We start from the raw sequence: 57671 nt of genomic DNA on the forward strand, positions 1-57671 counted from the left end.
GGGGCGCGACTGATTTGTCCGCGGAGGGTCGAGGCGGCATAGGGAAGCTAAATGACCTTGCTGTTTCCTGTTGGCTACTTCCTGTTTCCTGCTTTACCAGCCCCGCTGAATGCGCAGTCTCGTAATGTGCGCGACGTGGTGGAGCGAGTGCCATGCATACTCCAGCGTCACCGCATCGAGCGCCATCGGACCGCGCTCGCTGTGGCGAAAGCCGCGATGCCACTGATCTTCGGTCATCGTCTGCAGCAGCATCACCCAGCGTGCATGGACACTTTCGATCAGTTCCAGTGACCACTCGATGGGCGCTGCAACATCAGGTAGTTCAGCGAAGGCTTTTTCGTCGTAGCCGTGGACCTCAGGCCAGTCCTCTGTGAGGGCCTTGCGCAGGCGGTGGAAGGCGGTCATGTGCGAGTCTGCGACGTGATGTACCACCTGGCGCAGAGTCCAGCCTCCCTCACGATAGGGAGTGCTGAGCTGCGCCGCGCTGAGGTGCCGAACAGCCTCGCGCAGCAACTCAGGCATCTCAGCCAGTGTAAGGATCGCGTTGCGGCGGTCTTCCGGGGTAATGGTCTGGGGCGGCGTGAACGTACCGATAGGATAGCGAGGGTCCGGCGGCTCGGGCATCGTGCGATTTCCTTGAGGGTAGCGCTCTACATGGCCGCTCTCTGAGAGCGATTGTAGCCGCAGTTGTAAGCTGGGCAGGAGGAGAATCAATGCGCATCGTGGGTCTGGGTATCTTATTGGGAACGATGGCCGTCTGTGGCTGTTCACGAGGCAGCGGTCCAGCACAATCCGCCAGTTCCACGGCTGCAACTTCCGCTTCGGCGCAATCTGCTGTTCCGGTCGCGTCCTCTGCATCCGCCGACACGCAATCTCTCGGCTTCGACCGCAACGACTATCCCGGCGACGACACCATGGCCGCCATGCGCAAAGACTTTGCCTTTACCGGCTACTGGCTCACCGTCCCTCCCGGTGACGATACCAACTCCTGGGCTGGCAAGCGGGAGCTGCTCAAGCAGCAGGGCTGGGGCTTTCTCGTGCTGGCCAACGGCCGGCTCGACGCGGAGATTCTTAAGGCGAAGAAGGCCGGAACTACGCCCGCGGACCTCGGGCGCAAGGATGCCGCTGTTGCTGTAAAGGCCGCGCAGAGCGAAGGCTTTCCCAAGAACACTATCGTCTTTCTGGACCAGGAAGAAGGAGGGCGGCTGCTCGATGAACAGGCTGCCTACCTGCTGGGCTGGACGGAGGCCGTTGCCGCCTCGGACTACCGTCCGGGCGTCTATGCCAGCGGGCAGCGTGTGCAGGACGATCCCGGCGTGTGGATCGACACGGTGCAGGACATCCGCGACCGCGTGAAGAAGGGCGGACTGCACGAGGTCGCCATCTTCGACACGCAGGACCAGTGCCCTCCCGCAGCGGGGTGCACGCTGAAGACCAAGCCCCTCTCCGAGGCCGGCGAGCCCGATCTGGTGGCGTGGCAGTACTCGCAGTCGCCACGCAGGCCCGCCATCACCAAGAGCTGCGCGAAGACCTATGCTTCGGATGGCAACTGCTACGCTCCGGGATTCCCGAAGGTGTTTCTGGATATGAACGTTGCGAACTCACCCGACCCCTCGCACGGACGTTGAGTTAAAGCGCGGGCTCCAGGCGCGCTTCTTCATCAACCGAAGAAACTGGTACGCGTTTTTCGCGGTGGTCGCGCAGTGCCAGGAAGGGCCGCTCCACACAGAGATAGAGAATGGCCGCGCCTGCAACACAGGTAACTCCGAGGAGCAGTACCGAGCGCCAGTCGCGGGCCTGCGCGAGGTGGTGCCAATAAAGGCTGTCGAGGCGGGCGATCTCTTTGTGCGTCAGGTAGAGGCTGAAGGCGAGCGTTGCCAGGAGCTTCGCGCCCGGCACGCGCACGCGTCCCAGCCAACTGCGCGTCTCGATGGCGGCGACCACCAGGAACGCCAGCCCCAGCGATAGCAAGGGATAACCGATCACGATGCCCACGGCGGCTGGGCCCGTATCGGAGCTGAAGCGGTTGAAAAACAGGTACACACAGCCTCCAACAAGAGCGCATCCCGCCAACAGAAGCCAGTTCGCGCGACGGGCGATGGCGGACCACCATGCCGGGCGAAAGATTCTGATCAGCGCCAGGGCCACTCCCGCCAGCAGGCCATCGAGACGACTGTAGGTCGGGTAGTAGATGCGTTCGATGTATCGCGTGCTGAACTCATCGCCATTCGTATCCAGCGGGCGCAGGACGTGCACCAGCTCGTAGCTGCGCATGGCGACTCCCAGCACAACGAAGAAGAGCAGCACAGAGACGGTCTTCCATAGCGCAGGCCGGCGCGACAGCCACAGAACCAGGAGCGGGAGCACCAGGTAGAAGTGCTCTTCCACGCACAGCGACCACACGTGCGAGAACGCATGATTCTTCGAGTAGTCGACGAAGAGATTCTCGGTGAAGGTCAAAAACTGCCATAACGGGGACATTGCCTTGTCCTCATGCCATGCCGGCCAAAGCAGGTAGAGTCCCAGGACTACGAGGTACGCCGGCAGAATCCGGTAGGCGCGCTTGCGATAGAACTCGATCAGCGAGATCTCCTGCCTCCGGCTCACCGGCCGCAGCAGCTGCGAGCCGATCAGGTAGCCGCTGAGTACAAAGAACAGGTCCACGCCCATCCAGCCGAACCTGGCGACCGGCATCAGCCGCTCCGGCAGCCTCCAGGACAGGTGAAAGGCCATTACCGCCAGAATTGCCAGCGCACGGAGGGTGTCGAGACCTGCAATTCGGGTGGAGATAGGCTTTTTCATGGGGTTATGGGGTTAAAGCGGCGTCTGAGGACGATAGTACGGGGCAGCCGGGCTGCGGATTTCGCGGGGTATACGGAACGCCAACAGCCCCGCCCAGGCGTGTCCGGAGGGCCTGCCATGCTGCATGTCCGAGTATCGGACTAGAATAGAAAGATGGCGTCTGCCTCATACTCATTGCTGCCTGAAATCACCGACCACAAACGATATTTCTTCGAGAAACTCGGTCTCAGTGAACGTCTGCTCGAGCGCTGCCTCGGGGAGGCCCTGAGCGCGGGCGGTGAGTTTGCCGATCTCTACTTCGAGGCAGTCACCTCGACCTCGCTGGGCATGGATGAGGGAATCGTCAAGACGGCAGCCCAGGGAATCAGCGTGGGATGCGGGATTCGCGTGCTCTCGGGCGAGCGAACCGGCTTTGCCTATACCGACGACCTGAGTTCGGACCGCCTGCTGAAAGCCGCACGTACGGCAGCCCTGATCGCCAGTGGACCGCAGATTGAGCGTGTGCAGGGCTTTACCGAGACGCGCACGCCGCAGCTTTATCCGGTGGCAGGGGTGAGCAGCGACGTCGAGATCGCCGCGAAGCTGAAGCTGATCGAGCGCGCCGACAAGGCTGCCCGCGACTTCGACCCTCGCATCGTGCAGGTGCGGGCCAGCATCAACGACGAGCTGCGCCGCATCCTGATCGCTGCCAGCGACGGCACCTTTGCCAGCGACACACAGCCGCTCGCACGGCTCAATATCTTCGTTATCGCGAAGGATGAGCAAAACAACACGGCCCGCGGCACCAGCGGGGGCGGTGGACGTGTCGCGCTGGACTTCTTTACCGGCGACAAATCGCCCGAGCACTTCGCTCGCGAGGCTGCGCGCACGGCGATTCTGCAGCTTGGCGCGGTGGCTGCGCCCGCAGGCGAGATGGAAGTCGTGCTCGGCCCCGGCTGGCCCGGCGTTCTGTTGCACGAGGCCGTCGGCCACGGGCTTGAGGCCGACTTCAACCGCAAGAAGACCAGCGCCTTTGCCGGCCTGATCGGGCAGCAGGTGGCGTCGAGCAAGGTGACGGTGGTCGACAACGGAACGATGCCTGGACGGCGCGGGTCGTTGAACGTGGATGACGAGGGCAATCCGACGCAGGAGACGGTGCTGATCGAAAACGGCATTCTGCGCGGCTACCTGAGTGACAAGTTGAGCTCGCGGCTGATGAAGATGCCGAACACCGGCAGCGGCCGTCGCGAGAGCTACCAGGCCATCCCCATGCCGCGCATGACCAACACCTACATGCTCAACGGCGAGGACCAGCCCGAGGACATTCTGAAGAGTGTGAAGCGCGGACTCTACGCCGTGAACTTTGGCGGCGGCTCGGTCGACATCACGAACGGCAAGTTCGTCTTCACCGCCAGCGAGGCCTACCTGATCGAAGACGGCAAGGTAACCGCGCCGGTAAAGGGAGCAACACTGATCGGCAATGGGCCTGAGGCCCTGAAGTATGTGTCGATGGTAGGCAACGATCTCGCGCTCGACGAAGGTATCGGCACCTGCGGCAAGGCCGGGCAGAGCGTGCCGGTCGGCGTTGGCATGCCGACGGTCAAGCTGGACCGTATGACGGTCGGCGGCACAGGCCGCTAGCCGCGGCAATAGTTTCGAAGACTACAGAAAAGAAGCCTTCACGCACCGCAACCGCACCAGGAAAGAAATCATGCATGGCTACGAAGGTTGAAGCGAAAACGGAAAAATTGTACGAGTGCGAGGTAAAGCGGCGCCGCGTTCGCGCGAGCGGAACCGGCTATGAGCCGTTCTGGAAGATAAAGAACGTGGACGAAGCCCTGGGCGACGGCGACACCGAGTTTCGCTGCAAGGACTGCCACGGAGCCTTGAAGGTACACAAGCGCCACATCGCCAACGGCCCGGCTTCGCATGCGGCGCACAAGCTGAAGAGCGATGCGGAGCACTGTGCCGGCATCCTCGTTCGCGCGGCTGAGGAAAGCCGTCCGGCGCGGCTTTCGAGCACTCCAGTGCAGTAGAGAGCAACAGGCGGAAGAGACTTGGCTACCGAAACAGATTCGAAGATAGAGTTGCAGAGCCTGGCCGCCGACGTTGTCGCACGCGCGCTCCAAGCGGGTGCGACCGACGCCGAAGCAGTAGGCTTTGAGAGCGAAGAGTTCTCCGTCAACATCCGCCTGGGACAGGTGGAGCAGCTCACGGAGTCAGGCTCGCGAGCGCTGGGGCTGCGCGTTTTCTTCCCCTCCCAGGGCGGACAACGCACGGCCAGCACCTCGACATCGGACCTCTCACGCGAGGGCCTGGAACAACTGGTGCGCGGCGCAGTGGAGCTTGCCAAGGTAACCGGCATCGATCCCTTTGCAGGCCTGCCGGAGCGTGAGGCCTTTGGCTCGCAGAACGTCGACGAGCTGGCGCTCTACTTCGACGACGTGCACGACATTCCCGCCGCCGAGCGCATCGACCTCGCTCGGCGCTGCGAGGCCGCGGCGATGGGCTTCGACACCCGCATCCAGAACTCCAGGGGCGCGGACTTCGATGCCTCGAACGCGCGACGCGTGATGGTGAACTCGCGAGGCTTTGCCGGCGAGTATCGCCGCAGCTACTGCGGCTTCTCCGCCGCGCCCATCGCCCAGGATGCAAGCGGAGCGATGCAGGGCGGCTCCTGGTACTCGAGCGCGCGCAGCGCGAAGCTGCTCGAATCGCCGGAAGAGATCGGCATCATCGCTGCCAAGCGTGCGCTGCGGAGACTCGGCGCGCGACGCGTTCCTACGCAGAAGTGCCCTGTCGTCTTTGCGCCGGAGACTGCGCGGGGGCTGATGGGCAATCTGCTGAACGCGGCCGATGGCGATGCGATCTATCGCAACGCGTCGATGTTCGCAGGCAAGCTCGGCGAACAGGTTGCGGGCGAAAATATCACTATGGTGGATGACGGCACGATGGTCTTCGACCACGCGCTGGCTGACGGCAGCACGCTGCGCGTGGGGGGCTTCGGGACCTCACCCTTCGACGGCGACGGTCTGCCGACACGCCGCACCATGGTGATCGAACGCGGCGTACTGAAAGAGCTGATGCTGAACACCTACACCGCGCGCAAGCTCGGCATGCAGACAACTCACAAGGCCTCGCGCGGTCTGGCGGGCGCTCCGGGGATCGGCGGCGGCAACTATTTTCTTGAACCGGGAACGGCGACACCGGAGCAGATCATCGGCGATGTGCAATCAGGTCTCTACGTGCTGCAGACGATGGGCACCGGCGTGAACCTTGTCACCGGCGACTACTCGCTGGGCGTGAGCGGGTTGTGGATCGAGAACGGCGAACTTGCGTATCCCGTCGAAGAGATCACGATTGCGGGAAACCTGAAGGACATGTTCCGCAATGTGTCGGCGATTGGGGATGACCTGGAGTTTCGCGGCAGCGGCGCTGTGCCGACGGTGCGGGTTGAAGGCATGACGGTCGCGGGCAGTTAGAGCTTTTGCCTTTCTGGTTTGTCATTCCGAGCGCAGCGAGTGAATCTGCTTCCTCCCGTTCTTTGCCCGTATCACCCAGGAATATATGGGCAAAAATTGGAAGCCATGAGTTGTATCGGCCATAACGTCCGTGCTGCCACTGACGAAAAACGGGAGAAAGCAGATTCACTCGCTGCGCTCGGAATGACAAACCAGAAATACAAAAGCAAAACCAGAAATACAAAGGCAGTCCGGCTACAATTCTCGCTGTGAGCGCAGCTTTCGACTTCAGCCATCGCATCGAGTTTCTCCCGGCCAATGCCGACGAGATTCTGCGCAATGTTCCCGCAGCTCCGGGCGTGTTCGCCCTGCGTGGCGAGCGCGAAGGAGATGAACCCTATCTCACCCGTGCGGCAGATCTGCGCAGAAGATTGCGGCGATTGCTCGCTCCCCCGGAAGCGGTCGATGAACAGGGGCGGCCGGTCCTCTCCAAGCGCCTCAACCTGCGTGAAAAAGTCCGCTGGATCGAGTGGACAGCGACAGGCTCGGAGTTCGAGTCCGCACTGGTGCTCTACTGCGCATCGCGTGCGGTCTACGGGGCCGAAGAGGCACGGCGGCGACTGCGGCTGCATCCTCCCTACTTCCTGCGCGTGACCATGACGCACGAGCATCCGCGCGTCTACTCGACCAACCGCCTGAGCAAGCGGGCCCTCGCCGAAACCTTTGGCCCCTTCCCTTCGCGGGCGGCAGCGGAACGCTACTGCGATGCTGTGCTCGATCTCTTCAAGCTGCGACGCTGCTACGAAGACCTGCAGCCCTATCCGGAGCATCCTGGCTGCGTCTACGGCGAGATGAAGAAGTGCATGGAGCCCTGCAAGCTGGCGTGCTCCGCCGAGGAGTATGCCGCCGAGGCGCAGCGCGTCTTCCGGTTCTTCGCCACGAGCGGTGAGTCGATGCTGGCGGAGGTCGCCGCGCTACGCGAGAAAGCCAGCGCGGCCATGGACTTCGAGGAGGCCGCTGCCCTGCACAAGCAATGGGAGCGCGTGAAGGCGGCTGCACTGCTGGTCGATGAGCTGGTGCGTCCGGTCGCGGAACTGCGCGCCGTCGTACTGCAGGAGGCTGCGCCACGCGCAGGCGAGAAGCTTGAGGAGGCCGCGGTCTTTCTGTTGGAGCGAGGAAGGATCGTTGGCCCGGAACCGCTCTCTACGCTGGGCGTTCGCGCGGTGCGGGAACAGACGGCCGTGGGAAGCTCCCTGTTCGCGCAGCCGTTGATGCTGGCGGCGGTCCCTTTGGATGAGCCTGCTTCCGAAGCTCCAGCCGCCACGAAGGCTGCGACGCTCTCTCCCGAGGACCGTGCGCGCGAAGTATTGCAAAGGCTTGCGGAGCGCGCGGACTCTGCGGGCGAGGCGGAGATCAACGAGCGCTGCGATTCGCTCTCGCTCTTTCGCCGCTGGTACTACCGGCCTGAAAAGCAGCGCGCGGGTGAGGTCTTTCTGCCGAACGCCGACGGCGCCTGGCCGATACGCCGCATCCTGAACGGCGCGGCGCGGATCGTGCTCGGGCCTCCGGGGGAGTTGCAGGCCGTCGATCGCGAGGCCGCGAAGAACTTGAAGACGAAGGTGATTCATCCGGGCCGCGAGGGCGTAGAGCGCGTTGTGCCGGTGCTGCCAAAGCGTAGCCGTTCGCGCAAGAGTGTGACGCCGGGGGACATCGGGTAATGGACCTTACCGGCATCCTTCGGTTTTGCTTCGAGTAGCGAGAGATGAGTTGCGAGAGGCGAGTAATGACTCGTATCTCGACTCTCGTATCTCGTGACTCGGAGCATTTCTTCGGGGCTTCGGGCCTCTGTGGCGGCCCCATTATGCGTCTACCCTCGATGAAGTTGCGGAGCCATCACCTGCGCGCGTGCCGTATCGAGAATATGCATCACGTCGCGGGAGATAGTATGCGTCAGTACGGGACTCATCTTCGTCTCCGTGCGCAGCAACTGACAGAAGTGATCCACCTCATACTGGAGCCCACCTGCTGCAAAGGGCTCGTCCAGTGTGACTGCGCGGCCATCCTTATACCGGATCGTGGCCCGCACGGGGTTCCACCAGGGCGCATGCAGGGACACATGGCCTCCCTCCGCGCAGAGCGTTGCTTCACCGGGGGACGAGAGCCCCATGCCGCAGTGAAGCTGCGAAAATCCGCGCTGATGCTCCACCTGCACAAAGGCAAAGGCGTCCACACCGTTCTGCATGCGACCGATGGTCGCGATGGACGAGGCTTGCCCAAGCCACTCCACCGCCAGCCACGCCTGGTAGACGCCGATCCCCTGCAAGGCGCCTCCGTGCAGATCGGCCCGCCACGAAGGATGATCCGGCGGCACACGCGCATCGCAGTATCCCGACTGCACATACTGCACATCGCCGATGGGATCTTCTTCCAGGTGCTTGCGCAGCGAGCGGTGAAGCGGAAAGAAAGGAGGCTTCATCGCCTCCATAAAGAGCTGGTCGTTTTCGCGAGCCGCAACCAGCACCCGATCCAGTTCTTCGCTGCTTCGCATCAACGGCTTCTCACACAGCACCGGTTTGCGCGCCTTGAGAGCTGCCAGCGCAAACTGCTCGTGGGTATCCGGCAGCGTGGCGATATAAACGGCGTCGCATCTTTCGAAGAGCGTGTCCAGCGTCAGGCACGCCTCAGCGTTGCTGGCTTCAGCCAGGGCGGCCACGGTCGCTTCATTGCGTCCCCACACGGCGGAGACACAGGCGTTCTCCGTATGCTGCATGCTGAGGGCGAAGCGGCGCGCGATGCCGCCGCTGCCAATAATGCCAAACCTGATCTTGTCTTTTCCGCTCATCGTCTCTTCGCTCATCTCGGCATTTGTACCTTGTCGATCCACAAGCCGCAAGGGCGCGGCGTCCTTCTGGTTCCTGCCTCTTGGCGTCGAGCTGCGAGAGATGAGTTGCGAGAGGCGAGTAAGGACTCGTATCTCAATTCTCGTATCTCACGACTCGGAGCATCGCTTCGGGTAACAGATCGGTAAGATGATCCTCGTATCCCTCTGGAGGGCGACGATGCACGCTTCCTCGAAAACCCCATCGGCCGCTGTCGGACGATGGGTTCTGGTTGCGACCATTCTCGGATCGAGCATGGCCTTCATCGATGGGACGGTCGTCAACGTTGCGCTTCCAGCGGTGCAGGTTGCTCTGCACGCAACCGCGAGTGATCTTCAATGGGTCGTGGAGTCCTATGCGCTTCTACTCGCTTCGCTGCTTCTGCTGGGAGGCTCACTCGGTGACCTGTACGGTCGCCGCAAGATCTTTGTCGCAGGTGTGCTGGTCTTTGCTGCTGGTTCAGCGTGGTGCGGATTCGCTTCTTCGATTGAGTTTCTGATTCTTGCGCGAGCCTTCCAGGGAGTCGGCGCAGCGCTATTGATACCGGGAAGTCTAGCCCTCATTAGTTCATCCTTTCCGGCAAGCGAACGAGGCCGCGCCATCGGCACATGGTCGGGTTTTACAGCCATTACGGCGGCGGTCGGTCCGGTTCTCGGAGGCTGGCTGGTCCAGCATGGCTCCTGGCGGTGGGTCTTCTTTATCAATCTCCCCCTGGCGGTTGTCGTTGTGGCGTTGACGCTGCGTTATGTCGCAGAGAGCCGCAATCAAGAGGCCAGCCGGATTCTGGATTGGCGAGGAGCCTCGCTGGCGACCCTTGGCCTGGGAGCGACGACCTACGCGCTAATCGAAGCTCCACACGGTGGCCGTATCGTGTGGGCGATGGGCGTTGCCGGAGTTGGCGCGCTCGCCGCCTTCTTACTGCTGGAGGCTCACTCCCCAGCTCCCATGGTCTCCCTCAAGTTATTTCGCTCGAGAGACTTCAGTGGGGCCAACCTGCTTACTTTCTTTCTGTATGCGGCTCTGAGCGGTCTGCTCTTCTTTCTCCCGCTCGATCTCATCCAAGTTCAGCACTACTCCGCGACCCAGGCGGGAGGCGCGCTGCTCCCGCTTATCCTTTTGATCTTTCTGTTGTCCCGCTGGTCCGGTGGACTGATCGCGCGCTATGGGGCAAGGACACCCCTGACGATCGGACCGCTCATAGCGGCGGCAGGCTATGCGCTCATGCTGAGAGGCGGCATCGGCCAGTCCTATTGGACGACACTCTTCCCCGCCATCTTGACGCTTGGCCTGGGGATGGCGATCAGCGTAGCTCCGCTCACGACAGCCGTGATGGAATCCGTCCCCGACAGCGAAGCGGGTGTGGCTTCGGGCGTCAACAATGCCGTTTCACGAATTGCCGGACTCTTAGCGGTCGCGGTCTTCGGCCTGGTCTTGTCGTTCGGGTTCAATCGAGCTCTCACGCATAGCCTTGACCAACTGGCGCTCTCGCCCGAAGCCCTGCAAAACATCAACCGTGAACGCCCCAAACTCGCGGGAGCCGAGACCAGTGACCCGCGCGTGAGACGAGCGATCAACGAAGCCTTCCTGTCCGGGTATCACGATATTCTCCTGATCTCCATTGTCCTGAGCGTGCTCAGCGCGTTCAGCGCTCGCATGATTTCATCCGGTACTCGGGAGGCGGCGGGGTCCTAGAAGCTGGCATCCGGGGTGTTCTTCTGTTTGCGTCGAGTTACGAGAGATGAGTTGCGAGAGGCGAGGAATCAGCTCGTATCTCGATTCTTGTGTCTCACGACTCGAAGCATCCCTGAGTGGTCGCCCCTGGCCTCTGCGGCCACACCCTCATGCGCAAAGCCTCAGTTACGATACGCGAGGCTGGTAATCTTGAAAGATTCCGGCAAGCGGGAGAAACATTGTGATTGAGTTAGCATTTTCGATTCTGGCGGCGGACTTCGCACATCTTGCGGACGAGATCGCGCGCGCCGAGCGTGGCGGCGGCACCATCGTCCACGTCGACGTGATGGACGGCCACTTCGTGCCCAACATTACCTTCGGGCCGCCGGTCGTGAAGGCGATTCGTCCGGTCACCAAACTGCCGCTCGACTGCCACCTGATGATCGAGGACCCCGACCAGTTCATCCCGGCGTTTGCTGAAGCCGGGGCGAATATGGTCAGCGTGCACGTGGAAGTATGCCGCCATCTGAACCGCACCCTGCAGCACATCATCGATCACGGCATGGGCGCGGGCGTCGTCATCAACCCGGCGACGCCGGTGGAGATGCTCATTGAAGTGCTGCCGATGGTGCACCATGTGCTCGTGATGAGTGTGAACCCCGGCTTTGGCGGGCAGAAGTTCCTGCCGCGCTCCGTCGAGCGGATCGCGCATCTGCGCCGCCTGCGGGAGGAGATGGGGCTGAACTTTCGCATCGAGGTCGATGGCGGGGTCGCTCACGATACGGTAGCGAGCGTCGTCGAAGCAGGAGCGGACATGCTCGTGGCCGGCTCGGCGATCTTTGAGAAGGGCAAGACCGAAAAGAATGCCCGTGAGTTCCTGCGGATCGCGCGCAAAGCAGCGGGAGAGAGAACAGCAAGGGTGAAAGCAGCCCCCCTCCCGGGCAAGAAGGCACTCCCCCGCCGGGTTTCCCGGGCGGGCAAATAGGGCAGTTCACAACAGGTATCGGCTGAGAAGAGAGAGGTCTGCCCGGTTTTCTTCCCCTGAAAACCATCCGGCACGGCTCTCCCGAGGCCAGTAACGGTGAAACTGCACTAGAATAAAAGGCAGTCCCGCAGCATCGCTGTGGGCGGATGGAGTTGCAATGCGTACAGGGTTTGGAAGTTTTTTCACGAGCCGCCGGGCTGGATGGATGGCCGGGCTGGCAGTAGCAGCGATGCTGTCCCCGTCTCTCGCCCTTGTGGCCCAGGAAACAGCACCGGCAGCGGCAACGCCGCAGACAACCGAGCCTGCTACGACCGCTCCCGCGCAGGCTACCAGCGGCGACCAGGCGACCAGCGCTACGCTCAGCAATACCCCCGACAAGAAAAAGAAGCACGAGAAGGTGGCCAAGGCCGACCGCGTCAAGCAGGGCAAAGACACCCGTGCGGTGATCAAGCGTGACAGCAAGCTCCAGCCGCAGCTCAGCAAGGACGCACAGCTGCCGGACAAGCAGCTCTACGACAAGGCGCTGGCCCAATCCAAGAGCGGCCACTATGACGTCGCCCGTCTCGACCTGCAGACCCTGTTGAACACCTATCCTGACTCGCAGTACCAGATGCGCGCCAAGCTGGCCGTTGCCGATAGCTTTTACCGCGAAGGCGGTTCAGCCGCCCTGGCCCAGGCCGAGCAGGAATATACCGACTTCATCACCTTCTTCCCGAACGTGCCCGAGGCCGCCGAGGCCCAGATGCGCGTCGGCGACATCTACCTGAAGCAGATGGACGTTCCGGACCGCGACTATACCAAGGCTCTCAAGGCCGAGGAAGCTTACCGCACCATGCTGCGGCAGTATCGCGATGCTCCCCCCAAGTTGCTCGAAGAGGTACGCCAGAAGCTGCGCGAGGTTCAGGAAGTGATGGCCACGCGTGAGGCCGAGCTGGGTGCGTTCTACGCCTCGCATGAGAACTGGGCGGCAACGATCGCTCGCTACCAGACCGTGATTGACCAGTATCCGCAGTACAGCCACATGGACGACGCCCTGATCGGACTCGGCGATGCCTATGCGGCCCAGGCCCATATCATCCGCTCGCAGGCCCTGCCGGAAGCAGCGCGCGCCAAGCTGCTGCAGGAGTATGACGGCAAGGCCGCAACCGCCTACCGGACAGTGGTTCTGGAGCACTCCGCCGCACCGCACGCGGAAGACGCCAAAGAACGGCTCGCAGCCATGAACCTGCCGATTCCGGAACCGACCCCGGAACAGGTAGCGGCCAGCGAAGCCCTCGAAAGCAGCCGTGCGCAATACACGATGTCCCGCCGTCTCCAGTTGCTGATCCTGCATAAGCCGGATACGGTCCCCGCAGCACGCGCCGGCGACCCTCCGCTAGACGATGCGCCGATCACCACGGCTCCGCAGGTCATCAAGCAGATGCTGGCCAGCTATGCGGGCGCGCTCAATCCTGCAGCAGCAGCTGCTGCTGCCGCCGATGCAGCCAAGACTCCCATTACAGCGGCTCCCGGGAGCGACAGCGCGGCTCCAGCCACCACAGCGGAGCCTTCAGCCGCTGCCGCGCCGCCTACCCTCTCCGACGTTCCCGCACCAGGCGAGGCCGCTCACGACAGCACTACGTCCACGATGGAAGCCGCCCCTGCCCGTAGCGGACCCACGGGTACAGGCTTGGGCGTTGAGGTGCTGACGCCTGGAGTGAGCACGTCTCCCGTAAGCAATCTGCCTGCGGCGACGGGAGCTCCCGACCCCAACAACGGACTGCCTACTGCCGGCCCAAAGGACACCGCTGCTCTGCCACCTATCGAGAAGCCAGCCGAGGCTCCCGACCAGGTAAACGAGCTGAAGGGTGCGTCGGCACAACCGGCGGCACAGACGGCGACGACCGGGAAGAACGGAAAGAAGAAGAATCCCAAGCAGCCCTTCGACAAGGATGACGAAAGCTCCAGCACCCACAAGAAGAAGAAGGGTCTGGACAAGCTGAATCCGCTCTAAAAAGCAGAGTGTAGAGGATAGAGTGTAGAGGATAGAGTGTAGAGAGTAGAACGAATAAGGGAGCGGCGCTGAATGATCGTATTCAGCGCCGCTCTTTTGTTTTCTCTATCCTCTACGCTCTATCCCTCTACACTCTGTCCTCCTCCTGCTACGCTTAAAGCTTATGAATCAGGAACTGCCAAAGACATACGATCCGTCGTCGATTGAAGAGAAGTGGGCGAAGTTCTGGGTGGAAGAGCGGCTGTTCGATGTCGCCACACCCGCAGGCGAAGCCGACCCAGACAAGACCTTCGTGCAACTGCTGCCCCCGCCCAACGTTACCGGCCGGCTGCACATGGGGCACATGCTCAACCAGACGGAGATGGACATCCTCACGCGCTGGCACCGCATGCGCGGCGATACCTCAGTGTGGGTTCCGGGCACGGATCACGCGGGCATCGCGACGCAGATGATGGTCGAGCGGCAGCTCGCCGCCGAAGGCACGACGACGCGCCAGCAGCTGGGGCGCGAGGCCTTCACCGAACGCGTCTGGAAGTGGAAGGAACAGTACGGCGGCGCCATCACCGACCAGATGCGGCGGCTCGGCGCGAGCGTCGACTGGTCGCGCGAGTACTTCACGATGGACGAACGCCTGAGCCGTGCCGTGAAGGAGAGCTTCGTGCGCCTGTACGAGCAGGGGCTGATCTATCGCGGAGCGTACATCGTCAACTGGGACCCGCAGATTCAAACTGCGGTCAGCGATCTCGAAGTAGAGTCCGAAGAGCGTGCAGGCTCGCTCTTCCACATTCGCTACGATCTGGCGGATGGCTCCGGCTCCCTCATCATCGCGACCACACGCCCCGAGACCATGCTCGGTGACGTTGCCGTTGCCGTGAATCCCACGGATGAGCGCTATACAGCGTTCCTCGGCAAGAACCTGGTGCTGCCGCTGATGGGCAGAGAGATTCCCGTTGTCGCCGACGACTGGGCTAATCCTGAGTTCGGCACCGGTGCGGTGAAGGTCACACCTGCGCATGACCCGAACGACTTCGCCATCGGCCGGCGGCACAACCTGCCGTCGCCCAACATCATGGACGAGCGGGCGCACATCAAGCTCGAAGGCTCGCCCTACGACGGCCTCGACCGCTTCGAGGCTCGCAAGCGCATCGTCGCCGACCTGGAGGCCGCGGGGCATCTTGTGGCCATCAAGGACCACACCCTGACGCTGCCCGTCTCGCAGCGCACCGGCGCGATCATCGAGCCGCGGCTTTCGATGCAGTGGTTCCTCAAGATCCAGCCGCTCGCCGACAAGGCCATTGAAGCCGTGGACAAGGGCTACATCAAGTTCACGCCCGACAACTACCGCAAGACCTACGGCGAGTGGATGAAGAACATCCACGACTGGTGCATCTCGCGGCAGCTCTGGTGGGGCCATCGCATTCCTGCGTGGCACTGCGGCGATTGCGGCGCGATCAACGTCTCGCGCGAGACGCCCACCGACTGCACGAAGTGCGGCGGCGCAAAGCTGGTGCAGGAGACCGACGTCCTCGATACCTGGTTCTCGTCGGGACTGCTGCCCTTCACCGTCTTCGGCTGGGACGGAAGCGACAAACTCACGCCCGATCTTGCAGCCTTCTATCCGACACAGCTTCTCGTTACGGGCTTCGACATTCTGTTCTTCTGGGTGGCCCGCATGATCATGCTGGGCTGCCACTTCATGCTCGATGTGCCGATGCCTGACGGCTCGCAACGCTCGCTCGCCGATGCCGTGCCCTTTCGCGAGGTCTACATCCACGCGCTGGTGCGCGATGCCGATCGGCAGAAGATGTCCAAGACCAAGGGCAACGTCATCGACCCCATCGAAGTCGTCACGAAGTACGGGACCGATGCGGTCCGGTTCACGCTCGCCTCGCAGGCTTCGCCGGGAACGGACATCGCCTTCAGCGAAGCCCGCACAGAGGGCTATCGCTCGTTTGCAAACAAGATCTGGAACGCCGCACGCTTTCTGCAGATGCAGATCGAACGTGGCCGCGAGGCGGGATACAAGGTCTCGCTGGGAGCGCATGATTCCCTGTCGCTTGAGTTGCCGGAGCAGACGCCGCTCGAGACGCGCTGGATCTTTGCGCGCCTGAGCACGGTGTGCGCGGACGTGGAACGTTCGCTCGCGGACTATCGCTTCGACGAAGCCGCGAACGCCGTCTACCAGTTCTTCTGGGGTGAGTTCTGCGACTGGTATCTGGAGCTCGTGAAGCTGCGGCTTGAATTCACCGGCGAGAAGAACGATGTCACCGCGCTCACGCTCGGCGCGCTGGTCAGCGTGTTCGAGGCAGCGCTGCGGCTGCTTTCGCCCTTCATGCCGTTCATCACCGAAGAGCTCTGGCACGCGCTCTACGCTTCGGTCGGCAATGAGTCACCGGCGAAGTCCATCGCGCTCACACGCTTCCCGCAGGCTGGCGACTTCGCCAACGATGCCCTCAGCGTCGAGGCGATGAACACGCTGCAGGAGCTCATCGTCACGGTTCGCGGGCTGCGCAAAGAGCTCGGCGTACCGGAGAAAGAGGCCACGCCGATTCAGGTCCATGCGAACAACCGCATCTCCGCGTTGGCCGACGCGAACTCCGACATGCTCGCGAGGCTCGCTCGTGTCAGCTCCGTTGAACTGGTGCACGAGGCCCCGACGGGCAATAGCGCGCGTGCCACGGCCAACTTCGATGTAGCGGTGATCTACGAACGCCAGATCGATGTTGCCGCCGAACGAGAGCGTCTGGAGAAGGACCTTGCGAAGTATGACAAGGGCCTGCAGGCGGCTGAACGGCAGTTGAACAACGAGGGCTTTGTGGCGAAGGCTCCGGCACATATCGTCGAAGGGTTGAAGAAGCAGGCCGCCGAAACGCGTGCGTTGAAGGACAAGGCCCAGGCTGCGCTTGACGCGTTGCCAGCGGTCTAACCGAAGATAAAGCCAAGATAGTGTTCTTATCTTGATCCCCCACCGAGGCGTCATCCTGAACGGAGCGCCTCGCCTTTTTTGCGAGGTGCGTAGTCGAAGGACCCCGAGGGGCTTGATCTTGCCCATGGTGTTGGGATCGTCTCCAGCGCGAACGTCCAGGCTCGAGAGCTCGAGGTGGAAAAGGGGCGAAAGGTATGGGCAGGATTGTGGCCCTCGGGGTCCTTCGACTCCGCGTCCCCAAAAGCCGGGACGCTTCGCTCAGGATGACGACTCTGTGGGGGCTAAAGATACTATGAGGATATCTATCCCCTTTTCGTTGCCGAATTTATCGGTTTTTTGTTTTGACTTGCCTGCGGCCTGCCCTTAGCCTGCGAACACTTGTATTCGCGCCGGCGAGGAGTTTCCATGGCAACCGCACGAAGGTCTCAGGCAAAGAAAACCGTTAAGAAAACTGCAGCGGCTGTGGCGAGCACCCTCTCGCCACAGTCCCCCAAGGGCACACCCGCCGGTACGCCGATCTTTGCCGATCCCACCTTTACGCCGGACCCCACGAAGTACAAGGTCGCGCACGCCTCCGACACGCAGGCCTATAAGGAGATGGACGCTCTCATCGCGGCCCACAAGTTTCTTCCGCTGGCGTTTCCCAGCGTTCCGGGCGTCACTGAGCCCGTCCTGAACCTCGCCGATGCCCTCGGGCCTGGCGGTGCGGCCATCGTCTCCAGCATTGAGAGTGCCGGCCAGATGGTGTTTCACTCGGCGGGCGATACCGGTGCGACCCAGGGGCCGAAGACCGAGAACGAAGTAGTGGACAAGATGCTCGCCGACTTCACCGGCGAGGCAGCAGGAGCCGTGCCCCGGTTCTTCTACAATCTCGGTGACATCGTATACAGCTTCGGCGAGCATAAGTACTACTACGACCAGTTCTACGACGCCTACCGAAACTATCCCGCGCCCATCTTTGCCATCCCCGGCAACCACGACGGCATCGTTCTGCCCGCGCCCGCCGGCACCGGCAACCCGGACGATTCACTGAGCGCCTTCCTCGCCAACTTCTGTACGCCGGGCTTCGCGCACTCGACCGACTCCGTAGGCATCTCGCGCACCACGATGATCCAGCCCGGTGTTTACTTCACGCTGGAGGCGCCCTTTGTTCGCATCCTGGGCCTCTACAGCAACATCATGGAGAATCCCGGCGTCATCTCCTCCACCCCCGACCCGAAGAGCGGCAAGCCGAAGTTCCCTAATCTCTCGGACGTCCAGATCGACTACCTGACGGCCGCACTGACTCGTATCAAGAAGCAGAAGTTCACGGGCGCTGTGATCCTCGCCGTCCATCATCCTCCCTATGCCTTCGGCAAGCACTCCGGCTCGATGGTGATGCTGAAGGAGATCGACGCTGTCTGCGCGGCGGTCGGCGTCTGGCCCCACGTTGTTCTCTCAGGACACGCGCATAACTACCAGCGCTTCACCCGCACCCTGGGCTCGCGCCAGATTCCGTTTTACGTCGTCGGCAACGGGGGCCACGGCCTCTCCAAGCTCAACATCGACCCGACGCTGCGCACGCCCATCCCGATGCCGGCCTTCGCACAGCCCGAGCGCAATGACTCCGTCACGCTGAACAGCTACGACTTCAAGAACTACGGCTATCTCCGCATTGTGGTCAATGCAAAGCTGCTGCACCTTGAGTACCACCCGGCCTCAGATGGCACAGACACCAAGACCCCTGACGACTCCGTGACCATCGATCTCGCGACCGGCACACTCACCACCCAGACGATCCAGAGCTGAGCCTGCAGCACGAATCGCTGTAGCATTGAAGATATGGTTTCGGCTGAAGAGTTCAATGTTGCGGAGATCCGCGCCGCGCTGATCGGCACACGCTTTGCCCGCGGGCTTCAACACTTCGCATCCGTCGACTCGACCAATGCCAGGCTGCTCGAAGCGGCGGCCGCGGGCGCTCCTGAAGGCACGGTTTTCGTCGCGGACGAGCAAACCTCGGGTCGCGGACGCGGAGGCCATACGTGGCACTCCACGCCAGGAGACGGCCTGTATGTGAGTATCCTCACCAAACCCGCGCTGCCGCTGCGCGATGCACTCCTGATCTCGCTCGCGACCGGCCTTGCGGCACAACGGGCCATACGAGAGTGCACCGGACTGACCGCCGACATCCGCTGGCCAAACGACCTGCTGCTGGACGGCAAGAAGTGCGTCGGCATCCTCGTCGAAACGGCACTGGAGCGCGACCAGAACGCCGCTCTGCGCTATGCCGTCATCGGTGTGGGGATAAACATCAATCACCCGTCCTTCCCAGAGGAGATCGCTCCTTTGGCGACATCGTTGCGGCTCGCAAGCGGCAAGCCGCTGCAGCGCAGCAGCCTGTTGATCGCGTTGCTGCGAGCTCTTGACCACGAGTTGATGCTGCTGGAAGACATATCGGCTCCACGCGAAAAAGATCTGCTCACCCGGTTTGCGGAAGGCTCTACCTGGGCGCGTGGAAAACGCGTGAAGGTGCCCGAACAGGGCGGATATACTGGCGTAACGGCCGGTCTGAACGAGCATGGGTTTCTGCTCGTCGCAAGCGACGACGGCGTGCTGCGGACGGTGCTCTCGGGCGGCGTTCGCGAGATGGAATAGCACCTCAACCGAGGCGGAAAGGCGACCATGCTACTGGCACTCGATATCGGCAACTCCAATACGGTCGTGGGACTCTTCCGTCTCTCAGAGGGCGAACCGCACGAACTGGTTGCGGACTGGCGCATCACGACTCCTTACAAGCAGACGGCGGACGAGCTGGGAGTGCTGCTGCAGACGCTGTTCTCCATGCGCGGCCTGAAGCCGGACGTCGTCACCGGCATCGCCATCTCTTCCGTCGTGCCGCCGCTCGACTCCAGCCTGCGGCTCGTGTGCGAGATGTACTTCCACATCAAGCCGCTCTTCATCGAGCCCGGCGTCAAGACCGGCCTGCCGATACTGACAGACAATCCCAACGAGGTCGGAGCGGACCGCGTCGTGAACTGCGTCGCCGCCTATGAACTGCTCGGCGGGCCGACCATCGTCGTCGACATGGGCACGGCGACGACCTTCGATGTCGTCTCGAAGAAGGGCGAGTTCCTGGGCGGGGCCATCGCGCCGGGGCTCGGCATCTCCGCCGAGGCGCTGTTCTCTCGCGCCGCGCGGCTGACGCGCGTGGAGATCAAGAAGCCGGCGAAGATCATCGGCACCAGCACTACCGACAACATCCAGATCGGGCTCTACTACGGCTACATCGGACTGGTCGACGGCATCCTGGAGCGGTTTATCGCGGAGCTCGGACCGGAGACCAAGACGATCGCCACCGGCGGCCTCGCCAAGCTGATCGCGGGAGGCTCCAAATACATTGGAGCAGTCGACGAGATGCTCACGCTGAACGGCCTGCGGCTCATCTGGGAACGCAACCAGGAGCGCCATAGAAGACGGTGAGGCAGGGATTAGGGAACAGGGATTAGGGATTAGAGAGCCCTTTGAACCTAATCCCTAATCTCTGTTCCCTAATCCCTGCTTTTATGAATTACTTTCATTATTTTTCGGAGATCGAAGAGCGCTTCAGCCGCAGGCGCGGCTCGTTGTTGATGCTCTCCACGCTGGACTGGGCGTTGATTGAGACCTGGCGCGAGGCCGGGATTCCGCTCGAGGCCGCGTTGCGCGGGATCGACGACGCCTTCGATAAATACGACGCCAAGATGCAGCGGGCCAAGGGACGGATGCGCAAGGTCAATGGCCTGGCATGGTGTGCGCAAGCCGTCATGCAGGCCGCCGAAGACATGGCCGAGGCTGCGACCGGCGCGGTGAAGACGGCACCGCAAGAGACCGTCGAGAGCGGCTTCGAGACAGAGCGCGTCGCTCGCTTCCTCGAGGAGAACGCGAAGGCCGTCGACGCTGCAAAGCCCACTTCGATCGCACTCAGCGAAACCGCGCGACGTTTGCGCGAACTGGCTGAAGTCCTGCGCAGCGCGGCTCCGATGCCTCTGGATGAACTCGACCGCACGCTGACGGTGCTCGAAGAAAAACTCTTCGCAACCCTGATGAGCACAGCTCCCGAGGAAGAGATCGTCGCGTTGCGCGAACAGGCTGATCGCGAGCTTGCGCCATACCGGGCGAAGATGGGCGCGGTGCAGATTCGGCAGATCCAGGCGCAGTTCCTGCAGAAGCGCCTGCTCGAGGCCCGCAGCCTTCCGCGCCTCAGCCTCTTCTACATGGGGCACGAGTGATGGCAGAAACCGTCCGCATCGAGCGAGCTGTCTACGGTGGTGCCGGTCTTGCGCACCGGATCTCGGGCGCAGTGGCCTTTGTGCCCTTCGTGCTGCCGGAAGAGCTTGTCGAGATCGATGCACCTTCAGGAGCGAACGAAGCCGCACTGCAGCGTGTGATTGAGCCTGCGCCCACGCGTATCGAGCCACCCTGCCCGCACTTCGGCCGTTGTGGAGGCTGCCAGTATCAGCACGCAGAGTATGCGACACAGGTTGAGATCAAACGCGACATCCTGAGGGAGACGATGCAGCGCGCAGGTGTCAACACGCTGCCGGAGATCGCAAGCCACACAGGCGAACCGTGGGGTTATCGCAATCGTGTGCGCTTTCGTCTCGGTAAGGTGGAGGGTTTGTTTCGCGTTGGGTATAGCGTTCGCGGAACCAACGCATTCCTTCCCATTACGCAATGCCCTATCGCCGCACCCTTGTTATGGAAGGCTGCCGTTGCTCTCCTGCAGCTTTCCGAAAACAACATTGAAGCTAAGCTGTGGCTCGAGGCTGCGAATGAAGTTGAGTTCTTCTGCAACGCCGATCTTTCGCGTCTGCAGATGACGCTGCTGTGTGCACGCGCGAAGCCTGCGAAGAAGAACAGCTTCGCACGACTGTGCGAGGCCTTGCAGCAGGGCGTGCCGGAGCTCTCGGGGGCTGGCGTTCTTACGGGCGATGCTCGTGGGGGGAATACGAACTTCACAGAGGGTTGGGGAATCGCGGGGCTTGCGTATCGTGTTGCCGATGAAAACTACTGGGTCAGCCGTGGCGGTTTCTTTCAGGTCAATCGCTTCCTTGTAGAGAAACTGTTACCTCTCGTCTGCGTCGGACGCAGCGGCGATATTGCCTGGGACCTGTTTGCCGGTGTCGGGCTTTTCTCGCGGGTGCTGGCGCGTAGCTTCGCGCAGGTGACTGCCGTCGAAGCTAATCCCTCTGCGGCGAATGATCTTCGCATCAGTCTCGGCAAGCTTGGCTCGCAGCACCGATCCGTACAGGCTTCGACACTGGAGTTTCTGCGTGGCGCTGTTGTGCAGAGAGAACGGCCTGCTTTGATCGTGCTCGATCCGCCTCGTGCGGGCGCGGGAGTGGAGGCTTGTGAGCTGCTGCTGAAGCTCGCTGCGCCTGCCGTGGTCTATGTCTCGTGCGATCCGACAACGCTGGCTCGCGATTTAGTTGTGTTGCAACGGGACTATCGTATTGCGGAGATACATCTGGTCGATCTCTTTCCCCAGACCTTTCATCTGGAGACTGTTGTGATGCTGGCACGCAGGTAGGACGTGCCACGACAGTTCTTGCCTTTGCTTTTCTGGCTTGTCATTCCGAGCGCAGCGAGCGAACCTGCTGTCTCCCGTTCTTTGCCTATATCGCCACAGATGTTTGCGTACCAGAACAATCTCCTTCTGGCTTCGCTACTACTTTTGGGGCCGCATGAGCGAAAAACGGGAGACAGCAGGTTCGCTCGCTACGCTCGGAATGACAAGCCAGAAAAACAAAGGCAAGAACAAAAGCAAAAACAAGAACAAAAGCAGGGGCACCTTACCCTTCAGGGCTGTTTTTATGCGAACTTCTCTGCTTCCCCCCCTATCAAATAACCAGAGAACCGCTTTAATGGCACACTGGGCAGAACTCAGTCGTCGCCTCTCATGCGGGTCATAGGTACTTCAGGTTTCTGGATGGACTCCGCTCCGGCGGTCGAAGCGCTGCGCTTTCGCAGGATGCCTCTGCTGGCTGCCGTGCTTTGTTTCGCGCTCGGAGACATACTCTCCCGAAGCTGGCATGCTCCCGTTCTGCTTGCTGGATCGACCGCGTTATTACTGCTGCTCGCTGTCCTCAGCCAATGGCGCGCCAACCGCATCGCCATTGTTCCCGCGCTCGCGCTATGGATCGTTGCCGGCTGCTGGTGCGCGCAGATACAACCCGCGATTCCGCCGCAGACAGCGCTCATCCCCTACGCCGATGGCCTGAGCCGCATCGTGCGTGGGCGTGTGGTGCGGGTGCGCCTGCTGCACGAGACACAACAGAACGACGCTGCCCCACAACAGCCGCAGGAACCGTGGCGCATGGAACCCGGCGCGTGGGAGGCCGACAACGAACATCCGTTGGAGTCCGTCGATCTGGATGTACAGGCCATCGAAGATGTAACGCCGGACACCTCCACCATGCGGCCACTGCAAGGCGGAGTGCGCGTGACGATCACTGGCGATGCGCCGGTGCTGGCCTGTGGCGACGTGCTGGAACTGCCGCTGCGCTTGCGCGTGCCGGACACCTATCGCGATCCCGGCGCATGGTCGCACGCAGCGGCGTTGCTTGGCGAAGGCATCGCTGTGCAATCCAGTGTGAAGGCCGCGCGTGTGCACAAAACCGGAGCCGCGACTCGTGACTGGCGATGCCGCCTCTATGCCGCGCAGTCATGGGCGGCGAGCCGCATCGACATGCTCGTACACTCCCGCGCCAATCGCCTGCTGCCCGCAGCCGCACACCTCAGCGCGGAAGATGCCGCGATCCTGAACGCAATGCTCTTCGGCGACCGTGGACGGCTGAGTCAGACGCTTCGCGCAGGCTTTGAACGGACCGGCACCTTTCATCTCTTCGTGGTCTCGGGATTGCATATCGTCCTGCTGTCAGGAGTGCTCTTCTGGATTCTCCGCAAACTGCGCACTCCGGAAGGCATAGCCGTTGCAACGACCATCGTTGCGGCGACAGGCTACGCACTGCTCACCGGCTTTGGCGTTCCGGTGCAGCGCGCGCTTGGGATGACGGCGGTGTATCTGCTCGCGCGCTGGCTGGCCCGCGAGAGCGGCGCGCTCAATGCGCTGGGCGTGGCAGGGCTCGCCGTACTCGTGTTCGATCCGCGCGCTCTATTCGAGGCAGGTTTCCAGATGACCTTCCTCGTCATCCTTGCCATCGCAGGACTTGCGTTGCCGTTGAGCGACCGCCTGCTGCACTCCTGGAAGCGCGCCACACATAATCTCTGGCTCGTGCGGCTCGATGCCTTTCTGCCGCCGCAAGTCGCGCAGCTTCGCGTTCGCCTGCGCATGTTCGGCGTGCTCTTTGCGCAACTGCTCGGCAAAGGCGCACGTGATCTGCCGCTGTGGCTGTTGCTCGCTGTGACCTGGGCCTGCGAAGCGTTTTTGATCGGTATCGTGGTAGAGCTCTGCATGGTATTGCCGATGGCCGTCTACTTCCATCGCGCCACGCTGCTGGCGCTGCCGCTGAATCTCATCTCTGTACCGCTGATCACAGTGCTGATCTGCGTTGCGGTTCTCACGTTCTGCGTGGCCCTTTTGAACAGTTGGCTGGCGATGATTCCCGGCGCGATCACCGCTCTGCTCCTGCATACCGTGCGAGCCCTGGTGGAGCACCTCGGCCACATCGCCCTCGCCGATCTGCGCGTGCCGATGCCAGCCCCTGCGGCGATCGCGCTGGCCTGTGCCGCTCTCGTCTTCTGCTGCTGGGCCCTGCGTGCTCGACAGAGGATGTGGCAGTGGGTCGGCGTTGCCGCCATGGCCGTGATTCCACTGGCAGTGCTGCTGCCGGAGCCGCCGTTGCTGCATCGCGGCGTGCTGGAGGTTACCGCGCTCGACGTTGGCCAGGGCGACTCGCTGCTGGTCGTCTCTCCTGAGGGCCGGACGCTGCTCGTCGATGCAGGCGGTCCGGTCGGGCAGCAGGTGCCGTCTCCGGACCGATGGGATATTGGCGAAGAGGTCGTCGCGCCTTATCTTTGGTCGCGGCGCATTCGCCGTCTCGATGCCATACTGCTGACGCACGCGCACAGCGATCACATGGGCGGCATGCCGGCGGTGCTGCGCGATCTGCGTCCGCACGAACTCTGGCTCAGCGTGCAGCCGGGCAAGTCGCCAGGACTCCACGCCTTGCTCGAAGAGGCACAGGACCTCGGCATCACCGTACGCTGGTTTCGCGCGGGCTACGCCTTCAATTGGGGAGGCCTGCACACCAGCGTGCTCGCTCCCGAAGCGAGCTATGAGAATCCCCGTGAGGCCGTGAACAACGACTCTTTAGTGATGCGCCTGGACTTCAACAAAGCCAGCGTCCTGCTCGAAGGCGATGCCGAAGCACCGAGCGAAGCGGCGATGGTGGAGCATGGACGCGTCGCGCCGGCGACCCTGTTGAAGGTCGGCCACCATGGCAGCAATACTTCGACGACGCCGGCGTTTCTGGCCGCCGTCGCGCCGCGCGAGGCCGTCATCAGCGTCGGTCGATACAACACCTTCGGGCATCCACGCTTTGAGGTGCTCGGCCGCCTCGAAGCCGCACACGTCAAAACCTTCCGCACCGACCGCGCGGGCGCGGAGACGTTCCTGCTGACGAGCGAGGGTGGAATCTCCGCTGGTACCGCCGCATCTTATTAAGAAGGCGAAAGGAGCTACTATGCAAAAAGATATGGGAGCGACAGGAGTCACACCGAATCCCGCGAAGCCTCTGCCAACGCCGGAAGCGCTCGAAGAGCAGCGCCTGATCCGACGGATGCAGATGATGATGAACATGGTGATGCAGGTGATCGCGCAGGACTCCACCCTGACCATCGACGACGCCTCGCAGATGATCGCCGACGCACGCTCCGCGGCGCTTGCGATGTTCCCCGGCAAAGAGCTGGCCTACGACTTGATCTGGAAGCCGCGCTTTCAACGGCTGATGCGCGAGCGCTTCCTGATTATGTAATTGGCACGAGGCTACAGAGACTCAAAGCACCACTAAAGTGAGGCGCCGAGTTACGAGATATGAGTTGCGAGATACGAGTTATCCCTCGCCTCTCGCAACTCACATCTCGCAACTCGGGGCTGCAATCAGAACTCGATGCGGCCAGAAAGCTGCGCCGAGCGGCTCTTGTTTGCCTGGGCATTGACCTGCCCGAAGCTTGCGTTTCCATACACCGCACTCGCCACAGAGAACTGAGTGTGGTTCGTTACGTTGTAGAGGTCGGCCTGAATGTTGAACCTGGACGAGTTCAGGATGTGCAGGTTGAAGCTGCGGCGCAGGCTGATATCCAGGTTGTTGTTGCCGGGACCGTAGATGTCATACGGAGCCGTGCGGGGTGCGTTGCCGAATTGATAGGCGTTGTTGCCGGTGAAAGCAGTCGAATCGATATAGCTCTTGCTGACGCTCGAGGTCGCCCCCTGGCCCCACTTGCCGTTGATGCGGGCGCGGCCAATGAAGGCAGGGTTAAGGTTCGGCATGCAGGCGCCTGCGGGAGAGCTAAAGGAGCTCTGCGCGGGATTGGTCGCGCAGACGGACGAGGTGATCGCCAGAGGCGAGCCGGAGTAGGCCTGGAAGATAGTCGAAAACTTCAAGCCTCCCAGTACAGCGCGTTCCCACGCTTGATTGGCAAGGATCTGACGTCCGATCGGCAAGTCCCATACGCCCGTGATCACAACGTGCTGGGGCTGGCTCGATGTTGATACCGAACGATCCATCCGGCCTATGGCGTAGGCTTTGCCGTTGCCTGAAGCAAACGCCGGGATGGCATAACCGGAGCGGAACGTGCCGGCATCGTCGATGGAGCGAGACCAGGTGTAGTTCGCCATAAACGTGATGCCGTGCGTCGGCCGCATGTTGAACGACATCTGCAGCGAGTGGTAGTTGGAGTTCGCCACGTTCCCGTAAGGATCGCTGACGTTCTGGAACGGGAATGGATGCAGCAGCGTCGCAACGCTCTGGCTGGTGTTGAACTTCGTGTAGTACGAAGGGCAGTCGCCGGAGGTAGCGCAGAACGTCGTCTCCGCCGCTCCTGTCAGGTTCAGGCTCGAACCCAGCGCGAGATACTTTGGATCGAGCTGATCGGCCCAGAAACCGCGAGCGTTGCTTCCATCGGCCTGCAGGAAGTGGCCTTGCGATCCGACATAGGTGATCGTCGAGGTGAAGGCATCGGTCCACTGATGCTGAAAGCCGAAGCTCCAGTTGATGTACTGGGGAGCACGACCGCCCAGGTAGGGATCAGCATAGCCCTGGCTGCTGGAAGGTGTCCCAGTATATCCAGCGACCGTGGTGTAGCCCGTTCCATAGGCTGGGCCGGAGGCGCGCCCTGCAGCTGGAGTGCTCATTCCAGCAGGCACCGCCATGTTCGAACCCATCAGAGGAAAGGTCGACAGGAGCTGGCCGTTCGCTGAGAACGACGGAGCAGCCGAGAACCCAAGAGCGTTGGATGCCATGCCCGTTTGTGAAGCCGTGCCTCCGCCGACGCCGTTGCCGTGCGTATACATCACGCCGTAGCTGGCGCGGACAACCGTCTTCGGATCGACCTGGTAAGCGAGTCCGATGCGCGGCCCGATGTTCTTGAAGTAGGTGTTCACCGGGGTCTGGCAGTTACAGGTGTTCGCGCCATCTCCGGCATATTGCAGAGCGCCGTTGATACCCGTTACCGGGTTTGGAAGATTCGGATTGAAGAAGCTCATGAAGCCATGGTTCTCTCTGACGGAGGGGAAGATATCCCAACGCAGGCCCAGGTCGAGCGTGAGTTTGTCGGTTACCTTCCAGTTGTCCTGAACATAGGGCGAGTAGGCCCGGAAGCGGGAGCCATACGACTGGTCCAGATACTGCGTGAGGCTTCCCTTATCGATCTGGCCGACCAGGAAGCTGGCATACGCCGCTCCTGTATTGGCGGCCGCCGCATACTTCGGTGAAGTATTGCTCGAGGCTGTAATCTGGGCTGTCTCCGTAACGGAAGCGGCCAGGGTCAAAGGAGTGCTTCCCCCCGTTGCCGGAGTCACGTTGTAGAGCAGCCAGGCGATCTGTCCGCCAAAGGTCACGGTATGCTTCCCGGCAACCCACTGGATGTTATCGACAAGGGTGTAGTTCTGCGCGATCGTCCCGTTGGGAGTAGAACCGCTCCAACCGGTCGGGGCATTGGTGCCGCTGAAGGTAACAAAGGGAAATGCGGTCTGCGCAGGCCCTGAGGGCAGTCCGGTGAACCCGAGCGCGGAGGCAGAGTATTGAGGAAGCTGGTCGGCGTCAAAGGTGGGACCGTTATAACGCGCGTAGCCATACTTGAACTGATTGACGAGGTGCGGCGTAAAGGTGTGCGTCTCTTCGATGATGCCGACCGCCGTCTTGGGTGCGTAGGCCTGGCCATAGTTGTACGGCACGCCTGCAACGTTGCGGCCTGAACCCTGCGCCTGTCCGACGGGGAAGGAGCTGGCCTGACGGCCAATCGCCGCCATGAGCGTCAACTGGTCTTTCTGAGTGGTGTAGTCGATACGCTCAGTCGTCGACCAGTTGTTCAGTGCCGTTGCGTTGGGGGCATAGTAGTTGTTCTGAAGGTTCTGGTTGGTGAGTTGCGGTATAAATTGCTGCAGCGCGAGCGCGGCCTGCGAGAACTGCGAGGCAGGGATTACATCCGGTGTGCCGGTGAGAATCGGATTGCCCCCAGGGCCGGGGGTTCCGGCATACGAGTAGCCATAACGGTAGCGGCAGGGGCCATTGGTGCTGTTGGCCGTACAGGCAGCCTGCGAGTTCGGGTCCCAGACGCCGCCCGGAATCACTCCCGTAAAGTTGCCGTTCTGTTGTGCAAACGTCGGGAAAGTGACAGGAGTTGGCGTGGTGCTGGAGTAGCGATAGCCGTTGTAGTTACCGAAGAAGAAGAGCTTGTCCTTCCAGGTGCCGAAGGGAACCAGCGGACCGCCGAAGTTGATTCCATACTCGTTCTGGTGCTCGATCGGCTTCGCAGGCAGCCCGGTCAGCGGGTTGTTCGCGCGGTAGAAGCCCCAGGTATCGAGCGCCGTGTTGCGGAAGAACTCGTACACCGCGCCATGCCATTTATTCGCACCCTGCTTGATGGTGTAGTTCTGAATGCCCTGGCCTTCATAGATCGCCGAGTAGCCGTTGGTCTGTACCTGGAACTGGTTTACGGCATCCACCGAGATCGCCGTCCAGATATAGCGCGGGTCGCCGTTACCACCGGCGCGCACGAAAGGCAGACCGTCGATGTACACGGCAGTGACACCACCACGGCTTCCGGAGCCGTTGACAATACCGGTGTTCGTGGTGGGATTGCCGGTCGTATTATTGCCCTGCACACCGGGCATGAGGAAGGCGAAGTCGGTCGCGCGGCGCTGGTCAGGCTGGCCGTAAGCGCCCATCTCGATCGGTAGCGCGGCATACATGTCCTGCTCCATGGTCGCGCCCAGCGTGGCATTGGTGGTCTCAAGCTGGGGAGGAGCCGCCGTGATGGTGACACTCTGATCGGAGGCACCCACCGTCAGCTTCGGGTTGAGGCTTACCGTCTCCAGTGCGTTGACGTGCACATCCTCCTGTCTCAACTTCTCGAAGCCCTTGGCGGTGACGGTGACGGTATAAACGCCGGGATCAAGTGTCGAGACACTGAAGTCTCCCGCGGAGGTGCTCGTCGTTGTCGTGGAGATTCCGGTCGCGCCATTGGTCATCACAACCGTCGCGTCGGGAATAGCCGCTCCGCTGGCATCGAAGACCGTGCCTGTGATCGCGCCCTTACCGGCCAACTGCGCATGGGCTGCTCCACTCGCCACCAATAAAACAGTAAGACAGAAAACGATAAGCCTCAGGCTCAGGGATGCTCTAAGAACTTTGGAGATCGTGCGCGTCGACAGTATGCGGTTCATGGGACTCCTCAAATTGCTGCGAAAACTCGTGATCATCCAAGCCTCTACCCTTTCTTTTGCCGGTGAAAAAGAGTGGGTTGGATGTGCGACGAGAAGTATCCTCTCCCCTATCAAAAGCTGTCAAGTCGGAAATGTTCGCTGTCATACAGAAGGTTGATAGCAGAAAACACCCCCGCTCAAACACGCGGAGCGGTGCTTTGGCTAAAGACCTTAGAAAGCCGTTGTTATGGAAGGAAATCCCGGGCGCAAGGCGCTCAGGGCTGGCGGTAGGAGCGCGTGAACTCGGGAAGATCGGCTCCGGAGAGGAAGTCCCGCAGGCTGGCTGTCAGTGCGGCACGGGCGGTGTCCGGGGCCAGTGCGGTGTCCGGCGTCGCGGTGCGCAACAGAACCGGGATCGGGCGTGTGGGACTCTGGCTCAGCAAATTGCGGGTGTCCGGGCGGCTGTAGACAAAGCCAAAGTGCTTGAGGCCGTTCGAATACTGCCCGCACGTTGTGCCGGTGCAAACTGTCGTCGCCTCAAGATACTGTGTCGCTCCATTATTGAAGAACAAGAGGCCGAAGCTCGTAACGCCCCTGGCCGTCGGCAAAAGAAGATCGCCATGCCAAAGCCAGTCTTCTCCGCGGGCCGAGTGGCAGAGCAACGTATCGTGCGCCCCCAGTACCGGCGAAATGCCGACTGAAACCACCGCACTCTTTTCGGGAGCGACGCTGCCGTCCGGCGCATAGTCCGCCCAGTAGTAGACCAGCGGACCATTCAGCATGTACTCATTCCACTCGCGCTGCAGCTTGTAGTGGCCCACGTGCTGCGGGAACAGACCAAGCGCCTTCGGATCGCTGGCGATACGAGAGGTCTTCCAGTCCTGCACGATAGCTCGCGCATACGTGATGCTGCCCACCAGCACCAGCAACGCCAACGCGATCCAGCGCGGCAGGAACGAGCCTGGCGCCACACCGGGAGTGCTCTCCGGCATTGTGGCTAATGCCGGCACGCGTAAGTCATGGCCAGGGCTGAATCGGCGAATCAAGGTAAACAGCAGCGCGGTCGCGACGAAGAACAGGCAGGCGCCGATGAGGTAGTCGCCCATCTCTGCGCGGCTCTGCAGCCATTGGATATGCAGTGCAACGATGTAGTACAGCACCAGGACACACAGCCGAACGAGGTTGAAGACGTATCCCAGCAGCACGGCCCCAGCGACCACAAGAATGTGCACGCGCAGACGAAACCTGTAGAGATATCCCGCGATCAGCGCGATGAAGCCCATCGTGACCGCTCCCCGAATGCCGTTGCAGCCCGGCGCGATAAACATGCCGAAGTCCGGAGTAAACATCAGCCGCAACTGGTCGCTGGTGAGCTGTTGCCCCAGGGCGTGAGCGAAGGCACGTGCGATCAGGGATGAAGCGTGCTGCAGCGGCAGATCGATATGCAGCGTAAAGAAGGTGGGAACCGGGTTGACGAACCCCATCAGCACGAGGGGGAAGAGCGTGGCGCGAACAAGCCTCGGCCCTCCGAACAACAGCACGACGCCCGCCGCATAGGCAATGGCCACCAGCGAGTGGGGCGGGAGGAAGATCGTCCACGAGGGCGTGAGGATCAGCTCGAGAATGGCACGGTCGCGCAGATGGACCAGCGCAATCGTAGCGGCAAGAATCGCCAGTCCCCACCAGCTTCCGCGCAGCTCCCAGCCAAGCGATCGCCAGACTCTCAGGATGAGCACAAAGCTCACCAGAGGGATGAGGCCACCGATGGATTTGAGCGGATCATTCATCCAGAGCACCCAAAGAGCAAGCGCTGTCTGGAAGATCGCGAATACACCGGCGATGCTCAGCCCCCCCACCAGCATTACGGCTGTGGACCGTGTCAGCCTGAGCCCTGCCGGTCGCGCATCGGTCGGTGGCACAGCAGCCGTGGGAGAGGTAAACATGCTTCCGATTCTAACTAGGGAGTGTCATCAAAATTGCACGTGGGATGAAGTTGGACTGTGCAAGCTGTTTGCTATGGCACGGTTTCATTATCGGCACGGTTGAAACCGTGCCCTTCCGATGCGCGGCTCAACAAACTGTGTGCATAGCTCAGCTTCGCTCCAAGAATAGTTTGAGGACACGCCCTGAGCTTCAAAAGCTTTTCCATGAGACTCCTCCACGCTATTGCGCCGATTGTCGTGCCGACGCAGTCAGACTCGCGCAGGCCTGCTCGAAGTCTTGACGTGATCCTCGCCGGAGATCACCCAGCAGGTACGGCTCAAAGCCGTGGTAGTCGGCTGCGAGAACACCTTCATGAAGAGTTGCATCGAGATTGCCGAACTGCGATTGAGTGTCGTTGTAGAGGATGAGAGACATGCCAGCATTGGAGACGCGGTTTGTGGTGAAGGCGTAGCTGATTAGCTTGCCATCACGACCGCACATCGTAGCGGAGCCGCGCAGTGAGGCAGAAGCGATGTGAAATGGGTCCAACGAGGTACTGACGAAGATAGCGCGAACGTTGTCAAAGTCATCCTGCTTCTGCTGACGAAGCTCGCGTATGGCTTCCTGACGATCTGATTCGGCGATGAACGGGCTGGGTGAAAGATCGGGCGGTGCGGGGCGACTGGGCGGTTTCAGGATGCCGACCCATTCGCCTGTCAGCGCCGTGTCGGGATGTAACTTGGGCGCGGCCCAGGAGTTGCGGTAGAGGCGCAGGCCATAAGGAACACCAAGAAAGAGGCTGCCCAAGATAAAAATGACTATAAAGAATCTGAGGAACTCAGCGGATACGATGATCCCCGGGCCCTTGGGAGTAACGGATGCGGAAGGCGGCGACGGCTCCATGCTTATCCTTTTCTCATCTGTATGGTGAAGATGTTGGCGCCTTTGGGTATACCCATAGAGATTCTGTTCTAGTCGCCTGCCGGCACGATCACGACCTCGCAACCTACCCTGATCAGATCGTCGGCAAACTCTCGCGCGGTGTCTGGATCAAAAGAGAACGGTAAGTGATAAGGCAGCCCTGTAGAAAGAAAGTCGCGATACATGACATAATCCCCGCGCCCTTTGATGTAGTACCGTATCACTTCCAATAGTCGGCCCCAGACCATGGAGAACTCTTCTATATCTCCTTTGCCGGGACCAACAATAATAAGACGTTTGGACATATCGCTCCTTGGATGTAGTGAAGTTTGGACAGGCAAAAGATTTACCTATGCGTGGATCATGACGACGGGTTTTGGTGAGGCGGACGTTACTGGTTGCAAGGTAGGCTTTTACTTGCAAAGCTGGGCGAAGTCGGCGGCGTCTGCGCGATGAAGAATGCCGCGGAGTTCCGCATGAGCAAGCGATCCGCTGAAAAACAGCTTGCCATTTCGGGAGGAGATGTTGGCTGAATCGATGCGAATGGGAAAGGCACTCGGCGGATGCTGGTACACGTCCAGATCAGCGATTCCGTTTTCCAACAGACCGTGATCGAACCTGGCCGTTGACCGAGTTCCCTGGTCTGAACACAAGGTCACCGTGCCATTGACTTGGTCCAGCGTAGTCAGCAGGCCACGGCTACTCTGTACCATGACGATCCAGTTCCCTGTTCCTTCAGCCGGCATGTCCCATGTTCCTGGTGAATCTTGCGACGAAATGGCCCGTCCGACCCAGGTGCCCACAATCAATGAGGAACGATCAGGGGAGTTGGTCACAGCGTGCATCATTTTGCTGTACACCAGCGGACCAGCAATGGCCAGGACGATAAAAAGACCGAAAAGAAACAGTCCCACAAGGCCACTTGAGGACTTTGAGTTTGACAGCCTGGTCTGCCGGGTGACTTGTGAATTCATATTGAAGGTCATACGCTCACTTCTCCTCGCTCGATAGACCTACTGCCGCAACCCCAGGCAAGCCTGCTTATAGGCCTGCAAACTATCCCGATGCAACTCTCCCTGCAGTCCAGGATCTGTGCCGTCATATTGCGAAGCAAGATGATCGCCGCGCAACGCACCAAACAACTCCCCGCCGTCCGAAGTTTCCGCTGAGATAAGCGTAATGCCCAACGTGTCGTCACTTACGGTTCTGGTCTTCAGCAAAGCAAATGGCGTCTCACCCTGCTTATCGCACATGCGAACCGTACCAGTAAGTGTGGGTGAAGACCAACGCAAGAAGCTTACTGACGTATCGACATAAACGACGCGGCGGTCGGCCGAGCCTTCACCAGAAGACATGGTACCGACCCAGGCACCCGTTACCGGACGCAGAAGCTGGACACGGCTTATGTATAGATAGCCGGCGAGGACGATAAAAACGCCAGCGGCCATCAAAACCATAACTCCTACGCTCTTCAACAGGCTACCTGCGGTCACGTTGCGGTCTCCGTACTTGGCCACAAACTGCTTTTCCTCGGGCGTGCCGTGCTGTTCATGCCACTTTTTTTCTTCTGGGAGCACGACTTATCCTCCTACTTCACGGGTGAATATCGGCGATGGGGGAGAGCATCAGCTCGGAGTAGCACTGTAGTTCGGCTTCTGAATGCTTTTTACCAAAGAATTCAGAGTCCTCTTATCACCACGCTTCAGCGAGCCGCTGATCTTATAACTGGTTCTCTCGGGTAGCTCATAACTGCCGTGAAATAAAGATTTTCCAAATGTCAATACAAAATCGGGAAAGCTGTAGTTCCAGCTACCCGATAGGGTCCCATCCGGCGGAGCGGCAAGCAACTCTTTTGTGTTTCCACGTATCGGAAGCAGCCAATCATCGTTCAATCGTTCGATATCGAATGTGTGCCGTTGACCCGAAGCATCGATCAGTACAGCCTTGGCGTCAGTGCGATCTAGAAATGAAAACCACACTGGCGAAAGAACGACTTGAATAACAGCATTTCCTTGTTGCTCGACATCTTCGTGCAACGAACCGTCAGACACAATTCGGACAATGGAGACAACGCCCATCCAGTTACCGTTGAGGCTATCTGCCGCGCGTACGGAACGTATCCGCGGAATCAACACGGACAACGCGAAAAAAACAATGATCCCAGCCACAAACAGCAGCTTTGATCCCATGCCACTTCCAACAGCGCGAAAACCCGCCAAAATTCTTTGCCACATGATTTTCTCCAGTTCAATTTCACACGCAATGTCCGTTAGGGAAACTAACCTATCTCACGAGAAAACGTAAGGCTCTGTATGTGTACCAGGCCTTGTGGAGCAGAATCCTCGCGGTAGTGCGTCAACGAGAAGAGACAGATCTACTGGATACTAAGAAGGGTCGAGCGGGATACGCGACAGGAGGAGGATCCCTTTATCTTCAGGACTTTCTCGAATGTAAAGATCTATGCTACACAACCATTGGTTTATCAGCTCTGCAGAACGAGCGCTTGCGAGAATCCTGCAGTCCAGCAAAGGAAACACAAAATCTGCGCGGCCAAAACCGGGGTCCGTAATCTCAGGCAGATACCGGTTGTTGGCGTTGAGGCGTTGGAAGCCCGGGTCCGATCCGTCATTCTGGTATCCGTTTTGATTTGTCAGTGTTTTGACGAACTTGGTGAAGACCCCATCTTCAGGGGCTTCTTTGTAATTGGGGTCTTCGGTGGAGTTCTCATCCGGACCTGCAGGCTCGGGAGCACCTGGTTTTTCGCTGGAGTTACCGCCCATGATTGTCCTCTTCCTGTGATGTCAGTTAGGGTTTCGCGCCGGCCGCTGCGTTCATAGCCTGTACAAGTGAGTTGTAGTCGTCGTCGGTGCCTTTCACGAGCACACCTTTCATGTCGTACCCGGTAAACAGGTCGCGTTCGATGGAGAGACTTTCGCCAGCTTTCCACTGCCCGTGAAAGCTGCCCGAAACCAGGTCTTTCGGATCATTGGGATGATAACCATCGAGCCAAAGGCTGGTGCGAAACTCGTGGTTTGGATCCTTTGCAGAGATGGAGAGTGCTTTTAGGTGAAAGGTCTGGGGCGGCTGACCAGCTATAGAGATTTCGCCGGTTCCGCCGTAGTTGTCGAGAAAGTAGTCCTGGGTGCCGAGTCTAAAGCGGATGACAGCCGGCTTCAAGAGAGCGCGGTGCCATGGGTCCTGGACACCGTAGATATCGATGTGACCAACCCATTCGCCCTTGATAGAGTTGGAAGAAGTCCCGGGCATGAAGCCGCGCACATGTTCGAGCATGGCCCTGGGATTGAGCAGCGTCCAGATCAGGAAAAACACTGTCAGGAAAGTCAGCACCAGCATACCCGGCCTTTTACTCCTGTTGATTGGTCGGAACTGATCCATCTACTCTTCCTTGCCGAAAATATATCAGCTCCGTCAGGCGGCAAAACAAGACTGACGTTCGTCGTTTTCCCTGCGTTTGTGTGCCCGATCGTACTGAAGATTAATGATTGTCGCGATGCTGCCCGGTCACCGGTTTACGAAAACGTCAACGCGCTAACATAAATGTCACCGGTAGCGAATGCACCGTTATGTGTTTTTCAGGGGTGCTTACCTGTACGAAAGCAGAATAAATCACACTATAAACATGCATGCCTGTCGCAAATTGATATTGCGTGGTGATGTCCTGTTGCGCTTGCAGGCTCTGCCCTGGTGCCAGCCGTATCAAATCTTTCTCTTCAGATGCCCTTCGTTTAACCATCGGCCCCAGAAAATCAACCTTCTGTTCCGCCTGCGATATTCCCAGAAGGCTACCTTCCATCAAATTGCTCCGGAAGACCTGCCACGGTTCGAATAAATAAGTGTCCGTCTCTGAAGTATTCTTCCAGGTTACATGCACGATGACATGTCCACCGCTTATATCCACATTCATTGCAATCTGCAGATTTACATTCGATCCTTTTTGTATTGGTGTAACGCCCGCTGGTGCCGGCGAAACGTGCACGCCAGGTTCCTTCCAGCAGCCAAAACCAGCCGCCAGCAACAGGCTAAGGCCGAGCGTCAGCAACATCCTATTTGATACCTTCCACGAAATATTCATAACTGTCCGCATGATTCAGTGCTGCTGCGGGAAAACGCCAGTCCGACTCGCCGTACTGGACGTAGTTCAAGGCCTTGCTGCTGGAGGCCTGAACGGAGATGCTGAGGTTGTGCCGCGACCCAATCGCGGCCGGCGATGGAGGAGAGCGTCTGCTCGGAGTACTGCTTGTGCGCGGTCACGTACGCAAATCTCACGATGCGGCGAAGAACTCTAGAATCCGATTGGGCTCCGTTGAGGTCAAAGAGGTCCAGACATAAACCTCTATAGAATGGCGATTCTGATGCGGAGCCTCATCGGACATAGTGATCTCCTTTTTGCTGTCAGCGTGCGCTACTCAGGTTTTGAACGAGAGACTGAAGCGTAGCTTCATCACCACGCTTCAGCGAGCCGCTAATGCGATACGTCGTACCATCAGAGAATTCGTTGTTTCCAAAACTATCGAATTTCAGTACAAAGTCTGGAAAGCTGCGATTCCATTGCCCAATTATCGTCTCGTCTGTTCCACCAGCCAGCAACTGCTTAGAGCTCCAGCGTTTTCTAAACGCCCAACCGTCAGCTAAGTCAGAGATACCAAAAGTATGCCGCACGCCGTCAGCGTCAATGAGCACAGCAGTGGACTCGGTACGATCAAGAAATGAAAACCAAACCGGTGACAATTTCACTCGCATGACGGCAGTCCCTTGCGATTCCGTGTCATTCAGGTTGTCCTTCGGAATACTCTTCGTAATCGAGACTGTGCCCATCCAGTCGCCATACATACTGTCAGAGGCTCTTACTGCACGTATCCGCGGGACTAGAATATATAACGCAAAGAAAACAATGATCCCAGCCACAAACAGCAGCTTTGATCCCATGCCACTTCCAACAGCGCGAAAACCCGCCGAGATTCTTTGCCACATGATGAGCTCCAGTCCAGCTTTCACACGCGATGCTCGTTACGGAGATTAGCCTATCCAATACAGATGGCACCCGGTCTGATCGTGGCTTTTGGTCGAGGGATGGGGGGAAATCTCGCACGCAGCTTCAAGTCGCATGCGTCGGGCGGAAGGGGCGGTTGGAGTATGGTCAGCATGCGGGTTAATGCTTCTCCTGCTGTTGCGGCTTCAGGTTTCGTTCAAACTCACGCTCCTGCTGCATCATCTGTTCGGGACCGGAGTTGTTGAAATACGGATTTCCAGTAGGGGAGTCCGAGCTATCGGACGGCTGCGCGGGAGTGCGGCCGTGGAGACCGTCGTTGATGGCCTCCACGACGGTCATCTGGCTCGGCTTGTACATGGAAATCCTGCCGAGGGGAAGGGTGTTTGCGCCGTTCCTGAGATGGAGTGCGACGCGCGGTCCCATGCGATCGTAATCAATGAAAGCGCGGTCGAGGTCACCAGTGGCGAGCGCGTACGTTGTTTCAAAGCCGGTCAGAAAGCGGTTGGTGGAAGTAACGGTTCCTGCATCCCAGTTGATGTCGAGCGTGTTCGTCCAGCCAAGAGCGAAGAGCAATACGAGAACGAGGCCAAACGAACCGATGAGCAGGATGCCGCGGGTGGAGGCCGCCCGCGGCGGTAGAAGCCTGTAGACGGTGAAGGAAGCTACAACCTCAAAGGCCAGCGTGAGATAGGTACCGGACCAGAAAAACATCTGCGGGCTGGACACCCGCAGATGATGGCTGGTGTTTTGTACGATCTGAAGATCTGGTCCCATGCTGCTCCTTGACCGTGCTGTAGATCGCCGAAATGTTGGAGTTAGGTCCGACGGTGCCGAGGTTCTGGGTCATGGCGATCTCGTGGGCGCGTCCATGTCTCCTGCGGGGGAAACGAATTACTTGCAGAGCCGCTCAAAGTCAGCGGGCTGGCCGGGCTCCAGGATGCCATGCATGTTTTGTTCGGCGACGACTGCGCTAAAAAACATCTTGCCATCGCGCGGAAACAGAAACGCAAGATCGATCCGGGTTGCGCGCGTGCTGTCCGTTTGCTCGACATTCAGGTCCGCCTCCCCACCGTTCAGGAAATCCATGTTAAAAGTGCCGACGGTTCGCGCTCCTGTGTTCGAGCACAAGGTAACGGTACTCTGGGTGGCGTCCATGGAGGTAAACAGGCGATGTTTGCTCTGGATCATCACCGCCCAGTCCCCTGTCCCTTCCGCCGGCATGTCCCAGCGGCCAGAGGAGTGATCCGACAGCACGGCACGGCCCACCCAAGTACCTGTGATGCGCGAGGAACGATCCGGCGAGTTGGTCGCCGGATTGGCAAGTTTGCTGTACAGCAAAGGCCCTAGCGTTACGACGAGAATAAACAGCCCAATCATAATCAGCATGGTGAGAGCCCCTCGTGTGAGCGGCGCGCGGGGCCTGGTGTTTCGGGTGACCTGTTGATCCATAGCGATACTATTTTCCTTGTGTTGGGCTGCTTAGCCTATATCGAGAGAGAAGAGTTTCGACCGGATATAGACGTGTCCGGTAGACACATGGGGGCTACGGCATCCATCCGACCTTCATGTTCTTTGGTGAGCGTCTGCGGAGCCACAAATGCAGGAGCTGAGTACGCACTCTGTTCCAATTTCTCGGTCATCGAGAAGACTTGGGGGTGGGTGTTACGCCTTCCGTTGCGATTTTTGCCTGACCTGCTCTACCAGAGACTCCAGCGGCAACCTTGACAAGATAAGGATCCCCCGATCTTCCGCGCTTTCACGAATGTATACATCGACGCCACAAAGGCACAGATCAAGCCGCTCAGCGAAACCCGCACTGCTGATAGTGTTCCGGTCCACAAGCGGCAGATAGAATCTCTCTTTTTTAAAGCGATCATCTTCAATCGTAGGCAGAAAGAGCTCTTTCGACCGCTTCAGAAGCGCCTCACTATCCAGCTTGGAGAAGGTCTGAATTTCTACTCCCAATCCACGCATCGTCCTTGCGGCTTCTATACGCTTCCCTTCATCTCCCGTCAGGCGGAAGAGTTTGTAATAAGGCTTGGCCGGCTCATCGCCGCGGAAGCTGGCGGCAACTGCATCCATCATGATGGCTTTCGACCAGCTTTTGGGAGGCTCCCGGTCCGGCCATACTCCAAGCCCTATCTGCGGTTTCCAGGAAGCTCCATTTTCGCTCACCAGACTGGACCCGGTTGCGGGTGAAAGCTTCCACATTTGCAGCAGAACCTCTTGCTGAAGCCCGTAATCATCTGTCAGCACGTCTGTTAGCAGGCCGAGAAATTTGCGGACGATACCGTACTGCGGCGGAGTCATGGGAAACTGCTCTACCGGCAACAGAACCGCCTGCCAGGGAACGGGAGCCTCCACGCCCTGAAGCTCCAATTTAATCTCTTGCTGTTCTCCCGGCCGTCCATCCGCTTTATCTTTCACCGCTTATCTCCTGACGGGCTCTTCTGCTGGCGGCATGGTTGCCACTACATCCAGCATGACTTGTTCATACTCCGGTTTCTGAAACAACAACACCACTCCCTTGTCTTTTCTACTTTCGCCCACGTAGACGTCGAAGAGCTCAAAGTACAAAGACCGTTCTTCTGGAGAAGCCCCGAAGACAGTTGCACTATCCAGCAAGGGAAGAACGAAATCCATCCTGCGGAGTTCGGCGCGATGGGCAAGGTCGCTGCCGAAAAGGGTCTTGCTGCGATCAAGAAATGCGTCGAGCCGGGCGGCGGTGCCGCTAACGATCTGTTCCACGTCGAAGCGCTGAAAGGCCGGATGGGCGGCGCGTAACGCGGGCGAGATGGCCATGTTGGGAGGGCGTACCTTTGGCTTTGGATCTGGCGGTAAGAAGAGCGCGATGAAACCGCCATAGCCGGCGAAGAGCTCTCGTTGAGGTATGGGTTGTTTGTTGGCAAACCAGAGGAGGCTTTGACCTATTCGCTCGCCATGCTTCTCATTCTCTTCCGGTTGGGTCGCCGGTGCGCCGTCGGGCGGAAACAAGGTTGTGCCGCCGCTCATGGAGCGGCCAAGGCCAGGGTATATGACACAGCGTTCCTTGTATTGATGATAGGAGTGATGCAACGGCCCGCGTATCTCGTTCTGCTGCATGAAGTGCTCGCAGCGCAGCTTGCCGGACTGGGTAAGGGCAGCGGAAAAGCGCTCCAGGAAGAGTAATAGCCACTGTCTCTCCGCATACCGCAAGGGAAAGCCGGAGACCGGCAGCCAGAAGAGAGAGGCGTCAGCAATCGCGGATTCCGGGGCCGGTATCCACGGCGCAAACGTAGGCTGCGGCGAAAGCCGCGGCCGCTTGTTTACGGTCTCCAACGTGTTTTCATTCATAGCTTCCGCCTGTTTGTCACCCTTCAAGGGAAGCCCTGAACAAGTGTCTTGCTTTACAGGGGCGGGATTTCATTCCCGCCATAAATCTCCCAAAATCAGTGCAGCTTTAGCTGCGGAGGAAATGCTCGCACTCTTGTTCACGCCTTCCTTACATTGCAGGTACAAGGGTGCCCGCACCCGCACCTGCACCGGTAACGGTCTCACTCAACCAGGTTCCTGCTGACGTAACTGCCTCTCCTATTGCCGGCAGCGCCGCCATATCTTCCGGGCCGACGAAGACTGCAGCAACAGCAAGTCCCACGGCTGCGACGCCGATAACCCCTGACTCAATCGGATGGGCCTTGATAGCAGACCAGGCTTTTCCGGCCTTATCTTCCACCCAGTTTTTGGCTCCCACCGCTAATCCGGCGGTCGCGGTCGCTGCCTCTGTGGTCCACATCCAGGCCTGCGCTGCGGTCTCCGGGTTCTCAAGCGCTTCCGTCGCCGCTTCATCTTCGAGTGCCTCTTTGATGCCTGAGACGAGCTCCTCCGCTTTGACATGCAGCTTGTCAAAGCTGATGCCGGTAAGGCTCAGATCATTGTCGACGATGCCGATCTCGGTCTTCATGGCATAGAGGCTATTGCCGAAGTAACAATTTTCATTGATGGTCGCGATGAAGCTGCTCTCCTCGTGCTTCCACTCGAAGCTTTCGGGTGCATTGGTGTCATGCTTATCAATGAAGTTGTCTACGCTTTGACCGATCACGTAGCACTCGCGGTTACCTTGGACAACCCACTCTTCGTCACCCAATGTGGCTTGGTTGCGTTTCTTGTTATATAGGAACTCCGCATCGCCTTCGATATCGTGAATCTGGTCGCCACCCACACGCAAAGTATCATCCGCTGAAACGAGCACGTGACGATTGCCGATGATTTGGTGATTGTAGTCACCTCGGATGAGGTGCTGACCGTGGCCTGGACGTACGTTCGGAATGGCTGAGGTAAGAGTGAGTGCACGACTCTCGATATTTTTCAATCTTAGTTGTGCATTGTCCTTGTTAGCTCCATTCGGAGCCTGGATTGTCTGAATCACCTTATTAAAGGTTCCTTTTAATCCAAGCTTTGTCGGAGATTCATCTTCAACAATATTGTGGTCTTCTGCTTCTGCACCCATCATTCGCTCCTTAGTATGAAATGCTAGTTCATTACTTTAGGCTTGCGCACAAGCGTTGATACTCCGCCTCTGTACCGATATGCAATGTTCCACGATAGGAGTAGTCGCGAATTCCAAAGCGGAAATGCTAAGAGCATTCGCTTGGAAGGTGCCGCTAAGATGATGAAAGCCGAAGAGGTCCTGGCTATGTATTTCACTAAAGGAATCGCCACTAAGATTCCCCTTCGGGTTGATCATGAAATTGACGTCCTTGAAGAATCGCAAGGTGGTGTCACCGGCCAGAAAGAGCTTGCCCTTTCCCTGATATCCTTTGAGAAATGGGTCGTTCAGGTGAAGATTAAATTCAAGCACCGCCGTCTTGTTCGGCAACTTTTCTCCGCTCGGCTTGTAGGCTTCGACAATGCCCACCCAGTTGCCTTCCGCCGTGTCCCCGCTTTGAGGATTGAACTGGCCGGCGTATGTGCCCAACCACTTATGATTCAACAGCAGAAACATCCCTGCCATGAGCGACAGGATGAAGACCGCCTTCAGCAGGAACGCACCCACCGACATCCCTATCGTTTTTCCTGGAGGCATACTGTGCGCCCTTTCCTGACTATGCCTTTTTTTCGGTTCATCGGTGACTCATCCTCAGCGATATTGTGCCCTCCGTTTCTTCACCGTGACGCGCTGCTGTCTTTAGTTCCATTCAGGCTGTTGCATAAAGCTTGATAGTCTGCGTCGTTGCCCAGATGCAAGACACCGCGGTACTTGTAGTCATGCAAGGCCAATTGTGAAACTACAAATTTGTTTTTCTGGAAGGTCCCCTTAATGTCTACGTCGCTATCGTGATCGTCTGGGGACATTGTTGTACCGGAAACGCTTCCACTCAGAACGTCCTGACTATTGATCATGAAGTGGACGTCGTTGTAGAACCGCGGTTCGGCATTTCCTCTTGTAAACAGCTTGCCTGTCCCCTGATATCGCTTGACGAACGGGTCATCCAGATGCAACTTGAACTGGATTGCCGTTGCCCTGTCCAGGATCTTGTCACCGTTCGGCTCGTATGCCTCGACAATACCGATCCAACTGCCGTCCGCCGTGGCGCCATTCGGCGTACGAAATTGCGCGGCATACGTGCCAAACCATCTATGATTTAGCAGTAAAAACATGGTTGCCATCAGGCAGACTACGAAAGCAGCTCGCAGCAGGAATGGTCCTAGCGACATGCCAACCTTCCTCACTAAAGGCATGATTTACTCCCAGCCCTAAAGATGCCTGCTTTTCGGTCCATCATTCCCCTCCAATATCTTTGGAGTAGAACTGAGACTCAATGTGAACGCGACCCTTTGGTGCGTGCAGGATAATGTCACCGGTTAGAGACTCGAGCGTGATGTTAGTTCGGCCCGTCTGGTCCGAGCATTCTGTCATCTTGAGCCTATTATTGTTTGGGGTAGCCAGAACGATCGTCTCGACGCCTGCCTTATCGGAGAGTTGCAAGCGATTTCCACTCTTCGTCATGAGGTGCTTGACATCATTCGTCGCGATGTCCCCGCCTCGCAGATCGTTGCGATACTGGTTGTGCACGCCATTCCAAAGCGAACCAATGATGACGGGGCGCTCCGGGTCGCCGTCTTCAAACGCCACGGCCACTTCGTCGCCGACTTCCGGCATAAACATGAAACCGCGATCCGGACCCGCGTGAGGGCTGGTAGCTCGTGCCCAGTGAGTAGCGCCATCCTCCTGCCAGAAGAACTGCACCTGAACTCTGCCCATTTTCTTGGGGTCGTTGTGACCCGTAACACGCGCCGAGACGATGCCGTTCCACGTCCGCGCCTCTGGGGGGTTTGGGTTGCGGTAGTTCTTCCATGGGGTGCAGACGAAGCTATTCAGGTAGCCCTGCGGAGTCCATTGATGGACCACACGCACCAGCCCATAGGTGCCCTTGGCGTCGAGCATTCCTTCTACCGTCAGCGTGTTGCCGGCCATCAGAGACTGGTTGCGCGAAGAGCCGGTGCCCGTTACCGCACTGCCCATGCTGCGTTCGCTCTCGGACTGCAGCTGGTCTGAGTAGTTGTCGAGCGTCATCGCACGGGCGCGCTGCGGCTCGAAGCCTGGCGGCAACTGCGCCGAGGCCGCCTGTACCGCGCTCGTAAGCTGCTCGGCGGCCGGATAGAACTGCGGCGGCTTCGACAGCTTCTCAAACGTGTTCGACTGCATGGCATGGTGATCGTAGTGCGAGCCCGAGAAGCTGGGATTGACCCGACGGCCGCGCAGACGGAAGCCGACCAGATCGCCTTCACCCCGCCACTGAACAGTGCTGCCCGTCTGGAAGCTGTTGAAGACTTCCACTCCCGTTTGGCTCGGACGCATCCATGCGTCGTGGTCGTCGACGAGGCGGTTTAGAAAACTCCAGTCCGACTCGCCGTACTGGACGTAGTTCAACGCCTTGCTGTCGGAGGCCTGAACCGCGATGCTGAGGTTGTGCCGCGATCCAATCGTGCCGGCGATGGAGGAGAGCGTCTGCTCGGAGTAGTACTGCTTATGAGCGGTCACGTCCAGGCCGAAGCTGTCGCTCACGGCGATTAACGTAGCCGTGTAACTGCCCCAAACCTCATAGTCCAACTCCACGTCATGGACGGAGCCGGAGAAATGAATCTGCTCCACTCCCTGGCTATCGGTCGTCTTGACCTCGACCGGCTTGCCCAGCAGATCTTCTACCGGAATGCGCTGGTCTTCGGTATTGCGACAGACAATGGTGCACCACCAGTGCTGGTTCAGTTCCTGAACGACTTCAACGGAAGCCAGACGAGCATCCCCGAGCATCCCATCGCCAATCTGTATCTGCGGAAGCGCCATCCATGTCCTCTAACTGCTCTGCAAGGGTAAGACCTGATAGCCAATCAGCCACGGTTGTTTAGCTTAGCTTAAAAAGATGTCGAGCCGTGAGCAAAGGATGCTTAGGTGTTCCCTTACTGGGCAGGCGTTCGCCGGGGGCGTATGCGTCGGGATCGGACCTGAGTCCCTTTACGGATCTATTTTCCATCGGGCTCTCCTGTAATCGGCGTTGATGGCGCGTTATCCAGGTCTTTGATCTGCTCACGATAATCCTGAGCTGTGCCCGGCTTGAGGACGCCGGTGATGTACATCTCGGGAGTTTCAAATCCCCTGATCGTGAGTACACCGCCATCGAATCGACATTCCAAAGTTCCCGTAAGAGCATCGTCCTGGTTCAATCCCTTGGTTCGAACACTGAAGGAACCCTGATGCGGGTCGAACGGAGTCATGAAGTTTTCCGTCTCCACTCCCTTCACATGTCCTTCCAGATCGGTGATTTCTCCCGTTGCCTGCAATTTAGACAAATAAGAAAATACAGCCGGCTTAAAGGTGAGCGTGATGATGCCAGAACCATGCTCATAGGACGGAGGCTGGTGCTTGCCTTCTAGCGGCTGGAGTTGAACGATCCCAACCCACTGCCCAATCAGGGCGGAGCGGTCTTCCTGTTTGCCGAAGCGCGCATGCACATATCCAGAGATAAAAGGGTAGAACATGCCAAGCACGAACAGCGTGATCAACGTTGCCGGAATTAAACGACGCATCGATGAACCCTTCCCTGACCTGGGAGTGGAGAATACCGCGTCACGATACGCCATCAGCCGATCTCTCTCGCCATCCTGCCTGCAATCATGCTAATGGTCTCATCCGCTGCGCTGAGTCAGCCTTGATCTGAAACGGCGGGATCGCTGTCGATGGCACTACAGATTTATCGGCCATGCGTATCTCCTTGCGCTGGAGTAGTCGGCATATTCTTCATTTCATTGACGCGTTGTTGATAGGAAGCGTTATCACCGCGCCGTAAAATGCCCGTGATGTAGAACTGCGGCGTCCTGAACGCCGTAATGGTGAGCGTGCCCTTGTTGAACCTGCCTTCCAGGGTGCCGGTCAGGGCGGCGTCGCCTTTTGTGCCTTCCGTGCGAACAGAGAAGTGCCCTTCCTGTGGGTTGAAGGGAGTCATAAACCCTGAAGTCTCCATCCCCTTCACGTGATACTCGTAGTCGGTCATCTCGGCTGTACCCTGCAGCTTGGAAAGATAGGACAGCATTGCCGGTTTGAATGTGATCGTCATGATCGCTGCGCCGTGTTCTTCGGACGGCGGCTGGTGCTGCCCTTCGAGTGGCTGCAGTTGGACGAGGCCAACCCACTGCCCAATCAACGCCGAGCGGTCTTCCTGCTTGCCGAAGCGTGCGTGCACATATCCAGAGATAAACGGATAGAACATGCCAAGCACGAACAGCGTGATCAACGTTGCCGGAATGAGACGACGCATCGATGATCCCTTCCCTGGTTTGGGAGTGGAGAACACCGCGTCACGATACGCCATCAGCCGCTCTCTCTCGCCATCCTGCCTGCCATCATACGCAACGGCTGCGGGCTGCGCCCCGCGACCTACAAGGCTTACTTCATTCGAGCGAGTTCCGAGCCTGCCAGCAGGAATCCGCCTACCCCGTACACGTAGCTGCTCGACGCACCTACCGCATCCGGAGCGGCGCCGATGGGCTGGATCGAGCCCAGCCTGCCGTCGGCGTACACATGCGTCAGCATTCCGGCCCAGGCCTTCGTGACCACCGGCAGAAACTTCGCTCGCGGCAGACGTCCCGTGTTGATGCCCCAGGCCATGGCGTAGGTATAGAACGCCGTACCTGAAACCTCAGGCTCCTTGTAAGACTCCTGGTCCAGCAGTCCCGTCCGCCACAGGCCATCGGGCTGCTGCAGCCCGGCGACACGATCGGCGATCTCGCGGAACTGCTGCTCGTACTTCGGACGCGACGGATAATCCTTGGGCATCGTCGTGAGCACACGCACCAACGCGCCGAGTACCCAGCCGTTGCCGCGTGCCCAGAAGAGCTTCTGCCCATTGGCCTCGGTCTTCTTCAGAAAGGTAGCATCACGCGTGAACAGGTGCTGCTGCGGATCGTAGAGCTCCGCCGAAGTCACCCACCACTCGTGATCCATGTAATCGAGATACCGATGGTCGCCCGTAATGCGCGACAACTCCGTCAGGACCGGAGGCGCCATGTAGAGGGCGTCGCACCACCACCAGACGTTCTTCTTCGGATCGTCAGGACGAACAACCAGGCGGTCCATCGTCGCGCGAACGTCGGCGATCTTCACGGGTTCGGGTGCACGCTCATAGAGCGCCAGATAGCTCTTGCCGATCGCCTCATCGTCTGCATGCGGGAAGCGCGACTGGACGAGCATCCATTGGAATTTGTCCGCCGCCGCATGAGCTACGGCATCGCGATATTTAGGGTCGCCCGTAGTCTCGGACGCCGCCAGCAGGCCGTCGTACAGCGTGGCGAAGGTCCACTGCTGATTGAACTTCGATTCGGCAGCAAGGAGCTGCCAGTCGGCCACCTTGCGCATCGCCTTGCGGATGTCTTTGGAATCGAGCTTCGGCGAGAGATCGGTCGCCAGCGGTCCGGGGTCGGAGGGAATACTGCCGGCGGCTTCCCGCTCGACGGCACCGGCGTCATGCTTCGCAGGGGCCTGCGCGTTGGTTCTTGGGACGAGGGCGAAGGCCAGCACCAGGCTGCCGAAAAGAACTACGGTATTGCGACGATTCATCGAACCACTCCATCAGTCGGGCAAAAGCAAGATAGCACGTAGAGGGAGTCTTTGGCTCTGTCTTTCGTCCAGTCAAGCGGTTTTATGGGATCGACGGTGTCTTGCTTTTGTCTTTGCTTTTGCTTTTCTGGTTTGTCATTCCGAGCGTAGCGAGCGAATCTGCCGTCTCCCGTTTTTTGCCCGGACGACCATAGATGGTTTTATGCCAGCACAATTCTCATATGGCTTTACCCATATTTCCTGGGTGACATGAACGAAGAACGGGAGGAAGCAGATTCGCTCGCTACGCTCGGAATGACAAGCTAGAAAAGCAAGAACAACAGCAACGGCAACACCACTACGACGAGTGAAACGACGCCGCGCGTTCCGAGTGTCCGGAGATCTCCGCCGCGCGGGCCTCCGCATAGGCCGCAGCTCCCAGCAGAGCGCAGGTGTCGTCGAGGATGATGCGTACAGGAATCGTTTCGAGCAGCGGCGAGAGTCTTCCCTTGTCGAGAAAGCCCTGCGTAAATGTGCCGTTCTGCATGGTCTTCAGGATCTTCGGAGCGATGCCGCCGCCAAGATAGATTCCTCCCGCTGCGAGAACCTTCAACGCAACGTTGCCTGCCTCCGCGCCAAAGGCTCCAGTGAAGATCTGCAGGGTTTCGAAGCAGATCTCGCTTGATCCATCCTCGGCGCACTGGCCGATTACAGCGTTCGGGTCTTCTGCCGCCATGCGGTCGCGCAGCCAGCTTGGCTCTTCCATCTTCTGATCGTCGCGCAGGAAAGAATAGATGTTCTTGATGCCAAGCCCCGAGACAACACGCTCAAAGCTGACGCGTCCGGCGAGTGTGCGGCGGAGATATTGAAGGAGAGCGATCTCGCGGTCGGTCCTCGCCGCGAAGTCCGAGTGGCCTCCCTCAGACGGCAGCGGAATGTGCTGATGACGCAGGCTGTCCCAGATCAACAGGCACTCGCCCAGGCCCGTGCCGGCCGATACCAGCCCGCGATGCCCTATCGCTCCCGGGTCGCCCTGGTGCAGCGTGAAGACCTTGGCCTGCGCGAGTTCAGGAATGCCGTAGCCATTCGCTTCGAGATCGTTGATCAAGAAGATGTGCTCGATGCCGAGCGACTTCTGCAGGTCGCGCGTATCGAGCGTCCAGGGCAGGTTCGTCAGCTTCAGGCGACCGTCGCGCACAGGTCCGGGGCAGCCGAAGCACGAGGCGATGATCTCCTTCTTGGAGGTCTCTTCGCTGGCAAGAAATTCTTCGACGATATCGTCGAGACACTTATAGTGCGTCGCAGGAAACTTGTGATCGCGAACCGGCACAAGTTTGCCGCCCGCGAAGTTGTAAAGAGCCAGATGGACTTTTGTGCCGCCAACATCACCTGCAAGAATCATGTACGCCTCTAAGTTTGCGGCACGGGTAAACCTGTGCCTTTAACGAAACATTGCTTCCAGTTTTCTTTTAAAGCCACAGCTCTTCAAAACAAGCCGAAGCCTCGGCTCTACCTTCTACTTTTTAACGGTTCCTTGTCTACTGCCGTTGCTTCTTTAGAGCTACGGTCTTTTTATATCTCCAGCGTGCCCACTTTATTGCTTCCATCGGGCGTGGTGAAGACTTCGCTTGCCTTGGGCAGCTTGGCGGCAGCAGCTTCGTCGAGCAGGAAGAGCAGCTTGCCGTTTGAGGGGCGAATCAGCTGCGAAGGCAGACGTTCGGGGTCGCGAGGACCCGTCAATACTTCTGCCAGAATGTCCGTCTTGCTGGGGCCTTCGATCTCAAACGCCACTTCTGTCGCCTGGTTGATGACCGGCCACGTCAGCGAGATGCGCCAGGTGTCCTTCTGCGGAACGTGGTTCGCGATGACCAGACGATTCAGCTCATCCAGTCCGGCCGTGTTGGGAAACAGCGACGCGGTATGGCCATCGGGGCCCATGCCCAGAGCGACCAGGTCGAACACCGGGGACTCTGCGCCTTCGAGCTTCATCGTGTTGCGCAACAGGCTCTCGTAACGTGAGGCTGCCTGTTCGGGATCGAGCTCGCCTTCCATGCGGAAGACATTAGCCTCGGGAATCGGCACCTTGCTCAATAGCAGGTCGCGGCATACGCCATAGTTCGACTCCGGATGATCCGGCGCGACACAGCGCTCATCCACCCAGAAGAGCTGCAGCTTGTCCCACGGAACGGTCGTGAGGAACGGCTGGGATGGATCGGCCAATAGCTTGAAGGTCGCCTGCGGCGTCGAGCCGCCGGAGATCGCAATGCGGGCAATCCCGCGTGTAGCGACAGCCTGCTCCACGCGCGCAGCCAGCAGCCGCGCCGAAGCCAGCGCAACCTCAGCCGGCGAAGACCAAACCTTGTATGTAACAGTGACGGGACGCGGCATAGTGTTCTCAGTTCTCCGTTGTCAGTACTTCGCGGTTCCTGGTGAATCAGGTTCCGCGTAGATCATGATTCTTTGGATGCATCCTAAGAGGCTTATAACGAGCGTCCGGGTCAGAACAATCATCTGACCCGGACGCCTATCTGTTTCCTGTTTGCTACTTCCTGTTTCCTGCTTTAGAGCTTCCGCCACTTCCGGCCGTCGCTCTTGAGCATGGCGTCCGAAGCTGCCGGCCCCCAGGTTCCCGCAGCGTAGTTCGGGAAGTCCTTGACCGGGTCCTTCGCCCAGGCTTCGAGGAGCGGGGTGATCAGCGACCAGGTCGCCTCCACACCGTCGCGATGCGCGAACAGGGTTCCGTCGCCGAGCATGGCATCGAGCAATAGACGCTCGTAGCCGTTCGCCGAGGAAGCACCGAACGCGTCGGCATAGCTGAAGTTCATGTTCACCGAGCTCATGCTCATGTTCGGGCCGGGGACCTTGGCTGCAAAGCGCAGCGCGATGCCCTCGTCCGGCTGAATGCGCATGGAGATGACGTTCGGCTTGATGCCCTCAGCACCCTTGCCTTCGTGGCCCTTGAAGAGCAGCAACGGCGGCTGCTTGAATTGGATGGTGATCTCCGTCACGCGTTTCGCGAGGCGTTTGCCCGCGCGGATGTAGAACGGAACGCCAGCCCAGCGCCAATTTTCGATCTCCAGCCGCAGGGCGGCATAGGTCTCGGTCTGCGAACGAGGATGAACGCGATCTTCCTGGCGGTAGCCGATGACAGGCTTGCCGTCGACGTTGCCGGGGCCGTACTGGCCGCGTACCGTGTCGGCCGGGTGGATTGGCTGGATCGCCTTCCATACCTTGACCTTCTCGTTGCGGACGGCGTCGGCCTCGAAGCTAACCGGCGGCTCCATCGCGACGAAGCTCAGGAGCTCCATCACGTGGTTCTGCACGACGTCGCGCAGCGCACCGGCGCCTTCATAGAAGGGCCCGCGGCCTTCAATACCGATCGACTCGGCAGCCGTGATCTCGACGTGGTCGATGTAGTTGCGGTTCCAGACGTGCTCGAAGATGCCGTTGGCGAAGCGGAAGACGAGGATGTTCTGTACCGTCTCCTTGCCGAGGTAGTGATCGATGCGGAAGATCTGGTGCTCGTCGAATACTTTGTTGACTTCGTCGTTCAGCGCGCGCGCCGACTCGAGATCGTGGCCGAAGGGCTTTTCGATGACCGTGCGAACCCAGTGGTTCGCGCCCTCGACGGGCTTGTTCATCTCGTGCTTGCCGAGGTAGGAGACGATGTCGGAGAAGTACTCCGGCGCGACCGCGAGGTAGAAGAGGCGATTGGCCTTGGTGCCGAACTTCTCGTCCATCTCGGCGAGCTTCTTCTTCAGGCCTTCGTAGGCTGCGTCATCGTCGAAGTTCATCGCGTAGTACTGCACGCGGTCGACGAACGGCGCGAGCTTGGCTTCGTTCTCTTCGACGCCGCCGCCCTTGATGATGCCGTCCTTCATGTCGGCCGGAAACGTGGCCTCCAGCGAGCGCCGGGCGACGCCGAGCACAGCGAAGTTTTCCGGCAGGAAGCCTGATTGCTCCAAGTGGTAGAGCGCAGGCAGCAGCTTGCGCTTGGTCAGGTCACCGGAAGCTCCGAAGATGACCACGATGCATGGATCGGGGCGGCGCTCCAGGGACTGGCTGGCCTTCATCGCCTCGGGACTGATGTTCACCTGTGTTGTCGACATGAATCTCTCCTCGTACAAAATCTGGAGAGAGGGGTGAGCGGAGAGTAGTGAGGAATCACTACCTCCACTCACGACTCTCTGTTGCTAGCTCTTCTTTACTGCGTGTCCACCAAACTCGTTGCGCATAGTGGATAGCATACGGTCGGTAAAGTTGTTGTCCTCGCGCGAGCGGAGACGGCGAATCAGCGACTCCGTAATGACAGGCGCTGACACGTTGAGATCGATGGCTTCGAAGACCGTCCAGCGGCCTTCGCCGGAGTCCGGCACAAAGGCTTCGAGACCATCGAGCGTGGGGTTCTTCTTGAGTGCGTCGGCGGTCAGGTCGAGCAGCCACGAGCGGACCACCGAACCGTAGCGCCAGATCTCGGAGATCTGCGTCAGGTCCAGCGCGAGCGGTGTCTTCGCCTTCATGATCGAGAAGCCCTCTGCATAGGCCTGCATCATGCCGTATTCAATACCGTTATGGACCATCTTGACGAAGTGTCCGGCACCGGCGGGTCCAACGCGGCCCCAGCCTTGGTCGGCTGCAGGGGCGAGCGTCTCGAAGATCGGACGCAGGCGTTCGACGACGTCTTCGTCGCCGCCGATCATCATGCTGTAGCCTTCGGTGATGCCCCAGATGCCGCCCGACGTTCCTACGTCGACGAAGCCGAAGCCTTCCTGCTTCAGGGCCTCATGCCGTCTCTGCGAATCCTTGTAGTTCGAGTTTCCGCCGTCGATGAAGATATCGCCCTTCTGCATGAAGGGCTTCAGCTTCGCAATCGTCTCGTCGACGGGGTCGCCGGCCGGTACCATGATCCAGATCGCTCGCGGCGCCTGGAGATTCTTAACGAGGTCTTCAAGCGAACTCACGCCGACGGAGCCTGCGTCGTTCAGCTTTTTTACAGCGTCGGCGGAAAAATCAAAGCCGACTACTTTGTGCCCGGCCAGGCGCAGGCGCTCTGCCATGTTGCCGCCCATCTTGCCGAGGCCAATCATTCCAAGTTCCATGTGTCATCCTTACGCGTTTTGAACGCCTCTTAGAGAGTAATCCGAACTGCTGTCAATGAGAAATGGGGAGACTCGGAACATTTCAGCGGCAGATCGGAAAGCGGCGTTTTCCCTCTTCAGGCGGACAGCGTTTGTTTTGAAGGGTATGGCCTTCAACCCCTACAGATACCGGCTGGAAAAAATAATGCCGGAGCCTGCGGGACGGGACCAAAATCCCGCCCCTTTGCGCTACTCACCTTCAGGAAAATCCGCCCCAAGCGTTACCGGTTCCCAGGCTGCGATCTCCTGCGTAAACTCGTCGAGTTTCGCGCGGAAGCGCGTGAGCGCCAGCTTGCCCAGCAAGAGGTGCTTCGGCGTATGGGGCGACGCGACGGCGGCGATAATCGCCTGCACCGCGCGCACCGGGTCACCCACCTGCTTGCCGTCGTTGGTCTTCATGTATTCGCGGGTCTTGCCGGCAGTCTCATCGTAGTCGGCGATGCGCGTAGGCACCTCCTGGCCGGAGCGGCCCAGGAAGTCGGTGCGGAACGGACCGGGCTCGACGATCAGCACCTTCACGCCCAGCGGGGCGAGTTCGACAGAGAGCGCCTCCGAGAAGCCTTCGACTGCGAATTTTGTGGAGTTATAAAATCCCCAGCCGGACAGACCGACGAGGCCGCCAATTGACGAAAGATTCACGATATGGCCGCTGCGGCGCGCGCGAAACTGCGGCAAAAACGCCTTGGTGACGCGGATGAGGCCGAAGACATTGGTCTCGTACATCGGCATGAACTCGGCTTCGGTAACCTCTTCCACCGCGCCCAATACGCCGTAGCCTGCGTTGTTTACCAGCACATCGACGTGACCGAACTTTGCCAGCGTCTTCTCGACGGCCGACTGCACCGCGTCTTCCTTCGTGACGTCCAAAGGCAGTACCAGCGCGGTCTCGGGATACTTTGCCGCCAACGCACTCAACTGCTCGGGCTTGCGCGCGGTAGCGACGACCTTCGCGCCACCGGCGAGCAGTTGCTCGGCCATCTCACGGCCGAAGCCTGTGGATGCGCCTGTGATAAACCAAACTTTTCCTGCCTGCGTATTGCCTGTCGAATTGCTCATGCGTTAAAGACGCGTGGAGTGGGGGTTGCGATGCAAGTCTGTTTTACGGAGTCAATAAAATCTCACAGCAGAGGCGGGTCATTGTCTTTGTCTTTCTGGTTGTCATTCCGACCCTGAGCGAAGCCGAAGGGGAGTGAACCTGCTGTCTCCCGCTTTTCGATCATGCCACCAGAAAGGTACAGGTAAAGCTAGAAGGGATCGTGGTGTAACGCAAACATCTGTGGTGGTACAAGCGAAGAACGGGAGACAGCAGGTTCACTCGCTGCGCTCGGAATGACAACCAGAAAAGCAAGGACAACAGCAACAGCAAAAACTACGGATACATCTCCGTCACGCCACCATCCCCCGCAATCAGCGCCAGGCTGGCCATGTTCAGAAACAGCCCATGCTCCACCACGCCGACGATGCCGCGAATGGCGGCGGCCGTCGCCGCAGGATCCGGGATCTGGCCGCAGGCGCAGTCCAGGATGTAATTTCCTTCGTCCGTAAGATACGGTCCATCGCCGTTCTTTGCCGGTCTCTGCGAAGGATTCAGCCCCAGCGCAGCTAGCTTCGAATGCACCAGCGGCAACGCCATCTTGATGACCTCGACAGGCAGCGGAAACCGTCCCAGCGTCTTTACAACCTTCGTCTGGTCGACCACCACGATGAACTTCTTCGCCGAACTTGCGACAATCTTTTCGCGCAGCATCGCACCGCCGCCGCCCTTGATCAGCGTCAGGCCCGGAGCCACTTCATCCGCGCCGTCAATGTACACATCCAGGTCCGGCAGCTTGTCGAGCGTAGTGATGTCCATGCCCAGCGACGCCGCCAGATTGTGGCTCGCATCGCTCGACGCTACGCAGCGAATCTTTAAGCCTTGTTTTACGCGCTCACCCAGAGCCTTGATAAACAGCGTCGAAGTCGAGCCGGTACCGAGGCCCACCGCCATGCCGTCTTGCACAAACTCTACGGCCCGTTTACCGACCAGCGCCTTTGCTTCATCCTGTGTCATAGGGACCTCAGGGCCAGGGATTAGGGATTAGGGATCAGGGATTAGCCGCAGCAAAAACACGCGCGCTTCTAATTCCCTAATCCCTGTTCCCTAATCCCTAATCCCTACTTCTTGACCAGCTTCTTGGCAGCTTCGACGACGTGTCCAACCGAGACACCCAGCTTCTCCAGAGCGATCGGCCCGGGAGCCGATGCGCCGAAGCGATCGATACCGATGGCGACGCCATCGCGGCCGATGTACTTCCACCAGCCCATCGTCGCACCGGCTTCAACAGAGATCTTCGGTACACCGTGTGGGAAGACCGAGAGCTTGTACTCTTCGCTCTGCTCCTCGAAGATCTTGAAGCTCGGCATGGAGACGACTGTCGCGTTGATGCCGGCAGCCTTCAACTCCGCGGCAGCCTTCATAATCACTTCGACCTCGGAGCCCGTGGCGACGAGGACGATGTCCTTACCGCTGCCGTCGAGGATGTAAGCACCCTTGCGAGCGCCCTCGAACACCTTGTACTTCGCATCGTCGAGAACCGGCAGATCCTGGCGAGAGAGCGCCATGAAGCTGGCCGACTTGCGCTCGAGCGCCAGCTGCCAGCAGGCAGCGGTCTCGTTCGCATCCGCGGGACGGAAGTCGGTGAGCTGCGGAATCGCGCGCAGGCTCATCAGGTGCTCGATGGGCTGGTGCGTGGGACCGTCCTCGCCGAGGCCGACGGAGTCGTGCGTGAAGATGTAGAGCGAGTGAGTGCTCATCAGAGCGCCCATGCGCAGCGCCGAACGGCAGTAGTCGCTGAACGTGAAGAACGTCGAGCCGAAGGGAATGAGCCCGCCGTGTGCCGCGATGCCGTTCACCGCTGCCATCATGCCGAACTCGCGCACACCGAAGAACACGTTACGGCCCTTGGGATCGACGTGGAAGCTGGGTGAGTCCTTGAAGATGGTCTTGGTGGAAGCCGTAAGATCAGCCGCGCCGCCAAACAGTTCGGGAACGACCTTTGCGACAGCATTCAACACCACCTGGCCGGCGTTGCGTGTCGCCACAGGCTTGTCCGCGGGGAAGGTCGGGATCGCCTTCTCCCAGCCCTCGGCCAGCTTCGCCGCAGAGGCGCGCTCATACTGGGCGCCCAGTTCAGGGTAGGCCTTCTTGTAAGCGTCGAACTTCTCCTGCCATTCGGCCTGGGCCTTTGCGCCCTTGTCCTTCGCCTGCAGCCAGTTCTTACCAGCCTCTTCGGGGATGTAGAAGCTCTTGTCCTCGGGGAAGCCAAGGTTCTTCTTGGTAGCCTTGGTGGCCTCCGCGCCCAGCGCTTCGCCGTGAACCTTATTCGTGCCGGCCTTGGGCGAGCCATAACCGATCACCGTGCGCACGCGAATCAGCGAGGGCTTGGTGGTCTCGGCCTGAGCCGCACGGATCGCTCTTTCGATGGCGACGAGGTCGTTGCCGTCCTCGACCATCTGCACATGCCAGTGGTAAGCGTGGAAGCGCTCGGTAACGTCCTCGGTGTAGCTGAGGTCGGTAGGGCCGTCCAGCGAGATCAGGTTGTCGTCATACAGCACGATCAGCTTGCCCAGGTTCAATGTGCCCGCAAGCGAAGCCGACTCGTGGCTGATGCCTTCCATCAGATCGCCGTCGCCGCAGAGAACGTAGGTGTGGTGATCGACGGGGGTGTGGTTGTCGTGGTTGTAGGTCGCGGCGAGATGCTTCTCGGCGATGGCTTCACCCACGGCCATGGCGAAGCCCTGGCCGAGCGGACCGGTGGTCACTTCAACGCCAGGAGCCTCACCGTACTCCGGGTGCCCCGGCGTGTGCGATCCCCACTGGCGGAATTGCTCGAGCTGCTCGATCGGCAGATCGTAGCCGGTCAGGTGCAGTACGCCATAGAGCAGCGCCGACGCGTGGCCATTGGAGAGGATGAAGCGATCGCGGTCGGACCAGAGCGGCTCGGCCGGGTTGTACTTCATGATCTTGTGGTACAGCAGGTAGGCGATGGGAGCGCAGCCCAATGGCGCTCCGGGGTGGCCGCTCTTGGCCTTTTCAACCTGATCGACTGCGAGGAAGCGCAGCGTGTTGATGGAAAGCTGGTCGAGTGCGTCTTGCTTCTGCTGGTCGGTCATTCTGTCCTCAAATGTGTAAGCTCGTGTGTTCGCGCGCCCCATGCGCGCCCTATTCTCACAGGCCAGTCCAGTGTAACGGAAGGGCGTGGGTCTCAACCGTACCGTAACAATTCGGGTGCGGCTGAAGCCGCAGGCTTTGTGGATTTGTTGTGGTTTTTGCGGTTGTGGTCGCCTTTGTCGTTGCTGTTCTGGCTTTTGCCTTTCTTGCTTGTCATTCCGACCCTGAGCGAAGCCGAAGGGGAGCGAACCTGCTTCCTCCCGTTCTTTGTCCGCGCCGTCACAAATGCTGTGTGTCAGGACAGTCTCTTCTGGCTTTACCGCTATTTTCTGGGCGGCATAACCGAAAAACGGGAGACAGCAGGTTCGCTCCCCTTCGGCTTCGCTCAGGGTCGGAATGACAAGCCAGAAAGGCAAGAACAACCGCAAAAGCAAAAACAATCTACCCACTTGACATCGTTTTCTTCAGCGCTTACATTTCACCAATCGGTTATATAACCGATTGGTGAAATAACATGAACACTTCAAATCTGGACTCGACCTTCGCCGCCCTTGCCGATCCGACCCGGCGGGCCATCCTTGGGCGGCTGGCCCTGGGTGAAACCTCGGTCACGGAGCTGGCTGCTCCGTTCGAGATGAGCATGCCGGCTATCTCCAAGCACCTGAAGGTGCTGGAGCGGGCTGGGCTCATCGTCCGTGGACGCGAGGCCCAGTGGCGGCCCTGCAAGCTGCAGGCTGGACCGCTGCAGGACGCCTCCGTCTGGATCGATGAGTACCGGAAGTTCTGGGAACAAAGCTTCGACCGTCTCGACGACTATCTGAAGACCCTGCAAGACCCAACTTTGCAAGCTAAGGAGAAACATCCTGAGCACAAGAGAAAGTAACGCCGTAGCCGCCCTACCGTTTTCACTTCACGGTGT

General features: G+C 59.5%; 53 protein-coding genes (2 of these 53 running past the window's edge). 19 read left to right on the plus strand and 34 right to left on the minus strand.

Annotation, left to right across the window (positions count from 1 at the left end; genetic code table 11):
• A protein-coding gene (locus tag ACIX8_RS26300; RefSeq protein ID WP_223295421.1) for a serine/threonine-protein kinase crosses the window boundary here: on the minus strand, positions 1 to 40 show its start. It extends 1835 nt beyond the left edge of the window; 40 of the gene's 1875 nt are visible here — the first part of the coding sequence; the start codon lies at positions 38 to 40; the stop codon falls past the left edge of the window.
• Positions 41 to 93: 53 nt separating this feature from the next.
• The gene (locus tag ACIX8_RS22780) at positions 94 to 624 is read right to left on the minus strand and encodes a YfiT family bacillithiol transferase (RefSeq protein ID WP_014267755.1); all 531 of its coding nucleotides are present in this window, start codon (positions 622 to 624) and stop codon (positions 94 to 96) included.
• Positions 625 to 713: 89 nt separating this feature from the next.
• On the opposite strand from ACIX8_RS22780, the gene ACIX8_RS22785 reads away from it, so the two are divergent.
• Positions 714 to 1628 (plus strand): glycoside hydrolase domain-containing protein, encoded by a 915-nt coding sequence (locus ACIX8_RS22785; RefSeq protein ID WP_014267756.1) that lies wholly within the window; start codon positions 714 to 716, stop codon positions 1626 to 1628.
• 1 nt (position 1629) lies between these two features.
• Here ACIX8_RS22785 and ACIX8_RS22790 read toward each other — a convergent pair whose 3' ends face one another.
• Entirely contained in the window at positions 1630 to 2802 is a 1173-nt protein-coding gene (locus tag ACIX8_RS22790) for an acyltransferase family protein (protein WP_014267757.1), read from the minus strand.
• Between the two features lie 153 nt (positions 2803 to 2955).
• Between ACIX8_RS22790 and tldD the strand changes: the two genes are divergently transcribed.
• The 4 genes from tldD to ACIX8_RS22810 all read left to right on the plus strand — a co-directional run bounded on the left by tldD (position 2956) and on the right by ACIX8_RS22810 (position 7960).
• Positions 2956 to 4422, plus strand: a complete 1467-nt coding sequence (gene tldD, locus ACIX8_RS22795) for a metalloprotease TldD (protein ID WP_014267758.1) — start codon at positions 2956 to 2958, stop codon at positions 4420 to 4422.
• Positions 4423 to 4496: 74 nt separating this feature from the next.
• On the plus strand, positions 4497 to 4817 hold the full coding sequence (locus ACIX8_RS22800; protein WP_014267759.1) for a hypothetical protein: 321 nt from the start codon (positions 4497 to 4499) through the stop codon (positions 4815 to 4817).
• A 21-nt stretch (positions 4818 to 4838) separates the two neighbouring features.
• Complete coding sequence (locus ACIX8_RS22805; RefSeq protein WP_014267760.1) at positions 4839 to 6263, plus strand: TldD/PmbA family protein; 1425 nt, start codon at positions 4839 to 4841, stop codon at positions 6261 to 6263.
• Between the two features lie 248 nt (positions 6264 to 6511).
• On the plus strand, positions 6512 to 7960 hold the full coding sequence (locus ACIX8_RS22810; RefSeq protein WP_014267761.1) for an excinuclease ABC subunit UvrC: 1449 nt from the start codon (positions 6512 to 6514) through the stop codon (positions 7958 to 7960).
• Positions 7961 to 8109: 149 nt separating this feature from the next.
• On the opposite strand, the gene ACIX8_RS22815 is transcribed toward ACIX8_RS22810, so the two are convergent.
• A complete protein-coding gene (locus ACIX8_RS22815) occupies positions 8110 to 9084 on the minus strand; it encodes a Gfo/Idh/MocA family protein (RefSeq protein WP_014267762.1) in 975 nt (324 codons plus the stop codon).
• 217 nt (positions 9085 to 9301) lie between these two features.
• Between ACIX8_RS22815 and ACIX8_RS22820 the strand changes: the two genes are divergently transcribed.
• From ACIX8_RS22820 to ACIX8_RS22875, 11 genes are all read left to right on the plus strand, one after another.
• Positions 9302 to 10813, plus strand: a complete 1512-nt coding sequence (locus tag ACIX8_RS22820) for an MFS transporter (RefSeq protein WP_014267763.1) — start codon at positions 9302 to 9304, stop codon at positions 10811 to 10813.
• A gap of 220 nt (positions 10814 to 11033) precedes the next feature.
• Positions 11034 to 11777, plus strand: a complete 744-nt coding sequence (rpe, locus tag ACIX8_RS22825) for a ribulose-phosphate 3-epimerase (protein WP_014267764.1) — start codon at positions 11034 to 11036, stop codon at positions 11775 to 11777.
• A gap of 157 nt (positions 11778 to 11934) precedes the next feature.
• On the plus strand, positions 11935 to 13770 hold the full coding sequence (locus ACIX8_RS22830) for an outer membrane protein assembly factor BamD (protein WP_014267765.1): 1836 nt from the start codon (positions 11935 to 11937) through the stop codon (positions 13768 to 13770).
• A gap of 163 nt (positions 13771 to 13933) precedes the next feature.
• Positions 13934 to 16696, plus strand: coding sequence for a valine--tRNA ligase (locus ACIX8_RS22835; RefSeq protein ID WP_014267766.1), 2763 nt, complete (start codon positions 13934 to 13936; stop codon positions 16694 to 16696).
• A 405-nt stretch (positions 16697 to 17101) separates the two neighbouring features.
• Positions 17102 to 18484, plus strand: coding sequence for a metallophosphoesterase family protein (locus ACIX8_RS22840; RefSeq protein WP_014267767.1), 1383 nt, complete (start codon positions 17102 to 17104; stop codon positions 18482 to 18484).
• A gap of 33 nt (positions 18485 to 18517) precedes the next feature.
• Complete coding sequence (locus ACIX8_RS22845) at positions 18518 to 19330, plus strand: biotin--[acetyl-CoA-carboxylase] ligase (protein WP_014267768.1); 813 nt, start codon at positions 18518 to 18520, stop codon at positions 19328 to 19330.
• A gap of 27 nt (positions 19331 to 19357) precedes the next feature.
• Positions 19358 to 20155: a type III pantothenate kinase gene (locus ACIX8_RS22850; RefSeq protein ID WP_014267769.1), complete on the plus strand. Its 798-nt coding sequence runs from the start codon at positions 19358 to 19360 to the stop codon at positions 20153 to 20155.
• 83 nt (positions 20156 to 20238) lie between these two features.
• Positions 20239 to 20943, plus strand: a complete 705-nt coding sequence (locus ACIX8_RS22855) for a hypothetical protein (protein WP_014267770.1) — start codon at positions 20239 to 20241, stop codon at positions 20941 to 20943.
• Complete coding sequence (gene rlmD, locus ACIX8_RS22860) at positions 20943 to 22244, plus strand: 23S rRNA (uracil(1939)-C(5))-methyltransferase RlmD (protein WP_014267771.1); 1302 nt, start codon at positions 20943 to 20945, stop codon at positions 22242 to 22244. The genes ACIX8_RS22855 and rlmD overlap by 1 nt, the downstream gene beginning before the upstream one ends.
• Positions 22245 to 22643: 399 nt before the next feature.
• Positions 22644 to 25340, plus strand: coding sequence for a DNA internalization-related competence protein ComEC/Rec2 (locus ACIX8_RS22870; protein WP_014267772.1), 2697 nt, complete (start codon positions 22644 to 22646; stop codon positions 25338 to 25340).
• Between the two features lie 19 nt (positions 25341 to 25359).
• A complete protein-coding gene (locus ACIX8_RS22875) occupies positions 25360 to 25650 on the plus strand; it encodes a hypothetical protein (RefSeq protein WP_014267773.1) in 291 nt (96 codons plus the stop codon).
• Between the two features lie 125 nt (positions 25651 to 25775).
• Here the strand turns inward: ACIX8_RS22875 and ACIX8_RS22880 are convergent, their stop codons facing one another.
• The 30 genes from ACIX8_RS22880 to tkt all read right to left on the minus strand — a co-directional run bounded on the left by ACIX8_RS22880 (position 25776) and on the right by tkt (position 56754).
• On the minus strand, positions 25776 to 29561 hold the full coding sequence (locus ACIX8_RS22880) for a TonB-dependent receptor (protein ID WP_044177355.1): 3786 nt from the start codon (positions 29559 to 29561) through the stop codon (positions 25776 to 25778).
• Between the two features lie 254 nt (positions 29562 to 29815).
• Positions 29816 to 31483 (minus strand): exosortase J, encoded by a 1668-nt coding sequence (xrtJ, locus tag ACIX8_RS22885; protein WP_014267775.1) that lies wholly within the window; start codon positions 31481 to 31483, stop codon positions 29816 to 29818.
• Between the two features lie 71 nt (positions 31484 to 31554).
• A complete protein-coding gene (locus ACIX8_RS26385; RefSeq protein WP_014267776.1) occupies positions 31555 to 31689 on the minus strand; it encodes a hypothetical protein in 135 nt (44 codons plus the stop codon).
• Between the two features lie 14 nt (positions 31690 to 31703).
• Positions 31704 to 32366: a hypothetical protein gene (locus tag ACIX8_RS22890; protein ID WP_014267777.1), complete on the minus strand. Its 663-nt coding sequence runs from the start codon at positions 32364 to 32366 to the stop codon at positions 31704 to 31706.
• A gap of 68 nt (positions 32367 to 32434) precedes the next feature.
• A complete protein-coding gene (locus tag ACIX8_RS22895) occupies positions 32435 to 32689 on the minus strand; it encodes a hypothetical protein (protein ID WP_014267778.1) in 255 nt (84 codons plus the stop codon).
• 108 nt (positions 32690 to 32797) lie between these two features.
• Positions 32798 to 33370 carry a hypothetical protein gene (locus ACIX8_RS22900; RefSeq protein WP_014267779.1) on the minus strand — a complete coding sequence of 191 codons (573 nt, stop codon included), beginning with the start codon at positions 33368 to 33370 and terminating at the stop codon, positions 32798 to 32800.
• A gap of 27 nt (positions 33371 to 33397) precedes the next feature.
• Positions 33398 to 33961: a hypothetical protein gene (locus ACIX8_RS22905; protein WP_014267780.1), complete on the minus strand. Its 564-nt coding sequence runs from the start codon at positions 33959 to 33961 to the stop codon at positions 33398 to 33400.
• Between the two features lie 48 nt (positions 33962 to 34009).
• Positions 34010 to 34618, minus strand: coding sequence for a hypothetical protein (locus ACIX8_RS22910; RefSeq protein ID WP_014267781.1), 609 nt, complete (start codon positions 34616 to 34618; stop codon positions 34010 to 34012).
• A 150-nt stretch (positions 34619 to 34768) separates the two neighbouring features.
• The gene (locus tag ACIX8_RS22915; protein ID WP_014267782.1) at positions 34769 to 35164 is read right to left on the minus strand and encodes a hypothetical protein; all 396 of its coding nucleotides are present in this window, start codon (positions 35162 to 35164) and stop codon (positions 34769 to 34771) included.
• A gap of 25 nt (positions 35165 to 35189) precedes the next feature.
• Positions 35190 to 35738 (minus strand): hypothetical protein, encoded by a 549-nt coding sequence (locus tag ACIX8_RS22920; RefSeq protein WP_044177362.1) that lies wholly within the window; start codon positions 35736 to 35738, stop codon positions 35190 to 35192.
• 187 nt (positions 35739 to 35925) lie between these two features.
• The gene (locus ACIX8_RS22925) at positions 35926 to 36447 is read right to left on the minus strand and encodes a hypothetical protein (protein ID WP_044177365.1); all 522 of its coding nucleotides are present in this window, start codon (positions 36445 to 36447) and stop codon (positions 35926 to 35928) included.
• Between the two features lie 350 nt (positions 36448 to 36797).
• Entirely contained in the window at positions 36798 to 37376 is a 579-nt protein-coding gene (locus ACIX8_RS22930; RefSeq protein WP_014267786.1) for a hypothetical protein, read from the minus strand.
• A 178-nt stretch (positions 37377 to 37554) separates the two neighbouring features.
• Positions 37555 to 38169 (minus strand): hypothetical protein, encoded by a 615-nt coding sequence (locus ACIX8_RS22935; protein WP_014267787.1) that lies wholly within the window; start codon positions 38167 to 38169, stop codon positions 37555 to 37557.
• Between the two features lie 117 nt (positions 38170 to 38286).
• Positions 38287 to 38844 carry a hypothetical protein gene (locus ACIX8_RS22940; protein WP_014267788.1) on the minus strand — a complete coding sequence of 186 codons (558 nt, stop codon included), beginning with the start codon at positions 38842 to 38844 and terminating at the stop codon, positions 38287 to 38289.
• Between the two features lie 213 nt (positions 38845 to 39057).
• Positions 39058 to 39822, minus strand: coding sequence for a hypothetical protein (locus tag ACIX8_RS22945; protein WP_014267789.1), 765 nt, complete (start codon positions 39820 to 39822; stop codon positions 39058 to 39060).
• Between the two features lie 3 nt (positions 39823 to 39825).
• Complete coding sequence (locus ACIX8_RS22950; protein WP_014267790.1) at positions 39826 to 40728, minus strand: hypothetical protein; 903 nt, start codon at positions 40726 to 40728, stop codon at positions 39826 to 39828.
• Positions 40729 to 40876: 148 nt separating this feature from the next.
• The gene (locus ACIX8_RS22955; protein ID WP_150110716.1) at positions 40877 to 41884 is read right to left on the minus strand and encodes a hypothetical protein; all 1008 of its coding nucleotides are present in this window, start codon (positions 41882 to 41884) and stop codon (positions 40877 to 40879) included.
• A 33-nt stretch (positions 41885 to 41917) separates the two neighbouring features.
• The gene (locus ACIX8_RS22960; protein WP_150110717.1) at positions 41918 to 42457 is read right to left on the minus strand and encodes a hypothetical protein; all 540 of its coding nucleotides are present in this window, start codon (positions 42455 to 42457) and stop codon (positions 41918 to 41920) included.
• Between the two features lie 80 nt (positions 42458 to 42537).
• On the minus strand, positions 42538 to 43089 hold the full coding sequence (locus ACIX8_RS22965; RefSeq protein WP_044177370.1) for a hypothetical protein: 552 nt from the start codon (positions 43087 to 43089) through the stop codon (positions 42538 to 42540).
• A 64-nt stretch (positions 43090 to 43153) separates the two neighbouring features.
• On the minus strand, positions 43154 to 44719 hold the full coding sequence (locus ACIX8_RS22970; RefSeq protein ID WP_014267794.1) for a type VI secretion system Vgr family protein: 1566 nt from the start codon (positions 44717 to 44719) through the stop codon (positions 43154 to 43156).
• A 176-nt stretch (positions 44720 to 44895) separates the two neighbouring features.
• On the minus strand, positions 44896 to 45459 hold the full coding sequence (locus ACIX8_RS22975; protein ID WP_014267796.1) for a hypothetical protein: 564 nt from the start codon (positions 45457 to 45459) through the stop codon (positions 44896 to 44898).
• A 164-nt stretch (positions 45460 to 45623) separates the two neighbouring features.
• Positions 45624 to 46187, minus strand: a complete 564-nt coding sequence (locus ACIX8_RS22980) for a hypothetical protein (RefSeq protein WP_014267797.1) — start codon at positions 46185 to 46187, stop codon at positions 45624 to 45626.
• Between the two features lie 128 nt (positions 46188 to 46315).
• Positions 46316 to 47485, minus strand: a complete 1170-nt coding sequence (locus ACIX8_RS22985; protein ID WP_014267798.1) for a glycoside hydrolase family 88/105 protein — start codon at positions 47483 to 47485, stop codon at positions 46316 to 46318.
• Between the two features lie 337 nt (positions 47486 to 47822).
• Positions 47823 to 48866, minus strand: a complete 1044-nt coding sequence (gene glk, locus ACIX8_RS22990; RefSeq protein WP_014267799.1) for a glucokinase — start codon at positions 48864 to 48866, stop codon at positions 47823 to 47825.
• Positions 48867 to 49036: 170 nt separating this feature from the next.
• Positions 49037 to 49852, minus strand: coding sequence for a 6-phosphogluconolactonase (gene pgl / locus ACIX8_RS22995; RefSeq protein ID WP_014267800.1), 816 nt, complete (start codon positions 49850 to 49852; stop codon positions 49037 to 49039).
• Positions 49853 to 50025: 173 nt separating this feature from the next.
• Positions 50026 to 51573: a glucose-6-phosphate dehydrogenase gene (zwf, locus tag ACIX8_RS23000; protein WP_014267801.1), complete on the minus strand. Its 1548-nt coding sequence runs from the start codon at positions 51571 to 51573 to the stop codon at positions 50026 to 50028.
• An 84-nt stretch (positions 51574 to 51657) separates the two neighbouring features.
• Complete coding sequence (gene gnd / locus ACIX8_RS23005) at positions 51658 to 52563, minus strand: phosphogluconate dehydrogenase (NAD(+)-dependent, decarboxylating) (protein ID WP_014267802.1); 906 nt, start codon at positions 52561 to 52563, stop codon at positions 51658 to 51660.
• Positions 52564 to 52791: 228 nt separating this feature from the next.
• A complete protein-coding gene (locus tag ACIX8_RS23010; RefSeq protein WP_014267803.1) occupies positions 52792 to 53658 on the minus strand; it encodes an oxidoreductase in 867 nt (288 codons plus the stop codon).
• Between the two features lie 313 nt (positions 53659 to 53971).
• On the minus strand, positions 53972 to 54652 hold the full coding sequence (gene rpiA, locus ACIX8_RS23015; protein ID WP_014267804.1) for a ribose-5-phosphate isomerase RpiA: 681 nt from the start codon (positions 54650 to 54652) through the stop codon (positions 53972 to 53974).
• Positions 54653 to 54756: 104 nt separating this feature from the next.
• Positions 54757 to 56754: a transketolase gene (tkt, locus tag ACIX8_RS23020; RefSeq protein ID WP_014267805.1), complete on the minus strand. Its 1998-nt coding sequence runs from the start codon at positions 56752 to 56754 to the stop codon at positions 54757 to 54759.
• Between the two features lie 138 nt (positions 56755 to 56892).
• Between tkt and ACIX8_RS23025 the strand changes: the two genes are divergently transcribed.
• The 3 genes in view from ACIX8_RS23025 to ACIX8_RS23035 are tightly spaced (at most 32 nt apart) and all read left to right on the plus strand, a layout consistent with a single transcriptional unit that may run on beyond the window.
• Positions 56893 to 57249, plus strand: a complete 357-nt coding sequence (locus tag ACIX8_RS23025; RefSeq protein WP_044177379.1) for a hypothetical protein — start codon at positions 56893 to 56895, stop codon at positions 57247 to 57249.
• 17 nt (positions 57250 to 57266) lie between these two features.
• Positions 57267 to 57635 (plus strand): ArsR/SmtB family transcription factor, encoded by a 369-nt coding sequence (locus tag ACIX8_RS23030; RefSeq protein WP_014267806.1) that lies wholly within the window; start codon positions 57267 to 57269, stop codon positions 57633 to 57635.
• 32 nt (positions 57636 to 57667) lie between these two features.
• On the plus strand, positions 57668 to 57671 hold the 5' portion of the coding sequence (locus ACIX8_RS23035; RefSeq protein WP_014267807.1) for an SRPBCC family protein. 203 nt of this gene lie beyond the right edge of the window; 4 of the gene's 207 nt are visible here — the first part of the coding sequence; its start codon is at positions 57668 to 57670; its stop codon lies off the right edge, out of view.

Origin of the sequence: Granulicella mallensis MP5ACTX8 (genome assembly GCF_000178955.2) — a bacterium.
In the GTDB taxonomy this organism is placed as follows: Bacteria; Acidobacteriota; Terriglobia; order Terriglobales; family Acidobacteriaceae; genus Granulicella; species Granulicella mallensis.

Excerpts from the sequence above, each read along its gene's own strand:
- gnd (WP_014267802.1), bottom strand. The coding sequence starts at position 52,563 with ATGGAACTTGGAATGATTGGCCTCGGCAAGATGGGCGGCAACATGGCA.
- ACIX8_RS22850 (WP_014267769.1), top strand. The coding sequence starts at position 19,358 with ATGCTACTGGCACTCGATATCGGCAACTCCAATACGGTCGTGGGACTC.
- ACIX8_RS23010 (WP_014267803.1), bottom strand. The coding sequence starts at position 53,658 with ATGAGCAATTCGACAGGCAATACGCAGGCAGGAAAAGTTTGGTTTATC.
- ACIX8_RS22815 (WP_014267762.1), bottom strand. The coding sequence starts at position 9,084 with ATGAGCGGAAAAGACAAGATCAGGTTTGGCATTATTGGCAGCGGCGGC.
- ACIX8_RS22855 (WP_014267770.1), top strand. The coding sequence starts at position 20,239 with ATGAATTACTTTCATTATTTTTCGGAGATCGAAGAGCGCTTCAGCCGC.
- rlmD (WP_014267771.1), top strand. The coding sequence starts at position 20,943 with ATGGCAGAAACCGTCCGCATCGAGCGAGCTGTCTACGGTGGTGCCGGT.
- ACIX8_RS22875 (WP_014267773.1), top strand. The coding sequence starts at position 25,360 with ATGCAAAAAGATATGGGAGCGACAGGAGTCACACCGAATCCCGCGAAG.
- ACIX8_RS22970 (WP_014267794.1), bottom strand. The coding sequence starts at position 44,719 with ATGGCGCTTCCGCAGATACAGATTGGCGATGGGATGCTCGGGGATGCT.
- tldD (WP_014267758.1), top strand. The coding sequence starts at position 2,956 with ATGGCGTCTGCCTCATACTCATTGCTGCCTGAAATCACCGACCACAAA.
- tkt (WP_014267805.1), bottom strand. The coding sequence starts at position 56,754 with ATGACCGACCAGCAGAAGCAAGACGCACTCGACCAGCTTTCCATCAAC.
- xrtJ (WP_014267775.1), bottom strand. The coding sequence starts at position 31,483 with ATGTTTACCTCTCCCACGGCTGCTGTGCCACCGACCGATGCGCGACCG.
- ACIX8_RS22785 (WP_014267756.1), top strand. The coding sequence starts at position 714 with ATGCGCATCGTGGGTCTGGGTATCTTATTGGGAACGATGGCCGTCTGT.
- ACIX8_RS22985 (WP_014267798.1), bottom strand. The coding sequence starts at position 47,485 with ATGAATCGTCGCAATACCGTAGTTCTTTTCGGCAGCCTGGTGCTGGCC.
- ACIX8_RS22940 (WP_014267788.1), bottom strand. The coding sequence starts at position 38,844 with ATGGATCAACAGGTCACCCGAAACACCAGGCCCCGCGCGCCGCTCACA.
- glk (WP_014267799.1), bottom strand. The coding sequence starts at position 48,866 with ATGATTCTTGCAGGTGATGTTGGCGGCACAAAAGTCCATCTGGCTCTT.
- ACIX8_RS22830 (WP_014267765.1), top strand. The coding sequence starts at position 11,935 with ATGCGTACAGGGTTTGGAAGTTTTTTCACGAGCCGCCGGGCTGGATGG.
- ACIX8_RS22920 (WP_044177362.1), bottom strand. The coding sequence starts at position 35,738 with ATGCTGGTGCTGACTTTCCTGACAGTGTTTTTCCTGATCTGGACGCTG.
- ACIX8_RS22950 (WP_014267790.1), bottom strand. The coding sequence starts at position 40,728 with ATGAATGAAAACACGTTGGAGACCGTAAACAAGCGGCCGCGGCTTTCG.
- ACIX8_RS22820 (WP_014267763.1), top strand. The coding sequence starts at position 9,302 with ATGCACGCTTCCTCGAAAACCCCATCGGCCGCTGTCGGACGATGGGTT.
- ACIX8_RS22980 (WP_014267797.1), bottom strand. The coding sequence starts at position 46,187 with ATGCGTCGTCTCATTCCGGCAACGTTGATCACGCTGTTCGTGCTTGGC.
- ACIX8_RS22880 (WP_044177355.1), bottom strand. The coding sequence starts at position 29,561 with ATGAACCGCATACTGTCGACGCGCACGATCTCCAAAGTTCTTAGAGCA.
- ACIX8_RS22935 (WP_014267787.1), bottom strand. The coding sequence starts at position 38,169 with ATGGGACCAGATCTTCAGATCGTACAAAACACCAGCCATCATCTGCGG.
- ACIX8_RS22790 (WP_014267757.1), bottom strand. The coding sequence starts at position 2,802 with ATGAAAAAGCCTATCTCCACCCGAATTGCAGGTCTCGACACCCTCCGT.
- ACIX8_RS22965 (WP_044177370.1), bottom strand. The coding sequence starts at position 43,089 with ATGTCGCTAGGACCATTCCTGCTGCGAGCTGCTTTCGTAGTCTGCCTG.
- pgl (WP_014267800.1), bottom strand. The coding sequence starts at position 49,852 with ATGCCGCGTCCCGTCACTGTTACATACAAGGTTTGGTCTTCGCCGGCT.
- ACIX8_RS22870 (WP_014267772.1), top strand. The coding sequence starts at position 22,644 with ATGGACTCCGCTCCGGCGGTCGAAGCGCTGCGCTTTCGCAGGATGCCT.
- rpiA (WP_014267804.1), bottom strand. The coding sequence starts at position 54,652 with ATGACACAGGATGAAGCAAAGGCGCTGGTCGGTAAACGGGCCGTAGAG.
- ACIX8_RS22780 (WP_014267755.1), bottom strand. The coding sequence starts at position 624 with ATGCCCGAGCCGCCGGACCCTCGCTATCCTATCGGTACGTTCACGCCG.
- ACIX8_RS22915 (WP_014267782.1), bottom strand. The coding sequence starts at position 35,164 with ATGGGCGGTAACTCCAGCGAAAAACCAGGTGCTCCCGAGCCTGCAGGT.
- ACIX8_RS22955 (WP_150110716.1), bottom strand. The coding sequence starts at position 41,884 with ATGATGGGTGCAGAAGCAGAAGACCACAATATTGTTGAAGATGAATCT.
- zwf (WP_014267801.1), bottom strand. The coding sequence starts at position 51,573 with ATGTCGACAACACAGGTGAACATCAGTCCCGAGGCGATGAAGGCCAGC.
- ACIX8_RS22975 (WP_014267796.1), bottom strand. The coding sequence starts at position 45,459 with ATGCGTCGTTTAATTCCGGCAACGTTGATCACGCTGTTCGTGCTTGGC.
- ACIX8_RS22895 (WP_014267778.1), bottom strand. The coding sequence starts at position 32,689 with ATGTCCAAACGTCTTATTATTGTTGGTCCCGGCAAAGGAGATATAGAA.
- ACIX8_RS22835 (WP_014267766.1), top strand. The coding sequence starts at position 13,934 with ATGAATCAGGAACTGCCAAAGACATACGATCCGTCGTCGATTGAAGAG.
- ACIX8_RS22910 (WP_014267781.1), bottom strand. The coding sequence starts at position 34,618 with ATGTGGCAAAGAATTTTGGCGGGTTTTCGCGCTGTTGGAAGTGGCATG.
- ACIX8_RS22845 (WP_014267768.1), top strand. The coding sequence starts at position 18,518 with ATGGTTTCGGCTGAAGAGTTCAATGTTGCGGAGATCCGCGCCGCGCTG.
- ACIX8_RS22925 (WP_044177365.1), bottom strand. The coding sequence starts at position 36,447 with ATGTTGCTGACGCTCGGCCTTAGCCTGTTGCTGGCGGCTGGTTTTGGC.
- ACIX8_RS22900 (WP_014267779.1), bottom strand. The coding sequence starts at position 33,370 with ATGACCTTCAATATGAATTCACAAGTCACCCGGCAGACCAGGCTGTCA.
- ACIX8_RS22800 (WP_014267759.1), top strand. The coding sequence starts at position 4,497 with ATGGCTACGAAGGTTGAAGCGAAAACGGAAAAATTGTACGAGTGCGAG.
- ACIX8_RS26385 (WP_014267776.1), bottom strand. The coding sequence starts at position 31,689 with ATGGAAAAGCTTTTGAAGCTCAGGGCGTGTCCTCAAACTATTCTTGGA.
- ACIX8_RS22960 (WP_150110717.1), bottom strand. The coding sequence starts at position 42,457 with ATGCCTCCAGGAAAAACGATAGGGATGTCGGTGGGTGCGTTCCTGCTG.
- ACIX8_RS23030 (WP_014267806.1), top strand. The coding sequence starts at position 57,267 with ATGAACACTTCAAATCTGGACTCGACCTTCGCCGCCCTTGCCGATCCG.
- ACIX8_RS22840 (WP_014267767.1), top strand. The coding sequence starts at position 17,102 with ATGGCAACCGCACGAAGGTCTCAGGCAAAGAAAACCGTTAAGAAAACT.
- ACIX8_RS22930 (WP_014267786.1), bottom strand. The coding sequence starts at position 37,376 with ATGTGGCAAAGAATCTCGGCGGGTTTTCGCGCTGTTGGAAGTGGCATG.
- ACIX8_RS22890 (WP_014267777.1), bottom strand. The coding sequence starts at position 32,366 with ATGGAGCCGTCGCCGCCTTCCGCATCCGTTACTCCCAAGGGCCCGGGG.